The sequence below is a fragment of the Sporosarcina thermotolerans genome, from assembly GCF_042658975.1.
GTDB lineage: Bacteria > Bacillota > Bacilli > Bacillales_A > Planococcaceae > Sporosarcina > Sporosarcina thermotolerans.
This window is the reverse complement of sequence record NZ_JBHSRM010000018.1, coordinates 115,343-173,013: the sequence shown is the minus strand read 5'-3', so window position 1 is coordinate 173,013 and position 57,671 is coordinate 115,343. Positions and strand designations below refer to the sequence as shown.

At 39.7% G+C, this 57,671-nt stretch carries 63 protein-coding genes (1 of these 63 cut by a window edge); 40 read left to right on the top strand and 23 right to left on the bottom strand.

The window, feature by feature from the left end; translation table 11 throughout:
* Positions 1-109: 109 nt before the first annotated feature.
* Positions 110-220 carry a putative holin-like toxin gene (locus tag ACFPZG_RS15525; protein ID WP_283734330.1) on the top strand — a complete coding sequence of 37 codons (111 nt, stop codon included), beginning with the start codon at positions 110-112 and terminating at the stop codon, positions 218-220.
* A 228-nt stretch (positions 221-448) separates the two neighbouring features.
* Here ACFPZG_RS15525 and ACFPZG_RS15520 read toward each other — a convergent pair whose 3' ends face one another.
* Positions 449-580: a hypothetical protein gene (locus tag ACFPZG_RS15520; RefSeq protein WP_381427850.1), complete on the bottom strand. Its 132-nt coding sequence runs from the start codon at positions 578-580 to the stop codon at positions 449-451.
* Positions 581-670: 90 nt separating this feature from the next.
* Complete coding sequence (locus ACFPZG_RS15515) at positions 671-1,252, bottom strand: protein-L-isoaspartate(D-aspartate) O-methyltransferase (RefSeq protein WP_283734331.1); 582 nt, start codon at positions 1,250-1,252, stop codon at positions 671-673.
* 147 nt (positions 1,253-1,399) lie between these two features.
* Between ACFPZG_RS15515 and ACFPZG_RS15510 the strand changes: the two genes are divergently transcribed.
* A complete protein-coding gene (locus ACFPZG_RS15510) occupies positions 1,400-2,206 on the top strand; it encodes an aldo/keto reductase family protein (protein ID WP_283734332.1) in 807 nt (268 codons plus the stop codon).
* 109 nt (positions 2,207-2,315) lie between these two features.
* Here the strand turns inward: ACFPZG_RS15510 and nhaC are convergent, their stop codons facing one another.
* Positions 2,316-3,710, bottom strand: a complete 1,395-nt coding sequence (gene nhaC / locus ACFPZG_RS15505; RefSeq protein ID WP_317940786.1) for a Na+/H+ antiporter NhaC — start codon at positions 3,708-3,710, stop codon at positions 2,316-2,318.
* A 452-nt stretch (positions 3,711-4,162) separates the two neighbouring features.
* Here nhaC and ACFPZG_RS15500 point away from each other — a divergent pair, with 452 nt between their 5' ends.
* The 5 genes from ACFPZG_RS15500 to ACFPZG_RS15480 are packed head-to-tail and all read left to right on the top strand — an operon-like array spanning position 4,163 to position 8,809.
* Complete coding sequence (locus ACFPZG_RS15500; RefSeq protein WP_283734335.1) at positions 4,163-4,726, top strand: hypothetical protein; 564 nt, start codon at positions 4,163-4,165, stop codon at positions 4,724-4,726.
* 29 nt (positions 4,727-4,755) lie between these two features.
* Entirely contained in the window at positions 4,756-5,436 is a 681-nt protein-coding gene (locus ACFPZG_RS15495) for a response regulator transcription factor (RefSeq protein WP_283734336.1), read from the top strand.
* Between the two features lie 50 nt (positions 5,437-5,486).
* The gene (locus ACFPZG_RS15490) at positions 5,487-7,178 is read left to right on the top strand and encodes a sensor histidine kinase (protein WP_381427844.1); all 1,692 of its coding nucleotides are present in this window, start codon (positions 5,487-5,489) and stop codon (positions 7,176-7,178) included.
* A complete protein-coding gene (locus ACFPZG_RS15485) occupies positions 7,171-7,665 on the top strand; it encodes a hypothetical protein (protein ID WP_283734338.1) in 495 nt (164 codons plus the stop codon). The genes ACFPZG_RS15490 and ACFPZG_RS15485 overlap by 8 nt, the downstream gene beginning before the upstream one ends.
* A 16-nt stretch (positions 7,666-7,681) precedes the next feature.
* Positions 7,682-8,809, top strand: coding sequence for a TolB family protein (locus tag ACFPZG_RS15480; protein ID WP_283734339.1), 1,128 nt, complete (start codon positions 7,682-7,684; stop codon positions 8,807-8,809).
* Positions 8,810-9,106: 297 nt separating this feature from the next.
* Here the strand turns inward: ACFPZG_RS15480 and ACFPZG_RS15475 are convergent, their stop codons facing one another.
* The 3 genes from ACFPZG_RS15475 to ACFPZG_RS15465 form a co-directional block, all read right to left on the bottom strand.
* Complete coding sequence (locus ACFPZG_RS15475; RefSeq protein WP_283732055.1) at positions 9,107-9,235, bottom strand: YvrJ family protein; 129 nt, start codon at positions 9,233-9,235, stop codon at positions 9,107-9,109.
* A 69-nt stretch (positions 9,236-9,304) separates the two neighbouring features.
* The gene (locus ACFPZG_RS15470; protein WP_283734340.1) at positions 9,305-9,523 is read right to left on the bottom strand and encodes a DUF2922 domain-containing protein; all 219 of its coding nucleotides are present in this window, start codon (positions 9,521-9,523) and stop codon (positions 9,305-9,307) included.
* 55 nt (positions 9,524-9,578) lie between these two features.
* Complete coding sequence (locus tag ACFPZG_RS15465; protein WP_283734341.1) at positions 9,579-9,797, bottom strand: DUF1659 domain-containing protein; 219 nt, start codon at positions 9,795-9,797, stop codon at positions 9,579-9,581.
* Positions 9,798-10,084: 287 nt separating this feature from the next.
* On the opposite strand from ACFPZG_RS15465, the gene ACFPZG_RS15460 reads away from it, so the two are divergent.
* Both ACFPZG_RS15460 and ACFPZG_RS15455 read left to right on the top strand, forming a co-directional pair.
* A complete protein-coding gene (locus ACFPZG_RS15460) occupies positions 10,085-10,435 on the top strand; it encodes a hypothetical protein (RefSeq protein ID WP_381427841.1) in 351 nt (116 codons plus the stop codon).
* A gap of 13 nt (positions 10,436-10,448) precedes the next feature.
* Positions 10,449-10,859 (top strand): helix-turn-helix domain-containing protein, encoded by a 411-nt coding sequence (locus tag ACFPZG_RS15455; RefSeq protein WP_283734343.1) that lies wholly within the window; start codon positions 10,449-10,451, stop codon positions 10,857-10,859.
* 51 nt (positions 10,860-10,910) lie between these two features.
* Here the strand turns inward: ACFPZG_RS15455 and ACFPZG_RS15450 are convergent, their stop codons facing one another.
* Positions 10,911-11,408, bottom strand: a complete 498-nt coding sequence (locus ACFPZG_RS15450; RefSeq protein WP_283734344.1) for a YehS family protein — start codon at positions 11,406-11,408, stop codon at positions 10,911-10,913.
* A 95-nt stretch (positions 11,409-11,503) separates the two neighbouring features.
* Positions 11,504-11,710: a cysteine-rich CWC family protein gene (locus ACFPZG_RS15445; RefSeq protein ID WP_317940788.1), complete on the bottom strand. Its 207-nt coding sequence runs from the start codon at positions 11,708-11,710 to the stop codon at positions 11,504-11,506.
* Positions 11,711-11,858: 148 nt separating this feature from the next.
* On the opposite strand from ACFPZG_RS15445, the gene ACFPZG_RS15440 reads away from it, so the two are divergent.
* The 10 genes from ACFPZG_RS15440 to ACFPZG_RS15395 all read left to right on the top strand — a co-directional run bounded on the left by ACFPZG_RS15440 (position 11,859) and on the right by ACFPZG_RS15395 (position 20,582).
* The gene (locus ACFPZG_RS15440) at positions 11,859-12,122 is read left to right on the top strand and encodes a hypothetical protein (RefSeq protein ID WP_317940789.1); all 264 of its coding nucleotides are present in this window, start codon (positions 11,859-11,861) and stop codon (positions 12,120-12,122) included.
* Between the two features lie 230 nt (positions 12,123-12,352).
* Positions 12,353-12,814: a hypothetical protein gene (locus tag ACFPZG_RS15435; protein WP_283734346.1), complete on the top strand. Its 462-nt coding sequence runs from the start codon at positions 12,353-12,355 to the stop codon at positions 12,812-12,814.
* A gap of 124 nt (positions 12,815-12,938) precedes the next feature.
* Complete coding sequence (locus ACFPZG_RS15430; RefSeq protein WP_283734347.1) at positions 12,939-13,385, top strand: universal stress protein; 447 nt, start codon at positions 12,939-12,941, stop codon at positions 13,383-13,385.
* 92 nt (positions 13,386-13,477) lie between these two features.
* Positions 13,478-13,981 carry a hypothetical protein gene (locus ACFPZG_RS15425; protein WP_283734348.1) on the top strand — a complete coding sequence of 168 codons (504 nt, stop codon included), beginning with the start codon at positions 13,478-13,480 and terminating at the stop codon, positions 13,979-13,981.
* Positions 13,982-14,061: 80 nt separating this feature from the next.
* The gene (locus tag ACFPZG_RS15420) at positions 14,062-14,706 is read left to right on the top strand and encodes a vWA domain-containing protein (RefSeq protein WP_283734349.1); all 645 of its coding nucleotides are present in this window, start codon (positions 14,062-14,064) and stop codon (positions 14,704-14,706) included.
* 213 nt (positions 14,707-14,919) lie between these two features.
* Positions 14,920-15,249 carry a PadR family transcriptional regulator gene (locus ACFPZG_RS15415; protein ID WP_381427865.1) on the top strand — a complete coding sequence of 110 codons (330 nt, stop codon included), beginning with the start codon at positions 14,920-14,922 and terminating at the stop codon, positions 15,247-15,249.
* Positions 15,236-15,808, top strand: coding sequence for a DUF2812 domain-containing protein (locus tag ACFPZG_RS15410; RefSeq protein ID WP_317940790.1), 573 nt, complete (start codon positions 15,236-15,238; stop codon positions 15,806-15,808). The genes ACFPZG_RS15415 and ACFPZG_RS15410 overlap by 14 nt, the downstream gene beginning before the upstream one ends.
* Positions 15,809-16,415: 607 nt before the next feature.
* On the top strand, positions 16,416-18,725 hold the full coding sequence (locus ACFPZG_RS15405) for an ABC transporter permease (protein ID WP_317940791.1): 2,310 nt from the start codon (positions 16,416-16,418) through the stop codon (positions 18,723-18,725).
* A 13-nt stretch (positions 18,726-18,738) separates the two neighbouring features.
* Positions 18,739-19,497, top strand: coding sequence for an ABC transporter ATP-binding protein (locus ACFPZG_RS15400; protein ID WP_317940792.1), 759 nt, complete (start codon positions 18,739-18,741; stop codon positions 19,495-19,497).
* A 152-nt stretch (positions 19,498-19,649) separates the two neighbouring features.
* Entirely contained in the window at positions 19,650-20,582 is a 933-nt protein-coding gene (locus tag ACFPZG_RS15395; RefSeq protein WP_283734351.1) for a GNAT family N-acetyltransferase, read from the top strand.
* Positions 20,583-20,686: 104 nt separating this feature from the next.
* Here the strand turns inward: ACFPZG_RS15395 and ACFPZG_RS15390 are convergent, their stop codons facing one another.
* Entirely contained in the window at positions 20,687-21,478 is a 792-nt protein-coding gene (locus ACFPZG_RS15390) for a hypothetical protein (RefSeq protein WP_317940793.1), read from the bottom strand.
* Positions 21,479-21,612: 134 nt separating this feature from the next.
* Here ACFPZG_RS15390 and ACFPZG_RS15385 point away from each other — a divergent pair, with 134 nt between their 5' ends.
* Entirely contained in the window at positions 21,613-21,747 is a 135-nt protein-coding gene (locus ACFPZG_RS15385) for a hypothetical protein (protein ID WP_283734353.1), read from the top strand.
* 47 nt (positions 21,748-21,794) lie between these two features.
* Here the strand turns inward: ACFPZG_RS15385 and ACFPZG_RS15380 are convergent, their stop codons facing one another.
* The 5 genes from ACFPZG_RS15380 to ACFPZG_RS15360 all read right to left on the bottom strand — a co-directional run bounded on the left by ACFPZG_RS15380 (position 21,795) and on the right by ACFPZG_RS15360 (position 24,711).
* Positions 21,795-21,980 carry a hypothetical protein gene (locus ACFPZG_RS15380; RefSeq protein WP_283734354.1) on the bottom strand — a complete coding sequence of 62 codons (186 nt, stop codon included), beginning with the start codon at positions 21,978-21,980 and terminating at the stop codon, positions 21,795-21,797.
* Positions 21,981-22,042: 62 nt separating this feature from the next.
* On the bottom strand, positions 22,043-22,222 hold the full coding sequence (locus ACFPZG_RS15375) for a hypothetical protein (protein ID WP_283734355.1): 180 nt from the start codon (positions 22,220-22,222) through the stop codon (positions 22,043-22,045).
* A gap of 37 nt (positions 22,223-22,259) precedes the next feature.
* Entirely contained in the window at positions 22,260-22,439 is a 180-nt protein-coding gene (locus tag ACFPZG_RS15370) for a hypothetical protein (protein WP_283734356.1), read from the bottom strand.
* A 62-nt stretch (positions 22,440-22,501) separates the two neighbouring features.
* A complete protein-coding gene (locus ACFPZG_RS15365; protein WP_283734357.1) occupies positions 22,502-23,707 on the bottom strand; it encodes an MFS transporter in 1,206 nt (401 codons plus the stop codon).
* A gap of 134 nt (positions 23,708-23,841) precedes the next feature.
* Positions 23,842-24,711 (bottom strand): LysR family transcriptional regulator, encoded by an 870-nt coding sequence (locus ACFPZG_RS15360; protein WP_317940794.1) that lies wholly within the window; start codon positions 24,709-24,711, stop codon positions 23,842-23,844.
* A gap of 130 nt (positions 24,712-24,841) precedes the next feature.
* On the opposite strand from ACFPZG_RS15360, the gene tcuA reads away from it, so the two are divergent.
* Complete coding sequence (gene tcuA / locus ACFPZG_RS15355; protein WP_317940795.1) at positions 24,842-26,332, top strand: FAD-dependent tricarballylate dehydrogenase TcuA; 1,491 nt, start codon at positions 24,842-24,844, stop codon at positions 26,330-26,332.
* Positions 26,333-26,458: 126 nt separating this feature from the next.
* Positions 26,459-27,238 carry an SDR family NAD(P)-dependent oxidoreductase gene (locus ACFPZG_RS15350; RefSeq protein WP_317940796.1) on the top strand — a complete coding sequence of 260 codons (780 nt, stop codon included), beginning with the start codon at positions 26,459-26,461 and terminating at the stop codon, positions 27,236-27,238.
* A 134-nt stretch (positions 27,239-27,372) separates the two neighbouring features.
* Here ACFPZG_RS15350 and ACFPZG_RS15345 read toward each other — a convergent pair whose 3' ends face one another.
* Positions 27,373-28,032 carry a GntR family transcriptional regulator gene (locus ACFPZG_RS15345; protein WP_283734360.1) on the bottom strand — a complete coding sequence of 220 codons (660 nt, stop codon included), beginning with the start codon at positions 28,030-28,032 and terminating at the stop codon, positions 27,373-27,375.
* A gap of 426 nt (positions 28,033-28,458) precedes the next feature.
* On the opposite strand from ACFPZG_RS15345, the gene ACFPZG_RS15340 reads away from it, so the two are divergent.
* The 6 genes from ACFPZG_RS15340 (at position 28,459) to ACFPZG_RS15315 (ending at position 35,199) form a co-directional block, all read left to right on the top strand.
* A complete protein-coding gene (locus ACFPZG_RS15340; RefSeq protein WP_317940797.1) occupies positions 28,459-29,628 on the top strand; it encodes an iron-containing alcohol dehydrogenase in 1,170 nt (389 codons plus the stop codon).
* Between the two features lie 39 nt (positions 29,629-29,667).
* Positions 29,668-30,954, top strand: coding sequence for an MFS transporter (locus tag ACFPZG_RS15335; protein ID WP_283734362.1), 1,287 nt, complete (start codon positions 29,668-29,670; stop codon positions 30,952-30,954).
* 37 nt (positions 30,955-30,991) lie between these two features.
* Positions 30,992-32,464, top strand: coding sequence for an NAD-dependent succinate-semialdehyde dehydrogenase (locus ACFPZG_RS15330; RefSeq protein WP_317940798.1), 1,473 nt, complete (start codon positions 30,992-30,994; stop codon positions 32,462-32,464).
* A gap of 100 nt (positions 32,465-32,564) precedes the next feature.
* Positions 32,565-33,776 (top strand): L-2-hydroxyglutarate oxidase, encoded by a 1,212-nt coding sequence (gene lhgO / locus ACFPZG_RS15325; RefSeq protein ID WP_317940799.1) that lies wholly within the window; start codon positions 32,565-32,567, stop codon positions 33,774-33,776.
* 158 nt (positions 33,777-33,934) lie between these two features.
* Positions 33,935-34,870, top strand: coding sequence for an AEC family transporter (locus tag ACFPZG_RS15320; RefSeq protein ID WP_283734363.1), 936 nt, complete (start codon positions 33,935-33,937; stop codon positions 34,868-34,870).
* A 167-nt stretch (positions 34,871-35,037) separates the two neighbouring features.
* Positions 35,038-35,199, top strand: coding sequence for a hypothetical protein (locus tag ACFPZG_RS15315; protein ID WP_381427825.1), 162 nt, complete (start codon positions 35,038-35,040; stop codon positions 35,197-35,199).
* Positions 35,200-35,667: 468 nt separating this feature from the next.
* Here ACFPZG_RS15315 and ACFPZG_RS15310 read toward each other — a convergent pair whose 3' ends face one another.
* Positions 35,668-36,096: an exosporium protein C gene (locus tag ACFPZG_RS15310; RefSeq protein ID WP_317940800.1), complete on the bottom strand. Its 429-nt coding sequence runs from the start codon at positions 36,094-36,096 to the stop codon at positions 35,668-35,670.
* A gap of 530 nt (positions 36,097-36,626) precedes the next feature.
* Here ACFPZG_RS15310 and ACFPZG_RS15305 point away from each other — a divergent pair.
* From ACFPZG_RS15305 to ACFPZG_RS15295, 3 genes are all read left to right on the top strand, one after another.
* On the top strand, positions 36,627-36,833 hold the full coding sequence (locus ACFPZG_RS15305; protein WP_283734364.1) for a hypothetical protein: 207 nt from the start codon (positions 36,627-36,629) through the stop codon (positions 36,831-36,833).
* A 101-nt stretch (positions 36,834-36,934) separates the two neighbouring features.
* On the top strand, positions 36,935-37,678 hold the full coding sequence (locus ACFPZG_RS15300; protein ID WP_283734365.1) for a hypothetical protein: 744 nt from the start codon (positions 36,935-36,937) through the stop codon (positions 37,676-37,678).
* Positions 37,679-37,788: 110 nt separating this feature from the next.
* Positions 37,789-38,052, top strand: coding sequence for a hypothetical protein (locus ACFPZG_RS15295; RefSeq protein ID WP_283734366.1), 264 nt, complete (start codon positions 37,789-37,791; stop codon positions 38,050-38,052).
* Between the two features lie 89 nt (positions 38,053-38,141).
* Here ACFPZG_RS15295 and ACFPZG_RS15290 read toward each other — a convergent pair whose 3' ends face one another.
* Positions 38,142-38,474: a nucleoside triphosphate pyrophosphohydrolase gene (locus tag ACFPZG_RS15290; RefSeq protein WP_283734367.1), complete on the bottom strand. Its 333-nt coding sequence runs from the start codon at positions 38,472-38,474 to the stop codon at positions 38,142-38,144.
* Between the two features lie 267 nt (positions 38,475-38,741).
* Between ACFPZG_RS15290 and ACFPZG_RS15285 the strand changes: the two genes are divergently transcribed.
* The 5 genes from ACFPZG_RS15285 (at position 38,742) to ACFPZG_RS15265 (ending at position 43,883) form a co-directional block, all read left to right on the top strand.
* Entirely contained in the window at positions 38,742-39,218 is a 477-nt protein-coding gene (locus ACFPZG_RS15285; protein WP_283734368.1) for a GNAT family N-acetyltransferase, read from the top strand.
* An 81-nt stretch (positions 39,219-39,299) separates the two neighbouring features.
* Complete coding sequence (locus ACFPZG_RS15280) at positions 39,300-39,929, top strand: histidine phosphatase family protein (RefSeq protein ID WP_317940802.1); 630 nt, start codon at positions 39,300-39,302, stop codon at positions 39,927-39,929.
* A gap of 97 nt (positions 39,930-40,026) precedes the next feature.
* Entirely contained in the window at positions 40,027-40,929 is a 903-nt protein-coding gene (locus ACFPZG_RS15275; protein ID WP_317940803.1) for an acetamidase/formamidase family protein, read from the top strand.
* A 195-nt stretch (positions 40,930-41,124) separates the two neighbouring features.
* Entirely contained in the window at positions 41,125-42,879 is a 1,755-nt protein-coding gene (locus ACFPZG_RS15270; protein WP_317940804.1) for a GGDEF domain-containing protein, read from the top strand.
* 134 nt (positions 42,880-43,013) lie between these two features.
* A complete protein-coding gene (locus ACFPZG_RS15265) occupies positions 43,014-43,883 on the top strand; it encodes a YitT family protein (RefSeq protein WP_283734370.1) in 870 nt (289 codons plus the stop codon).
* Positions 43,884-44,254: 371 nt separating this feature from the next.
* On the opposite strand, the gene ACFPZG_RS15260 is transcribed toward ACFPZG_RS15265, so the two are convergent.
* A complete protein-coding gene (locus ACFPZG_RS15260) occupies positions 44,255-44,482 on the bottom strand; it encodes a hypothetical protein (protein WP_317940805.1) in 228 nt (75 codons plus the stop codon).
* An 80-nt stretch (positions 44,483-44,562) separates the two neighbouring features.
* Here ACFPZG_RS15260 and ACFPZG_RS15255 point away from each other — a divergent pair, with 80 nt between their 5' ends.
* Positions 44,563-47,946 (top strand): S-layer homology domain-containing protein, encoded by a 3,384-nt coding sequence (locus tag ACFPZG_RS15255; protein WP_283734371.1) that lies wholly within the window; start codon positions 44,563-44,565, stop codon positions 47,944-47,946.
* Between the two features lie 378 nt (positions 47,947-48,324).
* On the top strand, positions 48,325-49,626 hold the full coding sequence (locus ACFPZG_RS15250) for an S-layer homology domain-containing protein (RefSeq protein WP_283734372.1): 1,302 nt from the start codon (positions 48,325-48,327) through the stop codon (positions 49,624-49,626).
* Between the two features lie 12 nt (positions 49,627-49,638).
* On the opposite strand, the gene ACFPZG_RS15245 is transcribed toward ACFPZG_RS15250, so the two are convergent.
* From ACFPZG_RS15245 to ACFPZG_RS15235, 3 genes are all read right to left on the bottom strand, one after another.
* The gene (locus ACFPZG_RS15245) at positions 49,639-51,687 is read right to left on the bottom strand and encodes a catalase (RefSeq protein ID WP_317940806.1); all 2,049 of its coding nucleotides are present in this window, start codon (positions 51,685-51,687) and stop codon (positions 49,639-49,641) included.
* A gap of 136 nt (positions 51,688-51,823) precedes the next feature.
* Positions 51,824-52,996 (bottom strand): peptidase, encoded by a 1,173-nt coding sequence (locus ACFPZG_RS15240; RefSeq protein ID WP_283734373.1) that lies wholly within the window; start codon positions 52,994-52,996, stop codon positions 51,824-51,826.
* A gap of 125 nt (positions 52,997-53,121) precedes the next feature.
* Positions 53,122-54,309 (bottom strand): HD-GYP domain-containing protein, encoded by a 1,188-nt coding sequence (locus ACFPZG_RS15235; RefSeq protein ID WP_283734374.1) that lies wholly within the window; start codon positions 54,307-54,309, stop codon positions 53,122-53,124.
* A 503-nt stretch (positions 54,310-54,812) separates the two neighbouring features.
* Between ACFPZG_RS15235 and ACFPZG_RS15230 the strand changes: the two genes are divergently transcribed.
* Positions 54,813-55,055 (top strand): hypothetical protein, encoded by a 243-nt coding sequence (locus ACFPZG_RS15230; protein WP_283734375.1) that lies wholly within the window; start codon positions 54,813-54,815, stop codon positions 55,053-55,055.
* Between the two features lie 95 nt (positions 55,056-55,150).
* On the opposite strand, the gene ACFPZG_RS15225 is transcribed toward ACFPZG_RS15230, so the two are convergent.
* On the bottom strand, positions 55,151-55,660 hold the full coding sequence (locus ACFPZG_RS15225; RefSeq protein WP_283734376.1) for a hypothetical protein: 510 nt from the start codon (positions 55,658-55,660) through the stop codon (positions 55,151-55,153).
* Positions 55,661-56,974 carry a transglutaminase domain-containing protein gene (locus ACFPZG_RS15220; protein ID WP_283734377.1) on the bottom strand — a complete coding sequence of 438 codons (1,314 nt, stop codon included), beginning with the start codon at positions 56,972-56,974 and terminating at the stop codon, positions 55,661-55,663.
* Between the two features lie 182 nt (positions 56,975-57,156).
* On the opposite strand from ACFPZG_RS15220, the gene ACFPZG_RS15215 reads away from it, so the two are divergent.
* Positions 57,157-57,671 carry the start of a metallophosphoesterase gene (locus ACFPZG_RS15215; RefSeq protein ID WP_317940807.1) on the top strand. Its footprint extends 631 nt past the window's final position, so 515 of the gene's 1,146 nt are visible here — the first part of the coding sequence; its start codon is at positions 57,157-57,159; its stop codon lies beyond the right edge, outside the window.

The window sequence follows — 57,671 nt, the reverse complement described above, 5'->3', positions numbered from 1 at the left end:
AAGATTTCATAATGTTCAATCGATAATTAAATACTAATATGGTAGAATAATAGGAGCAACGGCATATAGCGGATGGACGGTTGGCACTCCCTGGAAAGGGGGTGTTTATATGGTGACATACGAAGCAATTAACATGATGTTCCAATTTGGAATATTTCTCGCAACAGCGGTAGCAACAGTTGTAGCGATGATTGCTCTATACACCAATAGAAAAAAGTAACCACCCACCGCTAACGACCAAGAAAGCAGGGTGATTACTCTTTGTAACACTTTATTTCGATACTGGTCAACCGCTCATCTTGCGGTATGTCCGTTGCACTGACCAGATGTTCCAGCATCTGGTCTCTTCTTATTATATGCTTAGTTTATCACAAGCGAACGAATATTTCATGTAATTACTTATACCAATTAATAAGATCGTTTTGTGATGCTGAAATTCAGCTGAAGATTAATCAATTATGAGAGAACTCTCTTCCTCCTCCCTCTTCAGATACTCTTCCCGCAATTCGGAAAGCGTCTTCCCAGTCTCTTTATGCACAGCAATCATATAAGTTTGTACAATGGACCAATCAATTTCCATAACCTTTCCCAATCGGCAAAGATGGCTTTTTATCATGAGTATCGTCAATTTCGTCTAGTTGTGCAAAAGGTGACGAATAAAATTCTAACGTCATTGATACTTTCCCTTCAAAGGCACAAACCGCACTCCATCCAACACGGTCGTATTAATTTCTCCATCCTCGTTTTTCTCCAACAGCAAGAGTTCCTGTAGAAGGGGTGTCCCAACAGGGATAATCATTTTCCCTCCAAATGTTAACTGGTCCACAAGCTCGTTAGGCAATTGGGCAGCAGCAGCTGTTACCATAATACGGTCGTATGGAGCGTATTCCTCCCAACCGGTGCTGCCGTCATCCAACTTGAAGTGGATGTTAGCGAAACCGGCTTTTTCCAATCGTTCTTTTGCCCGTTCATGCAGGGCGGCAATTCGTTCAATTGTATAGACAGCGCTCGAAAAGGCGGCGAGTAGGGCGGTTTGGAAGCCAGAGCCCGTTCCAATTTCGAGCACTTTTAAATTAGGTTGCAAATCGATTGCCAATGTCATTTCGAGGACGAGGGAAGGCTGGGAAATGGTTTGTTCATACCCAATTGGAATGGCTTCGTCCATATAGGCGAATTCTTTAAGCTCATCCATGAAGAAGCTGCGGTCTAGTTTTTGAAAATACATAATGATGTCTTCTCTTTGATTGGCCATTGGTTATGCACCTTCTTATCGTAGTAGCATCTGCTGCACAGTAATCATTACCTATATAGGGGATTCTAAACTGCATTTGTAAACTTGGTCGTATAAATTCCATTCTTTAGCAAAGGTAAGGTAAAATACAGCATAGGAGGGATTAAGATGAAGTATATTAAATTAACGAATGCAGTTGAAATTCCAATCGTCGGTAGTGGTACAAATACGTATGGTAAAGAGGGAAACCAATATTCAGGTGCCTTAAGAGGAGATACTCAAGAAATCGACTGGGCAATTGAAAATGGCTACCGTCATTTTGACTCTGCTCAATTATATGTAAATGAAGAAGTTGTTGGAAATGGGTTAAAAAAATCCTATCTACCACGTGAAGATTTCTTTATCACTACGAAGTTAAATACATTTCAAGGTTTCGGTGGTGCAGACTGGGCACATGCTGAAATTGAAAAAAGCTTAGAGAAATTACAAACTGACTATATCGATTTATTCCTTATCCATAAACCATGGGATAATCATGCTGAAATTTTGGAGGCTTGGAGTATCCTCGAAGACTACCATAACCGCGGTGTGTTTAAGTCAATTGGTGTTTCCAACTTTGAAAAAGAACATCTTGATATAATTCTTGAAAATGGCAACATTAAACCGGCTGTTAACCAAATTAAATCCCAAGTCGGAAATTGGAATGAAGAATTAATTGCTTATAATAAAAGTAATGATATTGCAACTGTCGCATGGTCTCCACTACGCGGTATCGATGAAACGGTTAGGCAGGTTTTAGAAGAAATCGGTAACCAATACGGAAAGACATACGCACAAGTTGTTTTACGTTACCAAATTGAACGTGATGTGATCGTCATTCCTAAGTCTCATAATAAAGATCGCCAAGCACAAAGCCTAAATATTTTTGACTTCGAACTAACAGCAATCGATCGTGAGCGTATCGCTGCCCTATAAGTGACAAATTGCTTCAGCCTTGATAGACACGATGAAAAAGCATATGCCCATAGCCGGGCATATGCTTTCAATCTTATATTGGGGCACTGCAGCATCCTCGAATTCAAACTTATTCCATGTCAATTTCTTCAGAATCGATCCTCGTTATAGTAAAACCTGTAAATCCGTAAATGAGTGTGAATACTGGAGTAATGAATGCCAAGAAACAGAAGGGAATGAAAGCTGCCGGACTTACTCCGAGTGTTGCAGCTGCAAATATAGAATTAATGCTCCAAGGAAATAATGCCGCACTTTGCGTTGCGGTATCTTCAATCGTTCGCGAGAGGTTTTCGGGTCTTACGCCAAACTGCTTATACAGAGGTTTCATTAAAGTACCGGTGATTGCGGCTGCAAAGCTAATAACACCGCTCGCACCGACAGTGATATAACTTACGATTACTGTGGTGGCGATTAATCCGCCGACAGATTTAATGCGACTTGCAAACGCATCAAGTATTGTATTCAGTGCGCCCGAGCCCTGAAGAAGCCCCCCTAAGCCCAGTGCAAGGAGAAATAATGCTACGATTCCTAACATGCTGGAGACGCCGCCCCTTTGCAGCAAAGAATCCATCGCAGCAATTCCCGACTCAAAACGATATCCAGTATAAAGTGTATTTAAAGCGGTGGAGATTGTATTCCCTTGATAGACAATAGCAATAAATCCGCCTGTAAGTGCTGCAACAAAAATTGAAGTTACGGCAGGCTTTTTTAGAACAAGCAGAACGATTAAAACAAGGATAGGAATTAAAGGAACAAAACCTAAGTTAAACCCTTCACTCAGGTAACCTAAGATGGCGTCAATGTCGGAACTGTTCGCGGAACCGTCACGGGTGAAGTCAATCACCCCAAAAATAATCGCTGTCAGAATATAGGCAGGTACCGTGGTCCACAGCATGTGTTTAATATGTTTAAATAAATCGCTACCGGACATTGCGGCCACAATATTCGTAGAGTCTGACAGGGGTGACATTTTATCCCCGAAATAAGCACCGCTTATGATTGCACCCGCTGTCATTCCCGGGGGAACGCCTAATACATGGCCCATCCCTATTAAAGCAAGCCCTGCAGTGCCCATTGTGCCGAAGGAAGTTCCTGTACCCAATGAGACAATTGAACAAAAGAGGAGGGAAGTGAGCAAGAAAAATTCAGGCGAGACCAACTTTAAACCGTAGAAAATCATTGTCGGGACTGTACCCGCTAAAATCCATGCGCCAATTAGAGCCCCGACAGCCATGATGATCAGAATAGGATTCATTACCTTTCCCATCATTGAAAACATGAATTCTTCAACTTGCTTATAGTTGTATCCCAAGCGCATAACGAACGGGATGATCGAAAGCATCGTAATAAACATCATGATCTGGATAGATGCTTTAAAGGCAATCATCCCGACGCTGATCATTAAAACTGCAAGAAGAACAAGCATGATTGAATAGCCAAGAGATGGTTTCACTGTCTTCCTCAATATTTTCACTCCTTTTCGATTTGGTAGTCTTGTAACAACTCGGAAATCCTTGGACAGAAAACATCGGGCTGGGGGACCTGGTCCTCTGCGCTATTAAAATATATTTCTGAAATCCCTTAAATATAACCGATGGAAACGACAGCTATGCACCTACGATTTATTTTGATATCACGTTAGCTACTTTCTTTCAGTTGATCAGCGTTGATCAACGATTTCTGCTGTCATATTTTATTGTGTATAAAGTTCTTCTGAAATCCATACAACGTACACACGATGTACACAGGCGTACTTTATACTAAATTTAGAAGCGTAGTTAGTCGAGATATGGACTCAGTCTATTTAAGTCTCTAACTTGAAATTAGATAGACGAGGAGGAAGGAACAAAAATCATAGTAGCTCCAATTAGTGATTTGTATTTTACTCAGTTAAAACAATTTTAGTAGGAGATAATAATGAATAAGATAAAAAATAAGAAGAGTACCTTATTGTCAATAATAGGAATGGTTTTTATTGGTATAATCGGCTTAACTGGATGCAGTTTTGCGACAAACGACGAAGCAAAAAATGATACTGAACCTAAAGAGGTAGTTAATCCTAATGTTGTCACTGAGCCTGATCAAGGTGCTTCAGAGCCATACTTTGGTGAATGGATTATTAATCAGGTGCAAGCTTATGGAATAGGCACATATAGTCGTGAAGATGCAGAGAGTTTAATAGGGAAAACTTTAATCTTTACAGCTATTAAAGCAAGTTATTTTGGAGATCAACCCTCAGCCATAGAAAAGGTGGCTATCAATCCTATTTACACCGAAACGATTATTTCAGAAAGTGATTTCGTAGAACAAAATCGTATCCCTTTTGATCTTTTAGGAATTAAAGCACCTATTACAGAAATTAATGTTTCAGATTCAAATGGCCATGTTGCTACATTCTTCATAAAAGATGATAATACATTAATTATAACCGGTGGTGGCACCTATTTTGAGCTTATTAGGAAAGGCACAAAAAATCAGTAGATAATGTGATAGATGTGGAGCGTGCGGCCATGAAACGAAGGATATTGTTAGTCGAAGATGACATGCTTATGCGTGAGTTTATAACGGATTATTTTAAAAAGGAACAATGGGAAGTGTACGAAGCGGAGAACGGAAAACTCGCGCTTGAGATTTTCGAACAAAATTCGATAGACCTAATTGTTCTAGACATCATGATGCCAGAAATGGATGGGTGGTCGGTATGCAGGCGCATTCGAGAGAAATCCAGCATACCTATTATTATCATCACGGCAAGAGTGGAAGACGATGATCATTTGATGGGGTTCGAGCTTGGTGCCGATGAATATGTGACGAAGCCCTTTAGTCCGAGGGTATTAGTAGCTCGTGCTACCGCATTGATGAAAAGAACGGAAGGAACAACCGGGCGTGAAGGAGAGCTGTTTACATGTGGGAATCTAACGGTGAACAAATTGGCTCATACAGTTTCCGTGTCGGGAAATACGATTTCTCTGTCGCCGAAGGAATACGATTTGCTCCTCTTTCTCATCAAGCACAACGGTAAGGTTTTGCCCCGTGAATATATTTTAGACTCGGTATGGGGGTACGATTATTTTGGAGACTTGCGGACAGTAGACACCCACATCAAAAAGTTAAGAGCCAAACTTGGGGACGAAGGCCGATATATACGCACTGTCATTCGCGCGGGCTATAAGTTCGAGATAGAAGGATGAGAAGGCATGGCGTTGTCCTTAAACTTTTCGTTGTAACGTCTATTCTGATTATGATTGTTTTTTCCTTTGTAATGTTTGCAGAAGGCTTGTTTTTCGAGCGGTTTTACCGAATGTCCAAGATCCATACAATTGAAGAGAACATGAACCACTTTGCAGAGCAATACAAACAGGTTGATTCCAATAAAAATCAGATTTCAAGCTTGCTCGGTACATTTATGAATGAAAATGATGCAAGTACTTCAATCTTAAATAATCAGTTTGAACAGATAAACATAGATCCTTATTTTTTAGAGTTGCAAACAGACAGTCAGGCCGTTACAATTCTGATCCCTGCGATGACGTTAGATGCTATTCCGAATGGGATTCAAATCGGTGAAACACTTGTGGTCGATGGGATCTTCATGGATGAAAATGATTCCATCATGCAACTTATTGCCATACAGCAGGAAACCGAAGACCTTGGTCAAGGGTTGACCCGAGTTGAGGGGAAGATAACGGATCTATTGCTTCCTGAGAAACGCTCGTATAACCCTCTCCATCAGGATGCACTTATCTATGAAGCGCTCCGGGACTTGATTCCGAATTTGGAACAATATGAGTCTCGTTTGCAGAACGGTTCGCCTGTTCAGGTGGAATGGATAGATAATTGGAGCGGTGTACAATACGCTGTTCTCATTCAATCACTAAAAGGAAATAAAAATGATGATCGTTATTTATTTGTCATGACTTCCCTGCAGCCAGTCGGAGAAGCAGTCGAGATACTCATGCAGTATTTTGTTTATTTGACGCCAATCATTCTCGTGCTCATCATTATTCTGTCTTTCATTTATTCCAGAATTGTATCACGTCCGTTAGTAACGCTAAACCGCGCCGCAGCACGTCTTGCCAAGTTAGACTTTGCCGTGGAGCCCGAGATCCATTCGAAAGATGAATTCGGTGAGCTATCGCGTAATCTAATTGCGTTGTCTCAGAACTTAAAAATGACCTTGAAAGAGCTTACCGATAGTAATGGTAAACTACATGCGGAAATAGAAGAAAAACAGCGATCCGAGCAACTTCGTAAAGAGTTGACTGCTAACATCTCCCATGAATTGAAAACCCCTTTAGGCATTGTGAAAGGTTTCGCGGAAGGGTTGCAAGACGGGGTGGCTGACGACAAAAGAGACCGCTACCTGAGCCACATTGTGAATGAAACCGATCGGATGAATGCGTTAATCATGGATATGCTGGAGCTTTCCAAATTCGAGGCCAAGGTCATTCAATTAAAATTAAGAAGCGTATCCATAACAAACCTTATTCAACATGTAGTTGATTCGTTATCTCATCAGTTGGAGAGCAAGAACCTTAAATACAAGCTTTACAAAGAAGAAGAACTTTTCGTAAACGTAGATGCAAGAAGGATTGAACAGGTTGTTCTGAACTTATTGAGTAATGCCATTCGACATGCAGAGGAGAACAGTGTCGTGACCATTCGTATCGAGAGGACATCTACTAAAGAGGTAGTCATAATAATCGAGAACACTGGACCAGCCATTACAGAGAACGATTTGAGCCGGTTATGGGACCATTTCTACCGGGTTGAAGATTCCCGGGGTCGTAGATCTGGAGGAACCGGTTTAGGACTCGCGATCGTCAAACATATCCTTGAACTTCATGATAGCGAGTTTGGTGTGGAGAATACCTATCAAGGCGTTGCATTTTCTTTTACCTTAAATGAAAGCGGAGGAGAACAACATGAATAACAAGAAGATTATCTATATCATTTCAGTTCTATGCGCGCTGCTAATGATAAGCGGTTGTGCAGGAAAATCACAAACTGGCGCAACAGATACAGTTAACGCACAGCCAGTTGAAAGTACTCAAGACGACAGCACCACATTGGATGATGATTCAGCAAGTACCGACGACGATGAAATATTAATTATTATCGATCAGACCCCAAAACCGATGGAGGGATATAGTTTTGATTTCGTAGTGAAACAGGTCCCAGAAGGGTTCGCTCTAGCCGAAATGCAGTGGATTACCCCGCATACTATTATTGCAGATTCGGTTCAAGATGCCATTGAAAACGGAGCTAATGGGGAATTTGGATTTTACATTAGTGGGAACGGACAATATTCCGGCTTCATCTATCCGGATTATATGGAGGGCCAGGAAGGCCAGGTTGTATTTCTATTTAAAGATGATCAAGGCAATGAGTTAACTTGGAAAAAGGAATTAACTTTGTAATGAAGGCTATTTTTGATTGAGTAAAGACAAGGGGATGATCCACATAAAAAAGTTGAAAATTTTAGTATTAGCTGCGCTCGTCTTATCGACTCTTACTGCTTGCAGCATGCGGCAGGAAGAAAATAGTCCAGTGAACGTAGTGCCGAGTGAAAGCATTACTGTTAATGGAAACAAATCCACTGATACCGACCTACCCTCAATTTCCATTGAAAAAATCGATAAATATGAGGGAATGGAAATTACTGATTGGTTAAATGAAGAGACTGTTGTCCTTTCAAAGGAAAACGAAGAGCTTCAAAAAATGAGCCTCTTAGAGAATTCCGAATCCTACCCTAAAAGCATATACCTCTATAATCTGCATACGAAAGAATACAAAACAGTAAAAGCCCAAAAGAATATGTTTCTCGGCGGGGCGACTTTGTCTCCCGACAAAAAACACCTATTATACTATGAATACTCTATTGGAGATATCGCCTATTATCTGATGAGCATGAACGCCGTGGAACAATCTACCGTGCCGGAGGACAATCTTGGAATCGCTTATACGGCCGAGTGGACTGACGATCAAAATGTAATCGGTGCTTCCTTTTACGGTGGTGCATATTTGGCTGATACGAGTAGGAATCTTACTCAGATTGCCGAGCTGCAGGAGGAGCAATTGTTCACGGTGAAAAAAACACAGGATAAAATCTATTATATAACGACTGATGGCCCCACCTTCCAGTTATATATGCTTGATCTCGTGACCAAAGTAAAAAAGAATCTGAAGGTGGAAAATGCGGAGGGAATCACGCTCTCGCCCGATGGGAAGCAAATGTTGATTACCCAAGGAACGGAATCCACAAGAAGGCTTTTTCTTGCTGATGCCGAGGCAAACGTTTTAAGAACAATCGCCGAGGGTTCTGAAGTGACCGATGCTTCCTGGTCTCCTAACCAGCAGATGATCGCATACCAACTCAAATCTAACATCAACGGCGTAGACACTAACGGACTCTATTTGTACGATGTAGTAACTGATAAATCCGTACAAGTTGCAGCGAATGTCGGAAATGCTAACATCCGATGGAGCCCTTCTGGTAATAAAATTGCCGTTACAGAATTAGATGAAAGAAACTATAACAGCAGTATTATATATTTGAAATAGGGTAAATGATCGAGTGTTTGTTAGGGTTTAATAATGAAAAAACAGTGAGTAAATTGAAGTGAATCCTGTCGTTCCACAATAAAAAAATCCATCCTTGAGTGGCCGCTCATATCGGATGGATTAGTTTATCCCACTAGCTGATCCCGTTGAATGGAACCTGCTATTGGATTTTAGAGACCGTCTATTGTATCCGCAATAGGTGGTCCTTTTTAGTTTATTCATTGTCAGCAATTATATGCAGATACCCCTCTCATGGGGCAGTTTTTTTGATATTACAACCAAATTACCTACCGTCCACTACTTCACCTTTAATGAAACAAGCGCATTGTGTATGGCTTCGAGTTTCGTTTCAAGCCGGTGCAAGAGATAAAAGGATACAAAAATCGGAAATCCGATTTGTTGTATGAAAGTTAACCATTGTTCCATTTTGAATCCGCCTCCTTCATTTTTAATGTAATGAAAAGGCTCCCCAGGGGGCCGGGGAGCCACTTTTCATTACGCTTTTACAAGTTCTTCTACAGTACGTCCAATAATGCGAGCGCCTCTTACGGTTGCAAGAAAAGAGCCATCCACTTCAAACACTTGCGAAGCGATAATCTCCTGCATAGCTGCTTCTACTTCAGCTGGTGTTAATCCAGCTTTTGGCTCGTCCACTGTTAGGGATGTCTGTTTTCCCGCAGCAGTCGTGAAGTTCAATTGTAATGATTTCGCCATTCCTCATCACCCCTTTCTACTTAGTCATAATGTCTGCTGTTTCTTGCCTTTCCACTTAGTTCATAATGTCTGCTATTTCTTGTCTTTCTGCTCCGATTAATGGATATTCGGAGAGCTGTGCCAATTGTGTAAGGGCAATGTATAGGTTGTCAGCCGTCGCCCCTTCTGCGATGTTACGGTAGGATTTCGATTTTCGGATCAATTTCCCATCCTCTGTCATACCAGCATCGAAATACACCTTTCCAACTGCATGTCTAAATTCGATTGTCGCCATCTGCTTTCCCCTCCTTTCACATACTATATAGACTTGAAATGAGGGAAAGGATACTTTCTTCGTGTATTTTTTTGAAAAAAGTTTTGAAAAAGTTTTTAAAAGGGTTTTTATGTCCAGTGCCTATTACCTTATCTGAAATGAATTGCATAGAATGTTCTTATTAATCTTGCTATGGTAGAATGATTGTGTGCAACCGAATATTGATAGGGTGGTTGGTTGTCTCTCTTCTTTCCTTTTAGGCTGTTATTATTAGATGTTGACATGGAGTAAACTCCATCTTTTAAAGTATGAGTAACAATAAAAGATGGGGAGTGTTAGTAGTGGAGATTTTCACGTATGGATTAATAGGGTTTTACGCTGTATTAACAGGGGTAGCGGGTATACATCAACTGAAAGAAAATGGTTTTCAAGTACAATCAATCTTATTTATAGTCGTATCAAGCGGAATTCTTGGAATGTTATTTATTCCAAACAAAGACTGGATGCTAGTATTGTTACTTCTGGCATTTGTCCTGTTGCAAATATTGGCGGTTGTTCAAGGGGTACTATCAAATGGACGGCTTACGTACACTCATCATATCGTACGATTCCTTTTCCATTGTATACTTGTTTTACTGGTCTATAAATTTATAAAATAATGGGTGATTAACCATGAAAATCGGCGAATTTGCAGCATGCACTGGCCTTAGTAAAGATACCATTCGTTATTACGAAAAAATAGATTTATTACATCCAAAAATAATAAATAAACACCGAGTGTATAGCGAGCAAGACATCGAAATAATTGCTACAATCCGTAAACTAAAACTAACCGGGTTTTCACTTCAAGAAATTAAATTGCTTTTTGACTTGTCGCAAAATACCGATCGAAATAAAGAACTGACCAAAGAAGAAATCCAAAAGCTTCAGAAAGTAAAAATAGTATTTGAGAATAAATACAAACAGATAGTTGAAAAAGAAGAACAGATTAAACAAATAAAACAAGTTCTGCTAAGTGCGGATTATAAAATGAAGCAGCTATTAGAAAAAAATAAAGTTGTAGGGAACCTATTATTACCATAAAAATGCCTGGTACAAACGCAATTAAATTGCATTAGTATCAGGCACTTTACATTAGTTCCGATATTTTATAGCCAGTCCTTTTAAGAAGTTCCTCGCGTATCGATCCAGGCACGGTTTATAATTCTTATGCCCTTCTTTTCTCAATACGGCGCTTAGTTCGCCTTTGGATATTGTGATCCCTGCATCTTCTAAAATCTCAAGCATATCCTCACTTGTTAACGCGAGTGCTATTTTCACTTTCTTTAGTAGGAAGTTATTAACATTTTCATTCGTCATGATAGATGCTGATGGAGCTTGGGGTTGTCCCGGTTTTGGCTCTTGTTTGCCTCTTTTATAGATAATAAGGCCATTTAAAAAAGAATCCAACATTTGATTCGTACACTTCATTTGCAATTCATTTTCAGCTTCATCTTCATTTGATTTTGTAAGCAGCATAAGTACATCTTCTTTTGACACTTCAATGCCACCAAGTTTAAAAATATCTACCATCTCGGTATTACTAAAATCCAAAGCATATCGTAATCGAATTAATATATCATTATTATTCATTTGTAGTCCTCCTGTATAATGCTGTTAGTACAAAAAAAATTCATCCTTATTATTGCCCTTTTGTGTGTTACTATTAAGTTCGGCTGCCTGACACCTTATTGAAGGGTACCGCTTTTATATCGATTCAGACATTCTTTGCAAATGCATTTCACACGGATATCATTTTCAGGAATCAGTTCGAAAATTCCATTTGGAAAGGTTTCTTGGCTACACCAACAAATGCCGAGCGATTTATCTTTTCCGTTACAACAGTTGTTAGTTTTTCCGCATAGCGGACATTCCTCGTTACTTGGGGGATGCATCGTTTTGCACCTTCTTTCTACTATCTCTATTATAACTAATTCAATACCAAAAGAGGAAAAGGTATTTGTAATATACTTCTGTACTTTTATGATTTGCAGAAGAAGGATGAACTGATATAATGAATAAATGATTTATTGGAGGCTAATTATGAATTATAGAATCAGCAACAAGCAAGTATTTGAACTAGCACAAGTGCGTTCGGTTTCAGATGTACCGTTTACTGAGGAAGAACGTCAAAACGGCATGTTAATAGCGATTTCTAAGGTGGATAATACCCTCGCGTTGTATTTGGTTGAGATAGATGGCCATAAGAAATTTGAGGTTCGTTGGGATGATTCGCACGAGATTTTCACCGGTTGGTATTCCGCTTGGGAAAATTTCACTTGGTGTCTAAATATCGCAGGCAACTAAGTCCTTGATTGAAAATTTTAGGATATAAAGTACTTCAACACTACCCCTTCGACCGAAAAGTCGAAGGGGTGGTGTTTTTTTTTATGGAAAAACGGGTTGCTTAGAGCAATAGTAGGTTGGTTAGTCGCAAGAACTCTTTGTGTGAAATGTTCATATTTATCTCACTATGATAAAATGGTTGTGATAAAGGCTCGAAAAGTGTTCATTAACTAAAGTGAGGTAGAGCTATTATGAAAGAAACTGAAGCACCAACCTTATCCCATAAACAAGTAGCCGCAACTTGTTTTAATCAAGTGTGGGATCTTCTTGAGAAGGAAGTACGGACACCTGAGGAAAAAGAGCAGATGATTCACCTTTGTCATAGTTCTTTCTGGCATTGGACACAAGCAGAAGAATGTACTGAGACGAATCTCTCTATCGGATATTGGCAACTTTCACGTGTATATGCAGTGGTAGGGCAAGGAGAAAATGCGTTGAATTATGCGAAACGCTGTATAGCTGTGAGTGAAGAGGCGAGTCTTGCTCCTTTTTATATTGGATACGGATATGAGGCTGCGGCAAGAGCTTGCAACGTCTTAGGGCGAAATGAGGAGAGCCAGAGTTATAAAGATTTAGCCTATGAATGTGCAGAGAAAATGATTGATGAAGACAGTAAAAAGCTGTTAGTGAGTGATTTGGAAAGTTTGAAGTGAAATTGCTGCCTAGGATAAAACCCGTTCTCAAGGGTTGTCATAAACATGTCAAAATATAAGGGGTATTGGCGGAGGAAATGCTCCTTAACTGTCGAAGTAGTAAAGTATGAATGGAGTGAAATCTATGACACTAACTTATAAACAAATAATCGTCGCAGTCGATGGATCAAAAGAGTCGGAATGGGCTTTCAAAAAGGCAATGGCCATTGCAGAACGAAATGATGCCACGTTGAATGTAGTCAATATCGTCGATACACGATCACATTCTTCTGTTGAGACGTATGACCGTGCTGCAGCTGAAAGCGCTCATAAATATGCGGGAGAAATGCTGAATAACTACAAAGCGGAAGCAGTACAAGCTGGTGTGCAAAGCGTCAATGTAATTGTCGAGTACGGCTCACCAAAAGCAATGATTGCAAAAGACCTCCCGAACAAGCTGAATGCAGATCTAATCATCTGTGGTGCGACGGGACTAAATGCAGTTGAACGTTTTGTAATGGGCAGTGTCTCTGAAAACATTGTACGCACTGCAAAATGTGATGTACTCGTCATTCGTAAACCCGAACAATAAGGGAAAATAATTAAGAAATAAGCCATCTAATCGATTTTGAAGAATTCGTCGTAGATGGCTTTTTATCTTGTGTACCAAGAGGAGGACTTTTCATGGCGCTGTCGGAGAAACTGCTGTCATCCATCTCTGAATTTATCGATGATAACTATGTCGACGAATTGGTGTTTCATCAACTTGAAATTGAATCTGAACTGTTTCAAATGGAGTCAACTGTTCGAGAGGAAAGCCGAAGCTTGGAAGATGTTGTGAGACAAGTGGATGAAACGTTTTCCCAAAGGTTACTCCGTTGGATTGATGAAAAAGGGATGACAGATGCGCAAATCTATAAACAGGCGAATGTGGATCGGAGACTTTTTTCGAAAATCCGTAATGATATCCACTATCGACCGAGTAAAGTGACTGCAATTGCGTTTGCGATCGCCTTGCAATTGAATTTAGATGAAGCGAAGGATTTATTGTTAGCGGCGGGATTCGCTCTTTCGCCAAGTAGCAAGTTCGACCTGATCATCGAGTATTTCATCAGAGAAGAGAATTATAATCTTTTTGAGATCAATGAAGCGTTGTTCGCTTTTGAGCAAAACCTGATAGGCGTATAAAAGTGTCGCTTTGCAGGCGACCTGATGCCCTTTTTTGAATGTTATTCTTCCCCTATAAACAATTTTGGGAGGAAAACGATATGAAAAAAGGGTTAACTGAACTAATTTTTATTTTAGATAGAAGCGGCTCAATGAGTGGTCTGGAGGCCGATACAATCGGTGGTTATAATGCCATGCTGCAAAAACAGAAAAAGGGACAGGGGGAAGCTGTGATTACGACTGTCCTTTTTGATGACAGCTATGAAATACTACATGATCGCGTTAACCTTCGTACGGTTGAACCGATGACGGATGATGAGTATTTTGTAAGAGGGACGACTGCGCTTTTGGATGCAGTCGGAAAAACGATCTTACAAATAAGCAATGCACAGAAACTTGCCGCAGAAGAAGAACGTGCGGAAAATATACTGTTCGTCATTACGACGGATGGCATGGAAAATGCCAGTCGGGAATTCAACTATGAAAAAGTACGTAACATGATTGAGCATCAAAAGAATAAATTCGGATGGGAGTTTTTATTTTTAGGTGCTAACATTGACGCGATTGCAACTGCAAATCTCTTCGGAATTGAAGAGGATAGGGCTACGAATTATTATGCAGACAGTGATGGAACACAGTTGAACTATGATGTGATCAGTGAAACAATCAGTTCCTTACGGGAACATAGTAAAATAGAAGAAAATTGGAAAGAACGTATTGAAGCAGATTTTTGTATGCGTGAGTGATCTAAAAATGGTAAAGGGAAGGCGTCGCGCATTATTAACTGCATCGTAAACATAAAAATAGAAGGGGAACTATGTTCGGTATGAGTGCATAGTTCCTCTTTTTTTGTGCAATTTAATATTATCGAGCATCAATGTATTGACAGTCGATATATTATAGTATAAATTATGAGTATCGATATATCGTGAGTCGATACATCAAGGGAGGTATCTTCTATAAATCCACTATCAGAATCTACGTATTTAATTTTATTAGCCCTTTATAAAGAACCACTACATGGCTATGGTGTCATTAAAGAAATTGAAGATGCGAGTGAAGGGAACTATATTATTGCACCAGGGACTCTTTATGGAGTATTAAAAAATTTAGAGAAGCAAGGGCTGATCAAAACATTAGCAGTTGAGAAGGAACAACGTAAGAAGAAAACCTATTGTATTACGGAACAAGGAAAAGATGTACTTCATTCGGAATACGAGAGATATATTCGAATGATTGATCTATCAAAAAAAATCATACAGAGGGGGATTGAAAATGGCGAAAAATAATACGGTAAAAAAAGTGACAAAACGGTTTTCTAATTTTTCTAAGGAAGAACTATGGTTGCAAAGTATGTTAAACGAAGGTTGGATACTGAAAAGTTATGATTCAGAGGATATGGATGACTGTCAATATGTTTTCGAACGAATACAATATGAGGAGCATAAAAATATAACTTACAAAATTGATTATCGCGAGTTGAAAAAGGGCGAGTACGAGGAGTACAAAGGCATTTTTACAGATGCCGGTTGGACTTTGCTTTCAAAAAACAGTTGGTATTCTAAGCATATATTTTATACAACCTCTTCAAACCCGCAAAGCGATATTTTTTCTGACCAGGACTCATATAGAGAACGTGAAAAACGGAGAATGTCGTCCTCGCTTGTTTACATAATCATAAGTAGTTTCATGTTCGCTGTGTTAATTGTTCTATATACTATTTACGAAAGATCTGCTTTTCTTGGAGTAGGGATAATGACATTGTTTTTCGCTATAAATTGTACGATAGATTACTTCCGACATAAAAAAGTCTATAATTCTTTATTGGTAAAAGAAGTTGAAATATAAGAGAGAAGGACATAACATATTAGTTATTTAAATATGTTATGTCTTTTATATATTCTCTTCATTAGTTTTTCTATCAGTTTTGTGTATTGAAAAGAAAAGCTTCCGGATTTTTGAGTACGCTACAAAAGTTGAGGCAGTAAAAGCACTTTGCAACTTCCACAATGCAGTCCTTTCCTACACACGCTAATCATGGACGGATGTACCTTCAGTCGAAAAGTCGACTGAGGGTTTTTTGATGTATTGTGATGCCGGCATTGTGAAAGAATTATTAAGATTTAGAAGGTCTTAACAATTAGCGGTGTGACACATGATATTCTGTAATAGATTCGGATTGAAACCGTGCCCGGAGAAAGCATTTCGTCTAAAGTGAAAATCGAATTATGAATTACATTCATCTCTTATTTAATTTGGCTCTGTTAAACTATGTGCTTTAACAGAGTCTTTAATTTGATGTGTTTTTGAAGGGAAGTGCATTTATCTTGTACTGATAGATAATTTCATTCTTACGATGTACCAAATCTCAGACTTGAGCCATATAAGAAATCTTTGTTGTAGTGATAAGTTTATATTAGTTTACGGGTAAAAACTTAAGATACAGAGGTGACATATGTATAGCAGAATAATTCGTAATGACATTTTAAAGAGCAAAGCCATTACATTGACAACAACGATATTTGTTGCTGTTGCGGCAATGCTTGTATCGTTGGCGGCTATTCTTATCGTTAATCTTTCAGGTGCGCTTGATACACTTATGACCCAATCGAAAACTCCGCATTTTATGCAGATGCATTTGGGTGAAATTGATACTGATCGACTTGCATCTTTTGCAGAGCAAAATAGCAACGTCGAAGAATATCAGGTAGTTGAGTTTCTAGGCATAGAAGGCGCTGAGTTTATTTTCGGCGATAATTCACTTGCGAATAGTGTTCAGGATAACGGCCTTAGCGTACAAAACGAGAAATTCGATTATCTCCTTGATCTTAATGGCAACATCATCAATAACGTATCCGGCGGCGAACTTTATGTTCCTGTAGCGTATTTGAAGGACAACACGACAAAGATCGGTGATAAGGCAATAATAAGCGGGAAGGAATTTACTGTCGCGGGATTTCTCCGTGATTCGACTATGAATTCCTCACTCTCCGCGTCAAAGCGATTTCTTGTAAGCGACGATGATTTCATAGAAATAGCGGAATTTGGAAGTATCGAATATCTAATAGAGTTTAGATTAAAGAACTTTTCGGTGATTGGCGAATTTGAAGCAGCTTATGCTTCCGCAGGACTTGAAGCAAACGGACCAACAGTTACATATACGCTTTTTAAAATGATGAACGCCATCTCAGATGGGATGATGGTAGCAGTGATCCTACTGATTAGCGCACTTGTCGTTACCATCGCATTTATGAGCATACGTTTTACGCTCCTTGCGAAAATTGAAGACGACTACCGTGAAATTGGTGTTATGAAAGCAATAGGGCTTCGCCTATCAGACATAAAGAAGATTTATCTTGCAAAATATGCAGTTATTGCGGCTGTGGGTAGTATTATCGGGTTTATTCTTTCACTTATGTTCCAAAGCGTGCTTCTTGAAAATATACGCCTATATATGGGGGAAAGCGAAAACTCTTCTTATGCTATGGCTTTAGGAATTATCGGTATACTACTCGTTTTCCTTTCAATTACTGGCTATGTCAATGGTGTGCTGAAACGTTTTCGGAAAATTTCTGCCGCAGAAGCTATACGCTTTGGCACTTCCCAGGACAAGAAAATAGGGGCAAAGCGTTTTACCTTAGTCAAAAACAGATTGTTTAGCACGAATGTTTTTTTAGGTATCAAAGATGTTCTCGCAAGAAAAAAACTATACGCCACAATGCTTGTGGTCCTTGTAATGTCAGCATTTATCATGCTTGTTCCGCAGAACCTGTACAACACGATTTCCTCAAAAAGCTTCATTCAATATATGGGAATCGGAAATTACGATTTGCGTATTCAAACGAATAAACCTGAGGGAACCGATGAAATTGTGAAGACGATAGATGGCGATCGTGCTGTTTCAAAGTATGCAGTTATGACAACTAAGATTTTCAAAGTGAAAATGGGTAACGGAATAGAGGAAAATATAAAAGTTGAACTTGGTGATCATTCAGTATTTCCAATAGAGTATTCTGAGGGCAGTGCTCCTGCTTCAGAAAACGAAATCGCACTTTCTGCTATAAATGCAGATGAAATGAACAAGAAGGTCGGCGATGTCATAACGCTGTTGATTGGTGGGAAGGAGAAGGACCTCACGGTAAGCGGACTATATTCCGATGTTACGAACGGCGGAAAAACCGCAAAGGCTGTATTCTCCGACGATTCGACAAAAGTTATGTGGACCATCGTCTGTGTTGAACTTTCAGATGAATCTCTTGTTGAAAGTAAGGTATTAGAGTACGGGGACAAATTTGATTTCGCAAAGACTTCCAACATTGATGAATTTGTATCTCAGACCTTTGGTTCGACAATAAGTTCCGTTGAAATGGCTTCCTACGCCGCAGTTGCCGTTGCGCTAGTTATTATGGTGCTGGTTACACTGTTGTTCATGAAAATGCTTGTTGCAAGAGATAGAAATTCAATTGCTGTCAAGAAAGCACTCGGTTTTACAAACTTGGATATTAAAAAGCAGTATGTATCTCGTTCGGTTTTCGTGCTATTTATAGGGATAATCTTTGGTACACTTCTCGCAAACACTCTTGGTGAGCTGCTTGCAGGCTTGATGATCTCCTCATTTGGAGCATCGACGTTTAACTTTACGGTCAATCCGCTTACCGCGTATGTGCTTAGTCCATTGTTGATGATCTTCGTGATTCTTATCGCAACAATGATCGGTATATCAAACGCAGGAAAAATAAAGATTTCCGAAAATATTAAAGAGTAGGAGGGGGAGGCATATGAATAAGATTATTTTCGGTGAACATATAGTAAAGTCTTTCGGTGAGGGCGATGAACAGCGTAATGTTCTCGATGGAGTATCTGTTGAAATAAACGAGGGTGAGTTCGTTTCGGTTATGGGACCTTCGGGCTCAGGGAAATCGACGTTGATGTTTGCACTAAGTGGAACGGATTGCGTTACTAGTGGAAAGGTTCTTTTTGAAGGTGAGGATTTATCAGCGGTTTCGGAGAATGAGCTGTCAGATATACGTAGAAATAAAATAGGATTTGTTTTTCAGCAACCGACTATGTTGAAAAATTTAAATATAATCGATAACATCATACTTCCGTCAATGCGTGACAACAGAAAAAATGTTGTAAAAATTTCAGAGAAGGCAAGAAATCTTATGAAAAGGGTAGGGATTGCGGAGCTTGAAAATCGTGATATTACACAGGTTTCGGGAGGCCAGCTTCAACGAGCTGGGATATGCCGAGCGATTATGAACAACCCTAAAATCATTTTCGGTGACGAGCCTACTGGTGCGCTTAACTCTAAATCTGCAGAAGAGATTATGGACATTTTTTCTGATATCACCGCAGAAGGTACTGCAGTTATGCTTGTAACTCACGACGCAAAAGTAGCTGCAAGAACCGAACGCATTATGTTTATGCGCGACGGCAAGATCGTAAGCGAGCTAAAACTTCCGAAGTTTGATGGGAAAAATATCGAAAACCGTGTCGAAGAAGTTACAGTAAAAATGCGTGAAATTGGAATATGATTTTTAGATGTTGTGATAATTGATTAGAAGTACCAGGTTCTTATTGAATTTTAAATTGTTTTAGAACCTGGCACTATTTCCTTATTATTTATAATTCAGACACAATTTTACCTATATGGTAAAATAAGGGGTAATACTAAGGGGGATGCTTTATGTCATTTATAACAATTGAGAAAGCAACCATTGCGGATGCTGAAAAACTAACAGAAATTATGAAAAAGACTTTTGATGAAGAAGCGAGAAAGTGGCTTCCAAAGAAAGATATTGTAAGTGATTACAATATTCTCCCGCCAGGATATTCTTCTAACGAAATGACAAAGTATATGATTAGAGAATTGGAGTATTTTAAAGTCTTGCATGATAATGAAGTTATCGGCGGAATTATTATAACGATTTCCGGTAAGAGCTTTGGGAGGATAGACCGTATTTTCGTTGACCCTAACTACCAAGGTAAAGGGATTGGTTCTAAAGCGATAAATTTTATAGAGGAAGCATTTCCTTATGTAAGGACTTGGGACCTTGAAACATCAAGTAAACAAATTAACAATCATTATTTTTATGAAAAGATGGGGTATAGAACAACCTTTGAATCTGAAGATGAATATGGTTTTCAAAAGAAAATAGGAACCCCAACAGAAGAAAGCTTAGTTGAAAATAAAAACATTTCAAGTATCCAATACGTGAATTGTGAAATGGCAAATACGGATTATTATGATGTGAATTTAGAAGGAAGTTCTTTCAGTAACAGCAACTTAATGAATAGTCATATTAGCAATTGTAATCTGAGTCACTCAAAGTTCCAAAATATAAATTTAAGAAATTCACTCTATGCCGATTTAAATCTTTCAAACAGTGAAATGATATTTGTCACTTTAGGTGGGGTTCGTTTCAGTGATACAAATCTTGGAGATGAAAATATTCCAATCTCATTTGAAAGATGTGATCTTGAAGGTAGTAAATTTTGTAACAGTAATCTTAGGAACGTGGAAATACAAAAGAGTGATTTGACTGGCATGAAAATAGATAATGTTCCTGTAGAAGATCTTTTTGAAGCTTACTATCAAATGAATAAAAGTAAACAATAACCAAAAGACGAGCAAGGAATTTTGTCAGTTCGATTTCCAAAAATAGTCGTGGCACACGGACATTTTCAAATTGCACGGGTGCCTGGTTTATTCATAGCTTCCTTTCAAAGTCGAAACCCTTCAATAGGCACATCAAACAGCATGAACATATCCTTGAAATACGTCTCTTCAACCAACTTATCAAGCACACCTTTAAAATACCCGGGCAAGTTGCGGATTACTTTCTTCTTCGTTGCCATGACTGTAATCATCAAAGCACGGTAGGCGAGGTCTTCAAATACATGGCGATCGTCTTTATAAATCTCAAACTTTAACATTCTTTCAGAAATGGCTTTGTGGATTCCGAATAGTTCACGGGCTTTTTTTGCGTCTCCAATTGTGCCGGAAAGAAGGTTTTTCATCCGACTGAACAGACTTGTGGAGTACTTTGACGATTCTTGTAGAGACGTGTAGTTAAGATCTTTAGATTTTATAGATTTAGAGGAAAGAGCTTCATCCCTGAGAATTTGCTCGTCGTCCTTGTTGTCATGGGCTTTGTCGGTATCTTCCGGATTGGTCAATTTCGCCTGGTCATCGAAAGGTAAAATGATGTAGATGTTGGCGCCGAGACCGCTCATAACTGGGCGTATGTAGTGGACTTTCTCGATAATTCCAAGGCTAATCAGCTTGCGGATTGCGCGTCTAACTGTCACGTTCGATTTCCCGATGATGCTTTCAATTGTTGCATGTTTCAAATGTACTGCCCCGTATTTTACTGAATAGCGGCGAATCGTGTCTAAAACTTGGCGATCCGATTTCGTCATTTCATCCCAATGGCGCATAACATGCTGCTCGGCAGCAGCGTCCATTTCTTCAATCGTTGCGAACCGTGCGTATTCTTTCAAGTAGTGTATCATTATGATCTCCCCCTACACTCTCTATATAGATGTGAAAAGGCGAAAAGGATAATAGGAATGGGGAATAATCTAAAATGATTCTAAATACCTATAACTGGAACTGAATAGGATGCTTTATTAGCATACATCAAGTTTTGGCGTTCGGAGATACTGCAAATAAACTTGTTTTAAAATCCCAACTGTTTTTCCTGCTCAATGAGCGTCGCTTAACTGCACTTACACTTGCAATCGAATCCTTGGAAGACCGTCTTACAAGAGACGGTTCCTAACTCCACAAAAAAACGCCAGAAAAGATGGCGTTTAATATAATCATTATTTACCTTGTTTTGTTTTTCATGTTTTCGGTAACTTTCTTCGCGGCATCAGTAGCTGCATCTACAGTCTTCATTGCAATGTTTTCCGTTGTTTCTAAAGCATTGTGAGCTGTTTCAAATGCAGATCCAGCTGTGTTTTTCACGTCCTCTGCGACACTTTTACCATTCTGATTTTTGTAATTAGCCATTACGTTTCACCTCCTAAACACGAGTAGGATATGTGGAATGACAAGATCTATTCGTTCAACGGTTAGGATACCTTTTCCTTATTCGCTGCCATTGCCACCGTTTTCTTGCTCCCCATAAGATACAACACCAAAATAATAATCATTGTAGCTGCAGAATAGCTAAAGGTCATGCCGTACCCAACGCTTTTCGCTAAGAAGCCAAGTCCCACTGATCCAGCATTGAGGAATTGACCACAATGCATAAAAAGAAAAACGCCAGAAAATGGCGTTTAATATACATTATTGATTATCTTGATTGTTTTTTATGTTTCCTGTTAATTTCTTTGCGGCGTTTTTAGCAGCGTCTACAGTATACAATGCAATAATTCCTGTTGTTTCGAATGCAGATCCAGCTGTATTCTTAATGTTTTCCGCGACACTTTTAGTTTGTTCATTTTCCCCATTTTGCTGGTTAGCCATTACATTTCACCTCCTAAACACGAGTAGGATATGTGGAATGACAAGATCTATCCGTTCAACGGTTAGGATACCTTTTCCTTATTCGCTGCCATTGCTACCGTTTTCTTGCTCCCCAGTAGATACAACACCAAAATAATAATCATAGTAACTGCAGAATAACTAAAGGTCATGCCGTACCCGACACTTTTTGCTAAGAATCCAAGTCCCACTGATCCAAGAGCCAAACCAGCGTCAATAAAGATCAGAAGCATTGAATTGGCTGTTGCCTTTTTCTCTTCTGGAACAAGCTGTAACGCCCAAGCTTGGAGTGTTGGATGGATGATGGCAAAAGCGATTCCGAACAATACCCCTGAAATAATAACCATCAACATGTTCTTAGAGAACCCTAAAAGAACCAACCCGCCAGCCCCTGAAATAGCGGCAGGAATAATAAGAATCCGGTGCCCGAATCGATCGAAGATTTTACCTGAGAATGCACGAACGATTACCATAGCAATCCCTTGTGCGATAAAAAACTGAGAAATACGACCACCCACATGAATCTCTTTACCAAACGCCCCGATAAAGTTTACAGTTCCTGCAATGGCTACATAATTCAACGCCACCAAAATACACGGAAGAAGGACACGTTTATCGTACATGTACTTATAGAACGGTTCTTTAGTTGTCGCCTTAGAACTTTCCTTGTCCTGTGTAACCTTATTATTTTTCGTGAAAAAACTGCACAGTAATGAAAAAGACATAAGGCCCAGGGTCAACATCATCATCGACTGGAATGAAAACCTCGCAAGATAAGCAATAGCGATGAGTGGCCCGAGTGTCGTTCCAACGCTTGTAGACATTGCGAAATAAACAATACCTTCACCTAACCGGGATTTTGGAACAATATTACTCGATATCGTAAAAACTAAAATCGTAAGCATACTAAATCCAATCCCTTGTAATGCACGAATGAAAATTAAAAATCCGATGGACTGATTTACAAATGTCAGAGCGATGGTTCCCAAAAAATAAACGATGGAAAGAATAAGGAGCAATTTCATATTCACTTTTTGGATAATGACACTTGCAAAGAAGCGCGTAATGAGGGAGGCCAACATGAGAGTGGTGGTCATAATTCCTGCAATCGCTGGATTATTACTAACCGTTGATACAAAAATTGGGAAACCTGCCGTAATCATATAAAAAGCAGAGAACATGACTAAAGACAATAAAATAATGATTACGTATTGGTTTGTCCATAACTTGGCTTTCTTTAATTTACCCACAATAGATAAGACCGCCTTTCGAGGCTAATTCTAATAAAAATTATTGTTCCCCAATTTTTTATAAAGATAAGGGTTTTTTAAAAAAAAAAATAGGTTGTTGTTTATAGTGGGAAAAAATCACTCGATTATTTTTTTCAATCTGCTTTTGTTGGGTACCAGTCTTTAATAAAATTAATAAACAAATTCACATGGCGAAGGTCTTGGACGTACTTGTTGTAGTATAAAATCGTCTCCCGAAAATAATTTTCGTCACCAAACGCATTAAGCGAAATTTTATATAGATCCTCGCCTTCAATGCTTGTTGCAGGTAGGACGGCAATCCCCATCCCGAACTTGACCATTTCTTTGCATGTTGCGGCCTGGTCGGTTTCGATTGATGGTTTAATCGGTTGGTCAAAATTCGTTCGCCACCATTTATCGATCATTTGGCTTAATGATAAATCCGTTTCATATGTAATCCATTGCAAAGTTGGTATGTCCGCCTTTGTGAATGGAGTTTTAGATACAACATATAACTCCTCTTTATCTAACAAGCATTTCTCTGAGTTGATGAGATAATTTCCTCGAATAATAGCTACATGAATTTCTTCTTGAGTGAGTGCCTCTTTAATATCTCTACTCCAACCCGTTTTCAATTGAATATCGATCGTAGGGTACTTATTGTTAAACGCATTAAGTATTTTCGGCAGTTTATAGAGGGAGAAGAGCCCTGAAGCACCGATCTTAATCGTTCCTCTTATTTCACCAGAAACTTTCGCAAGTTTCTCCATAACTAATTCTTCATTTTGGAGAATTGTTAATGCGTGTTCATGTAAAATCCTGCCTTCTTCTGTAAATTCAATCCCTTTTGAGCCCCGGACGATAAGGGGAACTTGATATTTTTTTTCTAATTGCTTAATACGATACGTTAATGCTGGCTGGGAAATATAAAGATTTGCAGCTGTATGTGTAATATTTTGGGTTTTGCGTAAATCGACTAAGAGACGACAATCATTTAGATTCATTGAAATCTTCACCCCGATATTTATTTTGAAATAAAAAAAATTTATAGCTAACCTTGAAATTATTGTATTTTATTTATTTCGAAAAGTAAACTATGCTTGATGTATCAATGAAGTAAAGGGGATCTGTACAATGTCGAGGTATGATGTAATCATTGTTGGTGCTGGAAATGCAGCTTTATGTGCTGCAATTTCTGCAAAGGAACAAGGGAGTCGTGTATTGGTATTAGAAAAAGGTCCAAGTGAGAAACGTGGAGGGAACTCATTCTTCACGGATGGTGCGATTCGTGTAGGCTATGGCAACTTTGATGCGATGAGAAACTTTATTGAGTTAGATGAAGAAACAACCAATAAAATTGATATGCCGGAGTATTCTCCTCAAGACTTTTACGATGATATTATGCGCGTTTCAAAAAATCAAAGTAAACCAGAACTGATTCAACAACTTGTCACGCAATCACTCCCAACGATTGAGTGGATGAAATCCCATGGCGTCGAATTCGAATTGAACTTTGCCAATCAATCTTTTGAAAAAGAAGGTAGAATTCAATTTTGGGGAGGCCTTCCGATTAAAACAGTCGATAAAGGGATTGGCTTAATGCGAAGCTTATTCAATCGCTGTGAAGAATTAGGGATTGATGTTTGGTATGAAGCTGCAGCTTCGAAGATCCTTACGGAAAATAACGGGGTAACAGGGATAGAGGTAAAGACAAAAGAGGGTACAAAAACGATTGATTGCCAAAATGTTGTGCTTGCTTGTGGAAGTTTTGAGGCTGACAAGAAGAAACGTGTAGAGGCCTTAGGTGAGGAATGGGGTGCGGCATTAGTCCGTGGAACAGAGTTTAACACGGGTGATGGGATCGATATGGCCGCTCTGGTTGGTGCACAGAAGTTTGGTCAATACGACGGATGTCACGCAATCGGAACAGATGCAAATGCACCACGAGTTGGTGACTTCCAAAAACCTGGGGATATCTTCAAGAAGCACTCCTATCCGTATACCGTAATGGTCAACGTAGATGGGTACCGCTTCGTTGATGAAGGCGCTGATTTCCGTAACTACACGTATGCGAAATACGGGAAAGAAGTGTTGAAACAACCAAAAAATATGGCGTACCAAGTTTTTGACGCAAAAGTTCGACCAATCGTACGTGAAGAATATAATTTAGACGAGGCTACTGTTTTTGAGGCGGCAACGTTGGAAGAACTCGCTTTAAAAATTGATATCCAAAAAGAGCAGTTTTTACAAACCATTGAAGAATACAATGCAGCTGTACAAGACGGGGAGTTTAACCCTTCTGTTAAAGATGGCAAAGGAACAACAGGCATTACACTACCCAAATCGAACTGGGCACAAACAATTAGTGAAGGTCCGTTTTATGCATACCCAATAACATGCGGGATTACGTTTGCGTTTGGTGGTATAGCCACGACTCCGAATGGTGAAGTTTTACACAAAAATGGTGAAAAAATCCAAGGCCTTTTCGCAGCTGGTGAAATGATTGGTGGCATTTTCTATGAAAACTACCCAGGCGGATCTGGGCTAATGTCAGGATCTGTATTTGGTAAATTAGCCGGTAAATCAGCTGCAATCCATGCAACTCATGCCCAAGCGGTAAAATAAGAATAGATGAACGAACAGAACCCGGTTCCGTCCCGTATAACAGCCCTGCAAACTCGTACAAGCCAAGGATAAAAGCTATAATAGGATTAGATGAACAATTCTACTTTTCAGAGAAGGGGGATTACAATGGAATTAGGGTTAACAGGAAAAGTCGCGCTCATTACAGGTTCAAGTAGGGGAATTGGCTTGGAAACAGCTCTTTACTTAGTGAAAGAAGGCGCGGAGGTAACGATTTGTGCAAGAAATGAAAAGAGATTGGAAGAGGCAGCGGCCTATATCCTTGAACAAACAGGTAGAGAAGTATTAATTATAGAAGCAGATGTTACAAAGGAAGCGGATTGTGAAAGAATCGTTTCGGATACAGTTAAAAAATATGGACGTTTAGATATTTTGGTTAATAATGCTGGTACTTCTCAAGCCCATCCCTTTGATGAAGTAGGAACGGAACTTTGGCAGCAAGATCTTGACTTGAAACTGTTCGGGGCCATTCGTTGTTCCCGAAATGCTGTGCCATTTATGCGGAAAGTGGGTGGGGGCGCAATCATCAACGTGACAGCTGCTATTGGAAAGACACCCCCTGCAGCATCATTGCCCACTTCAGTGAGCAGAGCAGCGGGAATGGCTTTAACAAAGGCAATGAGTAAAGATCTTGGACCAGATAATATTCGGGTGAATACCGTGTGTATTGGTTTAATTCGCAGTGAACAGATTGAGAAAAAATGGAAAAATGAGAACCCTGAACTAACATGGGAAGAGTATTCAAGTAAACAACATCAAATTCCGTTAGGACGCATTGGAAATACGGACGAGGCAGCGAAAGTGATTACCTTCCTTGTATCAGATGCCGCATCTTATGTCACTGGTACTTCTGTGAATATTGACGGTGGTATGGCGGGTGTTTTGTAAGATCATTTATGATGAACACCGCCTTTCCAATTTAAACGAGGAACCAAATCAACCGAGACGTTGATAGGTTCCTCGTTTTTTTATTGTTAGGGCAATCGTTTGAAGGCGGCATCATGATAAACAAAATCGAGAAGTTAGTTCTGTTTTCCTAACAAGCGGTTGGTCGAGTCTTGGATGTGATTGGTAAGGATTTGCTCGGCTTTGTAAACATCTCTTGTGCGTATGGCCTCGATAATTTCCAAGTGTTCGGTCGGAGCATCCTTTTGGTCCAGTTCGCCTTTTATATGATAAAAACGACCTATATGTAGATGGCAATGCATACCCTCGTACGCTTCCAACAGAAAAGAGTTTTCGCCAGCCTTAAGAATCGAACGATGAAATTCCTGATCTAAATGGGTGAAATCAAGTATTTTTTTATTGATCGAACCTGAAACGGAAAACATTTGCTCTGTCAGTTCAGACAATTCTTCAATTACGCCTAAGTTATTCGAACGGATAATATTCCGAATGGCGTGGGTTTCTAATAAAATACGAGCTTCCAACATTTTTGTAATGCTTTCCTCATCTAAAATCCCACTCACACTATACCCCTTATTTGGTTCCAAAATCACTAACTTTTCGGAACTAAGGCGAGATAAAGCCTCTCTTAAAGGGATTGCACTTACGTTGAATTCCCTTGTTAAATGGCTAATATTTATCTTTTGACCAGGTGTTAGGCTCCATTCAAATATCATTTTTTTCAATAAATTGTAGACAAACTCTGTCATTTCTCCTCTTTCTTTCCCGGATATCATTGAAATGCTCCTATCTTAAAAATCCAATTGGATTGTTGTTTTTTAGATGAAAAATAGACTATATCTCTTATTGTAGCAGAATGAACAATTGATCAGGTGTGAATTTTTCTATTAGATACTATAATTCCCAACAAAACTATATACTAAAAATGTATTTTCGTTTTATTTCATATACAATTTATTACCTTTATTAATTTATTTATTCAATCAATTCAATATTGAAAGTCTCGTAAACGTTGATTTAATAAGGTTTTTTAGAATCGTATAAAATCATTATATTTTTTGTTATTTACAAAACAATATACAATGTGCTATATTTTATTCGAAATTGTATATTATTTTGATGAATCTACTGTTTGTCAAAAGGTGATCAGGGATTTATAAAAATAAGAAAAATAGAAAAGTAAACTGGGAGGAAGTTGCGATATGTCTTTTTCATATTATTTGCCAACACGAGTCGAATCCGGTAACGGAGTTTCCGAAAAAACAGGGGAACTAGCTAAAACCTTAGGGGTGTCAAGTGTATTAGTCGTAACAGATAAAGGGGTAAGGGATGCCGGCCTTTTAGAGGGGATTATCAAATCGATCTCTGCGGCTGACTTGAATTATGAAATTTACGATGAAGTAGAGCCAAACCCATCCGCTGAAACAATTCACCGGGGGACAGATCTACTGAAAGAACATAAATTTGAAGCTGTACTTGCTGTAGGCGGTGGTAGTAGTATAGACACAGCCAAGGGAATTGCGGCGATGGCAACGAATTCCGGCCATATTTTTGATTATGAAGGTGTTGGAAAGCTTACGAATTCTCCACTTCCAATCATTGCAATCCCGACTACTTCCGGAACAGGCAGTGAAGTGACGAATTCAACAGTTGTCACGAATAAGGAGACACACTTTAAATTAGGCGTACTGAGCCCGTTATTATTCCCAGATTTAGCGATACTTGACCCTGTACTTACGTTGGGACTCCCACAGGGAATTACAGCAGCGACAGGAATGGATGCGTTAACGCATGCGATTGAATCCTATACGTCTAAGACGGCAAATCCGATTAGCCAGGCCTTCGCGATGCAGGCGATTAAAATGATCAGCAAAAACTTAACAAACTGTTACTTTGTCGGAACGGATTTGGAAAGCAGAAAAAATATGCTTGAAGCTTCTCTATTAGCAGGGGCAGCGTTTTCACAATCCCGTTTAGGTAACGTTCATGCCATTTCGCATACTTTTGGAGGCGTTTTCAATATACCCCATGGAATTGCGAATGCAGCACTATTGCCTTTCGTAATGAAATTCAACTTACCAGCGTGTGCCGAGCAATATAAGGAAATCGCGATTGCTTTAGGACGTGATGTAAGCGGTTTATCAGTAATGGAAGCAGCCAACGAAGCGATTGAAACGGTTATCGAGCTAAACCGAAGCATGAATATTCCTCTTAATATTAAAGAGTTGGGTGTTACATTGGATGTATTGCCGAAATTAGTGGAGGATTCCATGAGAAGTGGAAACGTATTTGTAAACCCTCGACTTACAAAGCCTGCTGACATCCAAATGATTATTGAAAAAGCGTATGAGGGAGATTTAACAAGCTTTTAATTCTGCGTCCGGAAATAATTACTTTAATGGGGTGAATTTATGAAAAAGACAAATGCGAGGTGGCTTGTCGTAGCACTTCTTTTTGTAGCTACAACAATCAACTACATGGATAGAGCGATCCTTGGAGTCGCGGGTCCTGCAATGATGGAGGACCTTTCACTAACACCTGTTCAATTTGGATTGTTAGGTTCAGCGTTTTTCTGGTCCTATGCTTTAATGCAAATCCCGGTCGGTATGATTGTCGACAGGTTAGGGGCTCGTTTGACGTATTCAATTGCTATTGTTTGGTGGTCCTTATGTACAATTTTCACAGGATTTGGTCGCTCTCTTGGAGCGTTGATCGGTATTCGTGTTCTGATGGGAATCGGGGAAGCTCCTGCGTTTCCAACTAATACCCGTGTTATATCAGATTGGCTGCCATCACATGAACGGGGCATCGCAAACGGGATTTTTAACTCCGGAACGGCGATTGGGATTGGAATGTCGACACCGTTACTTGCTTGGGTCATTCAAAATTGGGGATGGCAAGCAGCATTTGTGGTAGTTGGAGCAATCGGTTTTATATGGCTTGCATTCTGGTTGATCTATTTCAAAAACCAGCCAAAGGACAGCACCTTGGCAAATGAAGCTGAGGTAGCTTATATCAAGGCTGATGAATCTGAAACAGAAAAAGCACCTGCTCTTAATATATCGCCATTTAAATTATTGAAATTCAAAAATGTATATCCACTGTTATATGGATTATTCGCACATAACTACCTTACGTATTTAATGATGACTTGGTTGCCTATCTATCTCGTAACCGAAAGAGATATGAACCTTATAAATGCCGGGTTTTTCACGATGCTTCCTTGGATCATGTCCTTCTTCGGAAACATCTTAGGCGGCTTTTTATCAGATGGTTTAATCAAACGTGGTTGGAATTCGATTAAAGCAAGAAAGACTATTTTAGGAATCGGTATGCTATTCCCGCTATTGCTTATTCCTACGATCTTTGCAGAAAGCGCAGTAATGGCGATTGTGTATATCTCGATTGCAATTGGCGGTGAGGGAATAGCAGCAGGAATCCTATGGGCAACTGTGTCGGATGTTGCTCCAAAGGGTGCGGAAGGAAAATTGGCTGGACTACAGAACTTCATTGGGAACCTCGCAGGTTGGATCGCTCCAGTCGCAACAGGGGTTTTAGTAGCTAAGCTGAATAACTTTGATATCGCATTGATCATTCCGGTAATCATTTGTCTCGTTGCCTCTGTCGGCTATCTGTTCGTACTTAAGAATGAGAGAATTTCGATTGACGAGGATTTCGGAAAAGGAATTAAAGCTTAAGGAGTTTAATCATCCATAGCTGAAAGGAGATTTTATCATGACGAAGATAAGTAATTTACTTGATTTGAATGAACTAAAAATGTACGTGAACGGCGAATGGAAAGCAGCGGAGAGTGGTGAAACTTTTTCTGTTGTGAATCCTTCGACAGGTAAAGTAGTAGCCGAAGTTCCTAAGGGAGGCCGTCAAGAAACAAAGCAGGCAATTGCAGCGGCTGATGAAGCCCTCAAATCTTGGTCGAAATTGACTGCGGGCGATCGTGCTAAATATCTTACAAAGCTATTCCATCTAATGCACGAATACAAAGATGAATTGGCTGAGATCATGAGTTTAGAGATGGGGAAACCATTTACAGAAGCTCAAGGGGAAGTGAATTTTGCTGCAAGCTACCTGGAGTGGTTTGCGGAAGAAGGACGCCGTGTGTATGGGGAAACAATTCCGGCCTCGGCGGTAAATAAACGGATAATGGTGATCCGCCAACCTATCGGCGTGGTAGCTTCCATTACTCCGTGGAATTTCCCATTGGCGATGATGACACGAAAAGTTGGTCCAGCAATGGCTGCAGGATGTACGGCTATTGTGAAGCCTGCGGGTCAGTCTCCGATTAGTGCTTTAGCGTTCGGTAAATTAGTAGAAATGGCTGGTATCCCTGCAGGTGTTGTAAGCATTGTTACAGGACAATCCGGACCGATTTCCGATGAGATATTTGAAAATCCTATCGTTAGAAAAGTCTCTTTCACTGGATCTACAGAAGTGGGGAAATTGTTTGTAACGAAATCAGCTGCACAATTGAAGAAATTGTCCCTTGAGCTTGGCGGACATGCACCGTTTATCGTTTTTGAGGATGCTGATTTAGAGGCAGCCGCTGAAGGTGCTTTACAAAGTAAATTTAGAAATACGGGACAGACATGCGTTTGTGCGAATCGGATCTATGTTCATCGTTCGGTCATCGATAAATTCTCTCAAATTTTTGTCGAGAAAGTAAAAGCGCTTAAAGTAGGAAATAGCGTCGATCCGACGGTTCAAGTAGGACCGCTTGTAAACAATGAAGGCCTGTTGAAGGCAGAAGCGCATGTACAGGATGCATTGTCGAAGGGCGCGGAACTACTTTGCGGAGGACAAAGAATTGAAGGGGAATTGGCTGATGGTTTATTCTACGAACCTACCGTTTTAGGCGGAGTCAATTCAGATATGATCATTACAAAAGAGGAAACGTTTGGACCAGTAGCTCCAATCATCCCATTTGATACAGAGGAAGAAGTAATCGAGCTTGCCAATAGTACGGAGTTTGGATTAGCAGCTTACTTCTATACACAAAATATTAGCCGATCCATTAGAGTTTCGGAAGCCCTGAAGTTCGGGATTATCGGTATGAATGATGCGATTCCTACAGTTGCCCAAGCTCCATTTGGTGGTATTAAAGAGAGTGGAATGGGCCGTGAAGGCGGACATCAAGGCTTAAACGAATACTTGGAGGAGAAGTTTATCTCCATGGGTTTTGAAACGAAATAAAGTAAAGGTAGAGCAACAGTGCTTGCTGTTGCTTTTACCTATTTATCAAGATAGACGTTCTTTAATTTATTATAACAAAATAATGTAAATGAGGGATATTATGTATGACTTTGCAATTGTAGGTGGTGGAATTGTAGGTTTATCCACTGGAATGGCACTGACAAAAAGGTATCCGGGTGCAAAAATTGTGATGATCGAGAAGGAAAAAGACTGGGCTCATCATCAAACAGGAAATAACAGTGGGGTTATTCACTCCGGCATCTATTATAAGCCAGGTAGTTTTAAAGCGAAATTTGCACGCGAAGGCAACGAATCGATGGTGGAGTTTTGCAAGGAGCACGGCATTGCATATGATGTATGCGGAAAAGTAATCGTCGCTACCGAACAAAAAGAAATACCGCTAATGGAGAATCTGTATAAACGAGGCCTCGAGAACGATTTGGACGTTGTGAGGATCAGTAAAGAAGAGTTGAAGGAAATCGAACCCCATGTTAATGGATTGGGGGCGGTCCGTGTTCCAATCTGCGGCATCGCCGATTACAAAGGCGTTGCACGGAAGTTTGCCGATATCGTTCAGGAGGGCGGCGGAGAGTTCCGTCTTGAAACGAAAGTGGAAAATGTCGTCGAGAAAACGGATGGTGTCACGATTGAGACGAACCGTGGAACGATAAATGCCCGTTTTCTCATCAACTGCGCCGGTTTGCAAAGCGACCGTGTGGCGAAAATGACCGGCATGAAAACAGGTATGAAAATAGTGCCGTTCCGTGGTGAGTATTACGAGCTAACACCGGAAAAACATCATCTCGTGAAACATTTGATATATCCTGTACCGAATCCGGATTTCCCATTCCTTGGAGTACACTTTACCCGAATGATAAACGGTGGCGTCCATGCAGGACCAAACGCCGTATTGGCTTTCAAACGTGAAGGATATAACAAGACGGATATTAATGTTAAGGATTTAGCTGAAGTGTTGACCTATCCGGGCTTCTGGAAGATGGCAATGCCGAATATGAAAGAAGGGATGAAAGAATACGTACGTTCCTTCAGCAAAAAGGCATTTTTGCATAGCCTACAACGACTAATTCCAGAATTGACCGAGAAAGATATCGTTCCAACACATGCCGGAGTGCGGGCGCAAGCTCTCATGCAAGACGGAAGCATGGTAGACGATTTTGCGATCTTTGCAGGCACAAACTCGCTTCATGTCTGCAACGCACCATCACCTGCTGCAACTGCATCGATTCAAATTGGAAATGCCGTAGTCGATCGCATTGCCGAAAGCTCCCAAATTTTAGAGCGATTTGCTTGATGTGAAGTAGCTGAAAAAAACAAATAGATATGCTAAAAATTTTTCAGAAGTGGAAAATCTCTTGGGGAAAGCAAGTCAAATTGCTTTCCTTTTTCTTTTTATAGCGTTTGGTCAGGGTACATAAAAAGTGATAATATCTCTTGAAGAGGGGGTTCGCCATGGAGGTTACAACTGTTCTATCTTCAGTCGGCATGATGGCAATCATTGTAGGTATTGGAGCGATAATCGGGAAGGTAACCAGGGTTACAGTTGAATCAAAACAATTGTTAGTCATTATTATTCTCAATATCGCGCTGCCTTCAATCATTTTAAATGGAATATTTTCTATTGAAATGAACGATCTGTTACTTTCGAAAATGCTAACTATATTTATTATGTCCATAATTTTTAATGCGTTAGGTATCGGATTAGGCTGGATAAGTGCAGTTCTATTAGGTTTTCGTGAGATGAATGCAAAATTGATAGCTATCCTCGCGGGATTAGGCAACACCGGTTTCATCGGTATCCCTCTTTGTGCAACATTGTTTGGACCAACGGGTGGACTATTGGCAGCGATATTTGATGCTGGGCTTGATGTAATTGTTTTTACGCTGGTCGTTGTGTTGCTGAATAAAAATGGAGGATTTACTTTAAAAGGGCTTAAAGCAATCATCAATTTACCGATCATTGCTATCGTAGTTGGAATAGCCATTGCTATAACCGGATATGAACCTCCTTTACTCGTGAAAAACCTAATAGCAACATTCGCGGGTTTAGCTGCTCCGTTAGCCATGATATATATAGGTCTATTAATAGCTACACTTTCAAAGAAAAAGAAGGCAATATCTCTACGGTTTATCAGTATTTCTTTACTGATGAAGTTGTTGGTTTTCCCTCTCATGATGATTATTGTCTTGCAAGTGATTCCAATCACCGAGGATCTTAAACTTGTGGCTTTAGTTCAGGTATCAATGCCTACATTTATGTTGGCAACCATTTTATTTGCTCGTTATGACCATGATGAAGAGACTGCGGTTATGACAACCGTTTATTCTACTATGTTTTCATTGATCACCATTCCGCTGATTGTCTATATCACCACACTATTTTTATAGATGGTGATTTTGAAATGAATTAGGAAGCGCTAATAAAATAATCCTCAATTTACAGACTACCTAATGTTAGCGCATTAGGTGGTCCTTTTCAGTTGGAGTTTTTGTGTAAACCATTAATAATCCATCCTTGAGTGGAAGCTCACAAACATTATATTGTAAGTTTATTATTGATTCATTCGAAATACTTGTCGATTCACCATATAGAAATTTATATCGATCATTTCCTAAGGGTTATCAATCATTTCCCGCGTTATATCGATCACTTTCAGAAGGATATCGATCATTTCCCAGCATATATCGATCATTTCCCGAGATATATTGTCATTTAGGGACTTAAGACCCATCAGCTATTGACTTACAGCATTTACTTTTCCGCATTCATTAATCTCTTAAGAGAAAACTTGGTGCTATTATAGTTAATCCACTTGATCATCTCTCTCTCGACCGCTTTGTTTTGCCATTCAAACCAAACCTCTAAGCACTCACTGCAATGACTTTCGACTCCACTATTATTATGTAAGTCTTTTTGAGTGAAAGAGGTGATCTTGCGACAGATATAGCAATATACTTTTTTATCTTCAAAATACCTACTTACCATGAGTATCAGCTCCTTAACTTTCTACTCATTATTTCCAATTCTAATTATATTAATTCATTAGAGGTATTGAAAAAGTAATAGGAACCACAAATAATCCAACCTTGAGTGACTAACTCAAGGATGGATTATTTTATCACACAAAAGATATCAAAAGGTGTGCTTGGCCTACTTTAAGGCCAAGTACACCCTAACAATAGCATTACCCCTTATGAGTAGTTGCTAAGCCACTAAAGGAAACAGGGCCTACAACTGCAGCTTCTGTCCCACTAGTCAAATTTTGTGCAGTTACTTGATAAACATGTGTACCTTGTCCAACATTAAAATCTATTGCTTGGAATGTTTCTACATAGTTTACTTCTGATTCAGAATCAGATTCTATCCCTACTTGGGTATTGAAGATTTCTCTTCCGTCCCTGAAGATTCTAAACAAAATTTGGGATGTGCCTGTAACCCCATGCACGCCTACTGTCGCAATTAATTCTACACGATTAATAGTTGCACCACTGGGAATCCTAATTCGAATAGTTGCCAATGAAAGCCTTAATGGTGAACGAGGAATCGTAGTTGGTCTACTTGGAGTAAACCTACGAAAGGGTTGTGCTGCTTGGTAATCAATTACCTTAATCACTATAATCACCTCCTTAACTTAATGCTTTAAAGTATGCAGTTTAGAAGGAAGAGCTTGGACTAAATGGAATTAATTTTAATAGAGTTCGCTATTTTATGGGCTACTCTCCTAAAGTGAACAGCGGGTATGAGTTGAAAATCAAGACCAAGTTATCAAGTGCCTACTGCATCGTAACGACCGAAACGGTTAAAGAGAAATTGGCCGGTATTTTAGATACCCATTTATCTAATTGAGTCCACATTCATGCAAGATTTATATTAAAACAGAAAATAATCCATCCTTGAGTAATACTCAAATAGAATGGATTATTTTTATATGTAATGTATTAGTGTCTAATCAAATTTTGAATTGATTTGTATATTGGGACCCGGGTGCTGTGTTTCCGCACATCACCCGGTCTTTTCTGAAGTACAAGTTTCAGAAAAGTCTTATATATAATTTATCACACTATTCAATTAAACTTCAATGAGTCTTTCTATGGGATTTTTCATGTGAGGCCGTGGGAGGTAGGATGTGTTCTATGGGGATACGTGGGGATCTATGGTAATAGCAGTCTACGGGAAGTTGGTAATGTTCTATGGGAAGTCGCGGCGGGTCTATGGGAAGTCGGCGGCGTTCTATGGGAAGTCGCGGCGGGTCTATGGGAAGTCGGCAGCGTTCTATGGGAACACGCGGCAGGTCTATGGGAAGTCGGCAGCGTTCTATGGGAAGTCACAGTATCCCTATGGGAAGTATAATCAAAATACCAGGGTCTTAATTGTTTAAGACGATGGTACCCTTCATGACATACAATAATAGTATGTTTGTTAGTCCAGAGTTCGAAAAAAGGGGTGCATTTATGAAAATGCAAAGAGTACGATTCATCCTATTACTGTTAATCATGACAATGGTTTTGATACCTGGTTGTAATTCGGGAAGTTTACCTATTGATCATGAGACCACAGATCCCACAACGACACAAACTACGAAAAAAACACCAGAATCCACCGTAACCGACCCGTTGGATGGCTTGACCGGAGCTAATTTATATAATGCAATTATGCTGCCGAAGTTTGAAGACAGGTATATGTTTAAGATGGTTGCTGAAAATATGGCCGGGGTTCAGGAGATAACTAAGTATTATTCCAACGGTGATTTCAAAGAATTCTACACGCAAAACAATGAAACTTCAATTACTGTTTTTGATGATAAAGATAAAATTATTTACACATATTCGGAAGAATCACCCGTATGTCACTTCATCCAATATGAACCACGTGAAGATGGTACATATGAAATGGATCCAAAACTGCTGTTGGAAGTGGATACACTAACAGTCTCCGAAATCATTGATTTTAACGGAAGAGTCACTTACTATTACGAACGGGAATTCAGTGGTTCTGATAGTTATGTAAGCAAGTATTGGATCGATGTTAAGACGAAAGTGGAAATGAAAGTGGAGGTTTATTTAAATGGGGATTTAATTTCCCAATCGATTGTTACGGAACTACAAGATGATTATGTTGTCCCCGCAAACTTTTTCATGCCACCAGACGATAAGGAACTTATAGACCTAACCGATGTGGTGTCAGGTACTCATTGAATTTAGAATTATTCCGGAATCTGTTACCTTCACCAATAATGCATTAGGTGTCTTTTTTAGTTTAATACTTGTTACAATAAAGAGAGTCAGTGTAAAGAGGGGAAAAGTAAATGGCAGAATTAATTGGTAGTTTGCTTGAAGGAATTGTAATGTCAATTCCAACTAAGAAAAATAGAACAGTTATCAAGAAATTTAAGATACTACGTAAAGAGTCATGGTTCAAGGAGAAGTACAATAGTGCTTTAATCCGGCTGAATTATTCAGTAAGGAACCTTGTGGAACAAACGGATATTGAGAAAGTAGTAAACAACCCGGAAGAAACAAAAAAGTTCCAAATTGAGCTTGAGAAGATAGTAAAGAAGGAAAATCTTTGATTCTTAGTCCCAACATTAATCGTTGTCAACTTTACGTTCATACCTAAAAATCCATCCTTGAGTCAGAGCTCAGTTAGGATGGATTTTTTTCAAACGTATTCATCTTCTACTTCCACCAAAAAGATCCGTTCCTCAAAACCACCGCGTCTAACTGCTTTCTCCGCACGAACTGCTTCCAGTTCTTCCACCGTCACGCCGTGAAACTTCGCCGCCGAGTGAATCAATTCCAACAAATCAGCCAATTCTTCAACAGCGTCATCAGATGTCATAGCTCCTTCGTATTCCGCTAATTCCTCATGCATTTTTTTGTTCACTTCTGTAATATACTGCGGGTCGTCCAATCTATAAGTGACACATGTTTTACCATCTAATGCTATTACATTTGGAATCAAGTCACGTACAAGTTTGTTGTAGACAGGCATGGGGGGGTTCTCCTTTAACTAACAATTTTATTTATTTTAGCATACGGGTTGGGGCAGCGAATGGATAAATAGTAATCTTTCTAAAATAAAGGAACCTTTTTTATGTTGTGTGATATTATTGTAATAGTTGAAAAATAGATACATTGACGTAACTGCCTACAACGTAGTGCTTCAAAATTAAAGGATAGGTTTATTAAAGAACCTTATGGGGACATTACAAGTTTTAGAATTGCAATTGAAATAAACTTCAGAAGGGTGAAGTCCTGTATGATAACACTTAGAAAAATTACGTTGGAAAACCGTCGTGCTGTGTTTAATCTAGAAGTTTCAGAAGAACAACGCCGCTTCGTTGCGTCCAATCTTTCAAGCGTGGCTTCCTGTTATGTCCTCGCACTCAATGGGGGACATCCATTTCCGTTCGCCATTTACGCGGATGAGCAGCCGGTCGGTTTTGTTATGATAACTTATGGAATCACCGGATATGAACTCCCGTCAATTGCAGATGACAGCTATTGCATCTTACGATTGATGATTGACAAGCAATATCAGAAGCAGGGCTACGGTAGGGAAGCTATGAAAAAAATCTTGGAATTTATCCGTACCTTTCCTGCTGGGCCTGCAAGTTACTGCTGGATCCCATATGGGTTTGATAACTTCGCCGCCAAGCAGTTTTATGAAAGCTTTGGCTTCCGTGACAACGGCGAAATCTGCGACAACGAGCCAATAACCGTATTGCGCCTCTGATGTAGGTGAGCCGTTAAGTATATTAAATGGAAACTGGCTTCCATAAAAGGCGTGATAAATGATTTATAGGGGGAAATGGGAATGAGCGAGATAATCTTGATTCAGCATTGCCAATCGGAGCATCATGTAAATAATATGTCAGGTGGTTGGACAGATACTCCTTTAACTGAATTGGGGAGAAAACAAGCAGAAATGATTGGGAAGAAATTAAAAGAAGTGGTCGATAAAAACGATTTTAACCTGTATTCATCTGACTTATTGAGAGCCTCTCAAACCGCGGAGATAGTCGGATCGCAGTTAGGGGGAGAGGTCATTCATGATCAAGGACTTCGAGAAATAAATACAGGTGTCGCAGCAGGTAAAACTAAGGATTGGGCAAGAGCGAATAAAAACCCGCGAACGAAGAGTGGTTTTGATTTAGATTATCGCGAGTTTCAAGACGGCGAGAGCTGGCGAGAGTTTTATACCAGAGTTTGCGCTTGCATGGATAGGATATATGAGTCGGAAAAGGATAAAAACCTCGTGATTGTCACGCATGGGGGAACTTTAGGATACATACTTGCTTGGTGGATGAAATTCGAACCAGAAATGATTGTGAATGCATATTTCTCCTCGTCTGTAGGTGGTATTACTGTTCTGAGTCAAAATAGTTATCAGCAAAACGTTGTGAATAAATTTAATGATACTTCTCATTTTGACTTGTTTAGCTGACAACCGGCATTCAGTTCGAAATGAATTTAGAAGGTCCGTTTATATTATTGGCGTTTTGCCATGAATTACAATACCGTTTAGGAAAGTAGGGAGATTGATGAAAAAACTATCGGCAAAAAATAATACGATATTTGCGTTTTCCAAGAATAACAAACCAGCTCTTTTTATTGACAGCGGCGAAACGATTGAAGTTGAAACGTTGGATGCTTTATCCAATCAAATCCGCGGGGAAGAAGATATGATTTCGGGAATTGATTGGAATCATATCAATCCGGCAACGGGTCCTATTTACGTGAATGAGGCAAGGAAAGGGGATACGCTGAAGGTTACGATTGAAAAGATCAATATTGACGACCAAGGAGTACTTCTTGCGGGGCCGGATCTCGGAATGTTGGGCGATGAGTTCACTGAAATGACGAAGAAAATTGTTCAAATCAAAGATGATCAAGTCGTTTTTAATGATAAACTTTCATTTCCTATCACTAAAATGATTGGCGTAATTGGTGTTGCACCTGAACATGTAGACATTCCATGTGGTACGCCGGAATCGCATGGCGGGAATATGGATACGACCGTTATCAAAGAAGGATCCGTCTTATACTTACCGGTATTTGTCGATGGTGCGTTACTTGCCTTAGGTGATTTTCACGGAGCAATGGGAGATGGGGAAATTAGCGGCACGGGGGTCGAGATTGCTGGTTCGGCCGTTCTGAAAGTTGAGGTTGTGAAGGAACAAACGATTGAACATCCAATCGTTAAATATGCAGAAGGACTTTCATTCATTGTTTCAAAAGAGATTTTGGACGAGGCTGTAAAAGAGTCAACGAAGCAGGCGGTCCATTTCCTTGAGCGCCACACGGATTTAAGCCTTGAAGAGGCAGCTATGCTGATGAGTGCTGTGGGACAGGCACAAATTAGTCAGGTGGTGGATCCGTTAATGACCGCAAGATTTTTAATCCCGCAATTCGTATTGGATGCTTATCATATTAAGGTGTTTTAATTCCATAGAAATTTTTAATCAAGCCCTGAAGTTTACGTATAGAAACTTCAGGGCTTGATCTTTTATATGAAATATAACGCTATATTAAATGCTACCTTTACAAAGAATTTACAATTATTTTACTTCTCTCGGATAATAGAACTATTCACTTGAACTATAATGATAGTAATGAACTATTGAATGGAGAGAATACTGTTGATCAGGTTAAAGGAAGAGCATTTGAGAGAATTGTTTAACCGTACCATTAAAAACGAGGACATCCAAACAGTGTTCCAACCGATTATTTCTTTGAAGGACGGAGAACTATTAGGGTATGAAGCGCTTAGTCGGGGTCCCTCAAATACACCATTGCAAAATCCTGAGAAGTTATTTTCCTATGCAATGGAATATGATCAGCTTTGGGAATTGGAATTTCTATGCCGTGCGAAAGCATTGGAATCTGCCCATATGCTTCACTCGCAAGGCAAATTGTTCTTAAATGTAAATCCTAATATTATGAGTGACCCGAAGTTCAGACAAGGGTTTACAAGAGAATATTTAAGTCGTTATAAATTCGAAGCTAATAAAATCGTTTTCGAAATCACAGAGAAAGAAGCGGTTTCAAAGTTATTCCATTTTAAAAAAACTGTAGATCATTACAAAGAACAACTTTACCAAATCGCAATCGATGATGTAGGTTCAGGGTATTCAGGCTTGAATATCATTACAGATATCCATCCCCACTTCATGAAACTGGATATGAAGTTAATAAGACAAATAGACAGCGATGCAATAAAACAGTCGCTTGTGAAGAGTTTATGTGAGTTTGCAGATCTTTCTCAAATAAGTATTATTGCAGAGGGAATTGAAACGAAAGAGGAATTATGCAAGTTAATCGATTTAGGTGTCGAATATGGACAAGGGTATTTCATTCAGAAGCCTAAATCTGTCCTTCTGCCGATAAGGGATGACTTAGTTGAAATCATTGTAGTGGAAAACAAGTGTAAACGGTATATATCATTGAATCGAAAAACGGATACATCTGTCGGCAATATTTCTACCCCTTTGCCAACTCTTGGTGTCACAACATTAGTTGACGAAGTAAAGTCAACGATGGATCAAGATAGTACATTACCAGGCTGTTGCATTGTTGATCAAAATCGATTGGTTGGTGTGATTACCAGAAATCAATTGCATTATAAAATTAGTGGTACATATGGGTATAGTTTATACAATAAAAGGAAGATACATGAAATCATGGATACGAATTTCTTACAAGTGGATAGGAATACCCCAATTCATATGGTTGCTAAACTTGCAATGATGAGGGATTCGAACCGTCTTTATGATTTCATTACGATAACGAAAGATGGACAGTATTATGGAATTGTAACAGTTAAGGAATTACTGGAAAAGTCGATGGAAATCGAAATTAATGTTGCAAAACATATGAATCCCTTAACTGAGTTGCCTGGAAATGTATTGATTGAACAACAGCTACAACTCTGTATTGATTCGACGGATCGTTACGGTATCCTCTATTTGGACCTCGATAATTTCAAACCGTACAATGATGTTTACGGTTTTGAAAACGGTGATCAAGTGCTCATGCATCTTGCTCATCTATTGGAGGAAATCGTGTCCCCCCACGATTTCATAGGACATATTGGAGGCGATGATTTTATTATTGTTGCATCGTCAGAAAAGTGTGTTCCGTATAGTGAACAAATTATTGAACAGTTCGATGCTACGATCACTCGCTTTTACACGCAGGATGATGTAGAGGTTGGATGGATTGGTTCTAAAAATCGACATGGAAAAGATGAATTGTTTCCTTTAATGACTATTTCAATCGCAGTTATTTTCAAAAGTCATTTTCAATCTACATATGAGTTAGCGAAGGAAGGAAGTAAAGTAAAAAAGCAGTGCAAACAAATGGCGGGGAGTAATTATTTGATATCAAAAGAATAGTTGGAGCGATAAACTATTCCGCTCATTCACTATTGTTGTAAAGGTATCATTGAAAGCGTTCAAGGGAAATGAACTGACAATGGAATAATGAATAGTGTAGAATAGAGCAAACGACCAAGAAGAGGATACACTATATGAATAAACCACAACAAAAAACAACAATCTTAAGGGTTCTTTTCAGAGGTGCAATGGTTATGATTGGTGCAATCATTGCTGCTTACGGATTAGAATCTGTGCTCATCCCAAATAAAGTATCCGACGGAGGCGTAACAGGTCTTAGCATCGTTGGTTCGCAATTATTCGGTTTTCCATTAGGAATTCTCATCGCGATTCTAAATATTCCTTTTGTCTTTTTAGGCTATAAACAGATTGGAAAAAGCTTTGCACTCTACTCTGTGTTGGGAATTGCAACCCTCGCAGTCAGCACGAGCATGATGCACCACGTACCTACAATTATTCAAGGGGATACGCTATTAGTCACGGTAGTCGGTGGAATTATCCTCGGTCTCGGAATGGGGATAGCGCTGCGTAACGGGGGCGCACTTGACGGTATTGATATGTTAGCTGTCTTGATTTCGCGCAGAATGCCGTTTGGAACAAGCGACTTAATCCTGTTTTTGAATGTTTTTGTTTTTGCCATTGTCTCGATTGTTTTCGGCCTTCAAGGGGCTTTCCTGTCCGCAATTGCTTACTATATTGCTACGAAAGTGATCAGTATCGTTGAGGAAGGTTTGAGCGGTTCCAAAATGTATAAAATCATTACGAGCGAGCCGGAAGAAATGGTGGAAACCATACGTGACCGCCTTGGTCGTAGTTCGACTATAAGCATCGTTCAAGGTGCGTATTCCAGTGAACAGTTCAAGGAAATCACATGTATTATCAACCGATTGGAAGATAGTAAGATGAAAGAAATCATTCTCGAAATTGATCCGAAATCCTTCGTTACTGTTTATGAAGTCGCTGAAGTACGAGGAGGAAATTTCGGTAAACGTAATATCCATTAATTTAAAAAGGGGCTAACCAAATAACTTTATTTGGTTAGCCCCTTTTTGGTGGTGGACGCGATGAACATACAAAAGTATTGAGTACACAGGTGAAAAGGATTGCCCAAGATTGACTGACCTCCCGTAGAAGGCACCGAAGTTCCCATAGAAGGGGCAGAGTTCCCATAGAACTGCGCTGACTTCCCATAGAAGGGGCAGGAGTTCCCGTAGAAGGTGCAGGGGTTCCCATAGAACTGCGCTGACTTCCCATAGGAGAGGCAAGAGTTCCCATAGAACCGCGCCAACTTCCCATAGAGGTGCTGGAGTTCCCATAGAACTGCGCTGACTTCCCATAGAATGGGCAGGAGTTCCCATAGAACCGCGCTGACTTCTCATAGGAGAGGCAAGAGTTCCCATAGAACCGCGCCAACCTCCCATAGAAGGTGCAAGAGTTCCCATAGAACCGCGCCAACCTCCCATAGAAGGTGCAAGAGTTCCCATAGAACTGCGTTGACTTCCCATAGAACCGCGTTGACTTCCCATAGAAGGTGCCGGAGTTCCCTTAGAACCGCGCCGACTTCCCATAGAAAGAGTCCTCTAATACTTACGATACATTCCATAAAGATAGAGAAAACCTCCCGAAACTTTTACTTCCTGCCGTCGTCTAATCTGTGAATTGAACAAATGAGGAGGTAACTGTTTGGTCAGTAACCATAAAAATTTTAAACTGTTGACGTCAGCGGCTGTGGTGACGAGTGCTATTGTTGCACCTGTTGTCGTTTCTGCTGCACCGACGTCGTTTAAGGATGTCCCAACAAATCATGTCGCTTATGAGTCTATTATGTATCTATCAGGAAAAGGTATTATTCACGGGTTTGATGATGGGACGTTCAGACCTTCGGCAATGGTGACCCGCGGCCAGGCCGCGAAGATTTTGGCGACTTCATTGGACTTGGATCTAAAGAATGTGAAGAATCCGCGTTTCCATGACGTCCCGACAACGCACGGATTTTACAAGTACGTTGCGGCACTTCACGAGGCAGGCGTCATTGATGGGTACTCGAATGGTAATTTCGGGGTGAATGACCCGTTGACCCGTGGACAGATGGCGAAGATCTTGGCTATTGCATATGGGTTTGAAAAGCAACCACTACGTACAGCGAAATTCTCTGATGTCTCTGCAAATGCCTATTACGCTGTTTATTTACAGTCCTTAATTGACAATAAAATCACGTTCGGAATCACGCCGACCCGATTTGCACCAAACCAAAATGTAGATCGCGGGCAAATGGCGATGTTTGTACACCGAAGCGAATTGGCCAAGAAGCGGACGGAAACTGTGAATGCGACGATTTCAACGTTCAATGGGTATACGCTGCAAACGGATAAGGGCTATTACGACATTCCAACAACTTTACGCAACTTCTTTTCATCCCAAAACTCCAATGCCTTAAAAAACGCAAAAGTTACTTTTGAGCATGATAAAGGTACCATCACGTCCATCACAACAATTGAACTCAGGAACTCAGGAACTTCATCTAACATGATCACATTGTACGGAAACACTGCAACCTTGGATGGCAATCTGATTATCAATGCCGATTACCTCAATGTCAGGGATTTGATTGTTAATAAAAACGTCAGCTTCAATTCCGGAACGCAAAATTATTTCACTGGAGATTCATTGTACATTAAAGGCTCCACGACATTTAACGACTACACCACACCCACTAATCGCACTCTAAACTTCACTTTCAATAACTCCACTTTGAATACAGTACTGCTATCCAAATCCAACACGAACTTCATACTCTCGAACAGATCATTCGCACAATCCTTCACAATGAAGGCAAATGGTACGCTCAGAACAAATGATACTGCTCGGGTCAATGAGGTTTCAGTAGAAGGCTCAGTATCAGAAGCGGCAATCTACTCAAATGTCCCTAAGGTTTCAGTCGCAACGACAAGGGACGTGACATTGAATGGAGCAGGCATGTTTACAAGTGTCAACATCCTGACAAACCGCCTTGTGACAATTAATGCATCAGGTACCATCTCGGTGTTAGACATTCCACGAGACGGCTATGTGAACGTAGGCACGCAAACTTGGGTGTCCAATGTCCTCATTCCTTGGAACACATCTATTAGAAATGTCATCCGTAACTATGATTCAGCAATGTACCGAATAGAACGAATTAACGGGGTCTTAAATCCGGATCGCACGCCTCCTTATGTGCCGCCAGTCGTCTATGACATTACGATTCGAACCGCAACTATGGACGGCAATGGATTCATCTCCATGACATTTGACCAAAACCCTACGAAGTATAAGATGACAACGAAAACTCCGATGTACGACGGGGACGTCAAGACAAACCAAACACTCGAACTGACAAATCTGTCGATCAATAACGGCACCTACACGAACGGTCAAGCGGGGACTTTCTCATGGAGTGAAGGAAGGAACAACTATTCCACCGCCTACTCGACAGTCACTTCGAGCGGCAACTACAAGACGGTTACATTCTATGAAGATATCCGCTTAAAGAACAAAGTATTTGAAATCACTTACCGAGTCAGTAGCTTGGGCTTGGAAGTAGATACTGATTTCACTGACGATACATTAACTTTCTTGAACAACTCGACATTGTCAGTGTCAGGAGCTAAGGGAACGTATACATCCATTGCGGGGTCGAAGATTTCCGTTCCTACAGGCAACGTGACGAATGAAACCGAATTACAGAGAGCAATCTCTTTGAAGGTACCAGAAATATTGATTAGTAGAGATATCACGATCACGAAATCCGTGAATATAAACTATCCAAATGTAAAGATTCAAGCGATCAATGGAGCGACGATTAAAGTTGCCGATGGATTTAGATACAAAGCTGAAGAAGCTGCGATTACATTTGATGAAAATGCTAAGAATGCAAAATTGCAGAATGTGAAGTTGGTCGGACATTCCGGTACACGAGGTCATGGAGTTCTTGTCAATTCGGATTCTGTTACGTTTGAGAATACCGAAGTTACGGACTTCGCAGGCTACAATATCGTAACAGACAATTCGTCTCTCGTTACGTTGAATAAAGTGAAATTAGCCAATTCGACTAAAGGCGGCTTGCAAGTATATACATCTAAAACTTCCTCCCCGACAACCGTTAATTTAACAAACGTTGACACAGTGAATAATCAACTTGGCGGCATACATCTCATTGCGGATCGGGTTAATAGCAAAATTATTATTAATGGTAAAAGTAATCAGCATAATGATCAATTTAAAGGTGTACCAGCCCCTGCATTTTGGACCGAGGGGAAAGGGAACTTTGATTTCAAACTTTCCGATTTTAATCTATATACGAAAATACAAAACAGCTATTACCACATTGACAATGACCTGGAGCTAACTTACGCCTTCACGGAACTTAGTAAAACAATAACAGATAAGTATACTCCAAAGATGAACATAGCCAATAACTTCACAACGAATAAACCATTCCATTTGAATGCTGCCGTCTCCATTAACGGGAATGGGAAAACGATCACCCTTAACTCAAAAGGGGACCCGAAAAAGAATGCTGAAGGACTTTTGATCAGCTCAACTGTAGTCATTGACAACCTGAACTTCACCGCAGGAAAAGACATGAACGATCACCTAATCGAAGTGAACGGAAACGGAGCTTCATTGGCACTATCAAACTCAACACTCACAGACTCCACCTTAGCCGCAATCTATGTAGGGAATCCCGTTAAAAAAGAAACAAAAGAAAAACTGATCCTCGATGGAAATATTGCCTTTACTAACAATGTATTGGGTGGAGTCGGAGCAACGAACGGAGTAACGATTCACGCAAAAGAAGCAAAAATAACGTACACTTCTTCCAAACAGACCAACAATATTATCTATAAAAAGCCAAATCAAAGAGATAGCATCAAAGTCGATCCAATGTTCTGGGCAGACACCCTTGACGTCCGAGTCGAACTGCCAAGAGGATTCAATGAATATAAGATATTCAGAGATAAAAATAATAACAAAATCCTATCCAACGATAGAAACCCTGCAACAGAAGTTATCTATAGTAAATAAAATAAGGCCTTCCCGTTTTCAGCGGGAAGGCCTTTTGTAATTGTAAAGGAATTGTAAAGGTACCTGTGCAGGGAACTATTCCGTTTATTCACTACAAATGTATAAACATAAAACACAAATGTTCTTAAATTAACTTTTGTAAAACATGGGTGTATATTCATACAAATTGACTGAATAAACATAAATGTTTATTGCACAGGTACCTTCATATCCCTTCAAAAAACAGGTACCTCCAAACCATACTGGAATATCTACCCGGCACTGGTTTTATTTAACGGCTCGGAAGCGACTGTGTTTCTATTATAATAGGGACGCAGGAAACAATAGATATATATATTTTGCATTTCCGAGAATAGCAGTAAGGAGAGTATTGTGTTAATGACAAAAAGAATCGTAAAAATTTTGATTGGCATTCTACTATTTTTGTCGATCAACGCGGCGATGGTGATTGCAGAACCGGGCACGGCTCCGAGTACGAATCCAACTCCAACTCCGAAACCGAATAATTTCTTACCTTTCGAAAATAAGGAAGCGGGTAGAAACAGCAATGCTTACATGCCGACATACAATCCGTCTATGAATGACCGGGTGAATTTTATCAATGAAATTTCGAATTACGCAAAGGAAGTTAGTGCCAAATGGGGCATTCCTGCAAGCGCGATAATCGGAATGGCAGTGATTGAGAGCGGATATGGGACGACGAGAATCGCAGTCAATGCGAATAATATTTTTGGAATAAAAATATGGGTAACGAATCCCAATAAAGGGTGGCAACTGAAAGGTCAACCTGATGAAAACAATGGGACAGTCCCAGTGTTATCCGACTTTGGAGTGGATCGGATTATCTATGACGAAACAAATAGAGTAGATAACTGGTATCGCATGTTTTCAAGCCGTAAAGAAGCGGTTGATTACTTAGGGGGAACATTTCTTCTAAATAAAAGATACGGGTTTGCGAAAACAAACTATGAAAACAATTTAAACAAAGGCTGGAATTACGAACGCGCATCCAAACAATACATATATGATATTGCGACTGCAGGTTACAATCATCTTGGTGGGGATTACTATCGAAACGCAGTTGGCAAAATCATGGATGAATGGAATTTGTACGAGCATGACGAAAGAACGTTCAAAGATATCCATGGTCATTGGGCACAAAAAGAGATTGAGTTTTTGTCAGAGAATGGTTGGATTGACGGATTCAATGATGGAACTTTCAAACCGAACGATAGTCTGACAAGAGCGCAAGCAGCCAAAATTATTGGTAATTTCTTAGGATTGACCAAAACAACTGAACCAATCCACTTTAAAGATGTACCTACAAGCTTTTGGGGACATGATTCAGTCGTCTTGGTTGCACAACACAAACTCATGAATGGTACAGGCAGTGACTATTTCTCGCCTAAAATGGATGCAACGAGGGCACAGATGGCACAAATATTCTACAATGCCGGTTTTTATTCCGAGCCGGCAGCTAATAATCTGAAATCATTCAGTGATGTCCGCAAAGACTACTGGGCCTATATAGCAATCGAGACAATGAGGCAAGAAGGAATTATGGCTGGATTCGGCGATGGAAGATTTGGAATCAATGACCCTATTTCCAGAGCCCAATTGGCAGCGGTGATCTATCGATTGGATCAAAAAGGTTGGAATAAAAAACAGACTTTACATTAATGGCTCAATCCTTCATTCGGTATAGATATTACGGTCCCAAAAGCGCTGCTGTGTGATCGCTTGGATGAAATCAGCAGGGAAATTAGCTCCAGCCTGAGATGCGATTACGATGCCAGGTCCTATTTTCGCAATCGATTGGTTGAAAATGGGTTCCCCAGTCGAAGCTACACCAATCGGTTTGTAATGACGGTATGCTTCATTGATAAATTCTTCAATATCGCTTTTGAATTTCGCTTGATTCTTAGCGTTTCCGCCGACAACATATAACGAATCGAAAAGGACGGGCGAAGTCGTTAGGAAAGTTTTATTTAACACGACTTTCACTCCATCGGCACCCATAAGGCTGCCTAAATGCTCACCGACAATGTCGACTGCGACGCCATTCTCAAATAATGTATTGACGACTGCTTTCACTTCATTACCGTTGAACCCGCTGCCAATTAACACTCCGACTCTGAGTGTGTATGGATATCTTGGCGTATTTGATTGGCTAAGGGCTGGAGAGGATGCTGTAACATTTACTTGCTGACCTTTCGGGCGATTGACACCAACCGCATCAGCAATTGCCGTTGCCAATCCCACATCCACATTGACGAACATATCGACAACTTGCTGCCTGACATCTGCCGAATTCACTTTCCCGACTTCGAAAATGAAGGCATCTGTAATATGTTCCTTTTCCGGCTTCGTCATGCTGTTCCAAAAAAGACGAGCTTGCGAAAAATGGTCTTGGAATGAATCGCTTCGCGCTTGAATGACGCGTCCCTCAACCTTCTCGGCGTAATGGACAAAGCCCCCTTCTTTCCAACTGGAAGTAGACGGAGTATTTCCAGCGAGTGAATTTTTATGGTAGGCGACCTGCCCGACATCGATTCGTTGGCGACTGAACCCATCCCGCTGATTATTATGGAACGGACATACCGGGCGATTGATTGGAATTTCGGCGAAATTTGGTCCTCCAAGACGAAGCAGTTGGGTATCCAAATATGAGAACAATCTTCCTTGCAGGAGCGGGTCGTTCGTGAAATCGATGCCTGGCACGATATTGCCAAGATGCATTGCGACTTGTTCCGTTTCTGCAAAGACATTTGATACATTCCGATCTAAAGTGATTTTGCCAAACATCTGGACGGGCACTATTTCCTCTGGCCAAATCTTCGTCGCATCTAAAATATCAAAGTCAAACATGAACTCATCTTTTTCATCGATCATCTGTACACCGATTCCATACTCAACGACATTTCCATGCTCTATGTTTTCCCAAAGGTCACGTCGATGGAAATCCGGATCCTTCCCGGCAATCTTTTGCGCTTCATCCCAGACGAGCGAATGGACACCTAAAAGCGGCTTGATGTGAAATTTTATGAATTTCGCTTTCCCGTCCTCATTGACAAAGCGGAATGTATGGACACCAAAACCTTGCATCATCCTGAAACTTCTTGGGATGGCCCGATCTGACATAAGCCACATCATCATATGGGCAGTTTCTTGATTATTTGCTACAAAATCCCAGAGAGTATCATGGGCAGATGAAGCTTGCGGAATTTCATTATGCGGTTCAGGCTTCACGGCATGCACGAAATCCGGGAACTTGATCGCATCCTGAATGAAAAAGATGGGAATATTATTTCCGACGAGGTCGAAGTTTCCTTCCTCCGTATAAAACTTAATGGCAAACCCGCGTACGTCCCTTACCGTATCAGCGGATCCTTTGCTGCCGACAACGGTTGAGAAACGGATGAATATTGGAGTTTTGGATCCAACGTCCTGAAGGAATTTCGCCCTTGTAAATTCCTTCATGGATCTTAACAACTCAAATTCGCCGTGAGCAGCAAAGCCCCTCGCATGGACAACCCTTTCTGGAATCCGCTCATGGTCGAAATGGGTAATCTTCTCACGAAGATGGAAATCCTCTAACAATGTCGGCCCACGTACGCCTGCCTTCAAAGAATTTTCATCATCAGAAACTTTCAACCCTTGGTTTGTTGTCATTTTCTTTCCATAGTTATTGACCTTGAACTGTTCAAGCTGCTCTTCCTTTGGATTGTTACCTCTTTCCATGAAATCCCCTTTCAACTGATTTTTAGCCCACCATATCTATTAATATGTAAGGGGATGGGCTTTAGTGCAGTGGATGAATGTCCCGATCTCCAAAAACACAAAAAAAGATGAAGTATTCACTCAAGTGGTGGATACTTCATCCTTTATTAAATTTAGAGTATATGAATAACCCTAACAGAATGACTGTTTGTCCAAGAAATGCTATGGCATCCCAAAAGGCTGATGGAGTCGTAGACCAAAGCAAATTCGAGAATACTTGTGAATACGCATAATAAGCCTGGGGTAGGAAGTAAAAGACAATCAGACTAAGCGTTAATAAAATGCCAATGAGATAAAATACGCTATACATACGAACAACTCTTTGCTCTCCATCGAAAGCCTCTGTATCAGTCGAATCACTTCTCAAAAATGGCAGCCATTTGCTTAAATACTGTTTCCCATTTTCCATCAAGTTATAGCATCCTGTACTATTTTCAACAAAATAATAGACATCCGTTTTCATGTAGAAACAGCATTGGTATAAGGTTTTTATGAAAATATCGAAGACAACTATACCTAAAATACCTATAACAATAGCATTCGCTTCTGGAAAGAGAAGTTGTATTGAAAGTGCGATTAACATACATAGTTGTTCAAAAGACATTCCAGCAAAATATAAGATATTTCTTTGCCTTGGCTTCAGTTTCCAAGCAGCAGTTAAGTCTGTTTCAAAAACGACAAAGATAAGCCTGTTGCCAATACCTAATTTTGCCGGTAAATCATAGGATCGTATCGCCAAAATATGTCCGAACTCATGAATGATGATTAATACGAGGGATATCAGCATGTATGTGATGATATTCAACATCATCGAATCGAATAAAAATATATCTTGATAATGGGGGAATAGCTTAGGATTCCACACGATAAGTGAAATATTGATTAATAATAAAATGATATAAATTTTATTCGAAAACCCATTGAAAAAGAATCGTCCAACAGATGAAGGGATCCACGTAAATCCACCTGTTTTCTGGATTTCCTTTTTCTGAGGGATTTTCTCTCCATCTACCTCTTGAACTAAACCTAAATCGATAAGCTGTCCGCCAAATTCCATCATATCGACGTCTTCATCCGGATAGTTTTCCCGTAGAATTAGTTCGATTTCACCTAAAGTTTGGCCACTATTTATCCTTTCAATTGCATCAATACAAATCGCTGGCATTTCAAAAAAATCACCAGAAACAGGTTCTTCAACGATATAATTCTTCTTATCTATTCGAATGGTTAAAGGATAAAGCGTGAATTGTGATTGTAACGTTATCTTCAAACCAAACACCACCGCCTATTAAAATGAAAATAGGATGCTATTCACGATAGCATCCCATTTGTCGGATTCCTTAATATTTTGGAAATAGGAAACACCACCAGCATGTTACTTTAACTTGTTTAAGTTTACGGATTTTCATGTTTGTGCCCCTCCTTTGGTGTATGATTTTTAAAATATTGTTTAGAGATTGTTATCCAATCTGGAAACACTTGTTTAAAAACTTCCACCAATTCAGGATCGAACTGGGATCCTTTTCCATCCAAAATTCGCTTATAAGCTTCTTCATAAGGAAGCGCCGGTCGATAGGACCTTGTTGAAGTCATTGCATCGAAGGCATCAGCAACAGCTGTAATCCTGGCAACAAAAGGTGTTTCTTCCCCTACGAGTCCTGCTGGATAGCCCTTGCCATCCCATCTTTCATGGTGGTGATAAACGACGGCGATATGATCAGCAATTCCTTCGACATCTTCAATTGCTTTTGCCCCAACAACTGGATGGGTTTTAATAACATCATATTCTTCCACTGTTAGTTTACCATGTTTCGCCAGTATTGCATCAGGAATATTAACTTTTCCTATATCATGTAATAAACATGCATAATAAAATGAATTTAATTCGGATTCATTTACTTTCCCCGTTGCCTTTGCAAGACTCATTGCATATTCAGCCACACGCTCACTATGTCCGCGCGTATAAGGATCTTTTAACTCCAATGTGGCGATAACTCCCTTTACCATTCCAACCAGTTGCTCGTCATAGGAGAACTTTAATGCTTTCACGTAATTTAAGATTCGAGAAAGAAGGATGTAAGCAATCCCTGATAATACGATGACAATGATAACTGGAAATAATATGACAGGATCTTGTATGAATAAGCCTACCAATATGTATTTTAGGATTACTCCAGATGTAACGAGATAAAAAAATCGTTTATTAATGAAAATAGGTGAAAATAATATAATAATTAATTCTACGAGGTTCCCACTTGAATAGGATTCTGCCTTGCCAAAGTAATAATATATATCCGATACAAGGTTCGTTACTAAATAAGCAATGACGACAATATATTTTGCCTTCCCTGGATTGCCTTTTCTAAAGAAATAGATCGTAACAGGGATCAAGCTGATCATGATTAAATGCTTAATGAAACTTAAAAAATACCATACTGTATCAGGTACGGCATCCGCCATCCATGGTAATAAAGGAAAAAGATTGTAATAAAAAATATCATATAAGAAAAATACAATATAAAATAACCATAAGAATATAACAGTAGCTCTTTTTTCTTCTTGTAATAAAGACGTATTTTTCATTTTTCTGCCCCTATATGTATGACCGTAAGATGATGTTTTAAATATTTCATTGTGATTTAGCTTCCTTCGTAATAGATTTTACTTTATCCATTCTCTTATCGGCAATTAATCGTAAATCTGAAGTGTTTGCCCATCACCGATAGATAATAGTATAACTTGTTTCCCGGATCCCCCGCAATTCAGTTTTAATAGTTTAATTGATTTGATAATTCATGTCACGTGACATAGTATACTTTTATTCAGTACTATAGGCAACGTGGTAATATTTGGTAATGGTTTTTTTGGTACCTGTGCAGGGCACTATTTAGTTTATTCACTACAATTGTATAAATATTAAATTGAAAACCTTCTATATCGCTCTTTATAATTTTTTTACGCATACTCATACATATTGTCTGAATAAACATGAATGTTTCATGCACAGGTACCTTAACAAAAGCGAAATAATAGAGGGATATTGCAGCTTTTTGAAGAATGGGGAATAGAAAGGGGAGATTTGTTTGATGAATGAAGAAGTAAAGAAACTATCAGATGTACTTTTGCAAAGTCTTTATGACTATCACTTTGCCACTAACGGTGGAAGTTATAACTTACCGAAAGCAATGTTGAATGCTGATCTAAACAGCAAGTTAGCGATTGATCACCTTCTTGAAGCGGGGTATGCGACAGATAGCGGGCAAGGCACGGACCATCTAATTTTAGCAATCACAGATCAAGGCATGGATTATATCAAAAACAATAAATAAGCTGGAATTCAACTACAACAACTCGAAGAGGTTGAAAAATGATATCGTTTTTCAACCTCTTTTTGATTGACATACACCGCCCGCTTTCTTCACACTCACTCAACTAACCTCAAATAATAAAGTTTTGCTTCTTGCATTGCTCTGTTCAAGTCTATTGATGTATCAAGTGCAAAATACAATGAAATTCCGCCTGCAAGAACAATAGCGATGGCACCTCCACTTTTTAGGACTTTTCTATTCTTCACGAAAAGAAACAAGAAAATCGCCGCAACAAGCAAAAAGTAGATTACTGAATAAAAGACTGTTGAGTACGTTGCTTCCACATCATGTATAGCATTCGCATAACTTAGCAAATCGTCAATATTACTTTCGTCTTCTTCAAGTACAATTAGATCACCTTTATAACCAATCTCCCAAAGGAAGGAGCCAAGTTCTTCTTTTGTAATGGTGAACTCATAACCCATTGCTTTGCCACCGCCAATAAACCCGTAATACTCTTCCGTATCCTCTACGTTTTGACTACATGCAGAGACGAATGCAGAAAGCAGTAATAACAAAATAGGAATATATCTTTTAATACGAATCCCTCCTAACGAAACTATCACTTAATAAGCCACACCTTCTTTTACATGACTGCTGAATACTTCTTCTGTAGGATCAAAATAATCCTCCGTATACTCGGGCTCGAAACGGCCGTAGTCGATATATCCAGAGCCCCATGTAGGATCCATTGTTAGCCATTCACCATCCACTTTTACTTCCACCCAAGCGTGTCCTTCACGATCATCTCCGAATCCTGCAGTTCCTACTACATACCTTGCTTCCATCTCGGCTGCACGAAGTAGGGCAATGGCAAGGTAAGCAAAATCTACACAAATCCCTGTTTTGAATTTTAACGTTTTTAAGGCGCTATCGTCCCATTGATTGCCAATGAAATATAGTTTCCCGGTATTATAAGAAATTGTTTTCGCTGTATATTCGTAAACCGCTTTTGCCTTTTCACGATCCGACATTGAATCCTTTATGAGTTCATTTGAAAGGGCAATGATTTCAGGTGCATCGGATTGAACTCCTCTAGATGGCAATAAATCACGGAGATCTTCGGCGGAAGTGTTTTCCACTATGAATTGTGCAACCTGATTATATACAGGGATTGCACGATTTGTTTCCTCTTTTTTTGCGACACCCACAGTCACAAAGTATTTTCCCGGTCCAAATCGTAAATAGATTTCATCATCAAATTTATAATCCTCGACGGGAATAATGTAATCCGCATAATCGTCATTTTTACTTGTTGTTACTACTAAATGGGTTGTCTCTTTTGCAGCTTGCGCATCCATATCTATGGATCCTTTAATACGATAAGTTAAGTTGGCTTCGTTGCCTCCAGTGGAAGGGGATTCAAAATTGATACCGCGCGTAACATAAGTCGGGCTATAATGGATGTCGTCCCAATAGTCGGAGCCATTGTCGATTTGCATTGAAGTTCCGACTTGAAAATAATCGTCATACTCCTTATCTGGAACATAGACAACCAAGTCATGAATACCTTTACCGAAAAATAGAGGGATATCATACGTGAATTCACCGTTTACAACTAAAAGGACATCCTTCCAAAGGTACCCATCCTTCTTGAGTTCGATCAAAATCTCCTCATGTTTAATCTTGGCAGGATCAACCATTCCAGTAAGTGTAAACGTCCGACTAGCGTTTAACATACTTGTAGTCGGTATAAGAATTGATAATCCTGCCTCCTGACCTTCCGGAGTATATGTGAAGTCATTTTCCCACGCGTCTTCATCCACATCAATATGTTGTTTGTTCTCTTCTGTATGTTTCACTTCACCAATTGGCGGATCATTTGAGCAGGCGACTAACACTAACAAAACGAAGAGTAAATACATTTTTTTCATAAACATGACTTTTCCCCCTTCCAGATAAGGCATTATCTATACCGTCCATCAGATTAAAATTTCTTGTTTATTTCAATTATATATACTATAAGGCTGGAAAGTAAGATTACTTGGCAGAATAAAGAAAAAATTGTTAAAATGGGATATGAAATTAGAGGAAAAATGTTGTACGGAAGGGGAGTGCTGCTATGGTTGGTGTGGTTTTCGCTTTTATCATTATTATTTCTATCTATGGAAGTGCAAATTATTATATCGCAAGAAAAACCTATCAATGGCTTCGTTTGGTTTTTCCTAATATAAAGCCAAAGCTGTACACAGGTATTTACATATTCATCGCTTCTTCTATCATACTCGCTTTTTTACCGTTACCTTCAGGCATTAAGAGTGTATTAGGTTGGATTAGCGCTTATTGGATGGGGGTTTTTGCATATCTCCTCCTATTTATTCTCATGGCCAACTTGATTTTATTTATTGGAAGTCTGTTGAAATTAATTCCAAAACCTATGCCGCGAAGTATCCATCTTTATGCGGGCTTGGCGGTGTTTTTACTTACTACAAGCATCGTCAGCTATGGCATCTATAATGCAACTCAGATTAAACATGTTTCCTACGATATTCAAATGGAAGGGGATCGTTTACCGGAAGACATCAATATGGTCTTGATAAGCGATCTGCATCTCGGTGCTGTTAATTCCGAAAAACG

Coding starts and splice junctions, on each gene's coding strand:
- ACFPZG_RS15525 (WP_283734330.1), top strand. CDS start 110: ATGGTGACATACGAAGCAATTAACATGATGTTCCAATTTGGAATATTT.
- ACFPZG_RS15520 (WP_381427850.1), bottom strand. CDS start 580: ATGGAAATTGATTGGTCCATTGTACAAACTTATATGATTGCTGTGCAT.
- ACFPZG_RS15515 (WP_283734331.1), bottom strand. CDS start 1,252: ATGGCCAATCAAAGAGAAGACATCATTATGTATTTTCAAAAACTAGAC.
- ACFPZG_RS15510 (WP_283734332.1), top strand. CDS start 1,400: ATGAAGTATATTAAATTAACGAATGCAGTTGAAATTCCAATCGTCGGT.
- ACFPZG_RS15500 (WP_283734335.1), top strand. CDS start 4,163: ATGAATAAGATAAAAAATAAGAAGAGTACCTTATTGTCAATAATAGGA.
- ACFPZG_RS15495 (WP_283734336.1), top strand. CDS start 4,756: ATGAAACGAAGGATATTGTTAGTCGAAGATGACATGCTTATGCGTGAG.
- ACFPZG_RS15490 (WP_381427844.1), top strand. CDS start 5,487: ATGATTGTTTTTTCCTTTGTAATGTTTGCAGAAGGCTTGTTTTTCGAG.
- ACFPZG_RS15485 (WP_283734338.1), top strand. CDS start 7,171: ATGAATAACAAGAAGATTATCTATATCATTTCAGTTCTATGCGCGCTG.
- ACFPZG_RS15475 (WP_283732055.1), bottom strand. CDS start 9,235: ATGGAACAATGGTTAACTTTCATACAACAAATCGGATTTCCGATTTTT.
- ACFPZG_RS15470 (WP_283734340.1), bottom strand. CDS start 9,523: ATGGCGAAATCATTACAATTGAACTTCACGACTGCTGCGGGAAAACAG.
- ACFPZG_RS15465 (WP_283734341.1), bottom strand. CDS start 9,797: ATGGCGACAATCGAATTTAGACATGCAGTTGGAAAGGTGTATTTCGAT.
- ACFPZG_RS15460 (WP_381427841.1), top strand. CDS start 10,085: ATGAGTAACAATAAAAGATGGGGAGTGTTAGTAGTGGAGATTTTCACG.
- ACFPZG_RS15455 (WP_283734343.1), top strand. CDS start 10,449: ATGAAAATCGGCGAATTTGCAGCATGCACTGGCCTTAGTAAAGATACC.
- ACFPZG_RS15450 (WP_283734344.1), bottom strand. CDS start 11,408: ATGAATAATAATGATATATTAATTCGATTACGATATGCTTTGGATTTT.
- ACFPZG_RS15445 (WP_317940788.1), bottom strand. CDS start 11,710: ATGCATCCCCCAAGTAACGAGGAATGTCCGCTATGCGGAAAAACTAAC.
- ACFPZG_RS15440 (WP_317940789.1), top strand. CDS start 11,859: ATGAATTATAGAATCAGCAACAAGCAAGTATTTGAACTAGCACAAGTG.
- ACFPZG_RS15435 (WP_283734346.1), top strand. CDS start 12,353: ATGAAAGAAACTGAAGCACCAACCTTATCCCATAAACAAGTAGCCGCA.
- ACFPZG_RS15430 (WP_283734347.1), top strand. CDS start 12,939: ATGACACTAACTTATAAACAAATAATCGTCGCAGTCGATGGATCAAAA.
- ACFPZG_RS15425 (WP_283734348.1), top strand. CDS start 13,478: ATGGCGCTGTCGGAGAAACTGCTGTCATCCATCTCTGAATTTATCGAT.
- ACFPZG_RS15420 (WP_283734349.1), top strand. CDS start 14,062: ATGAAAAAAGGGTTAACTGAACTAATTTTTATTTTAGATAGAAGCGGC.
- ACFPZG_RS15410 (WP_317940790.1), top strand. CDS start 15,236: ATGGCGAAAAATAATACGGTAAAAAAAGTGACAAAACGGTTTTCTAAT.
- ACFPZG_RS15405 (WP_317940791.1), top strand. CDS start 16,416: ATGTATAGCAGAATAATTCGTAATGACATTTTAAAGAGCAAAGCCATT.
- ACFPZG_RS15400 (WP_317940792.1), top strand. CDS start 18,739: ATGAATAAGATTATTTTCGGTGAACATATAGTAAAGTCTTTCGGTGAG.
- ACFPZG_RS15395 (WP_283734351.1), top strand. CDS start 19,650: ATGTCATTTATAACAATTGAGAAAGCAACCATTGCGGATGCTGAAAAA.
- ACFPZG_RS15390 (WP_317940793.1), bottom strand. CDS start 21,478: ATGATACACTACTTGAAAGAATACGCACGGTTCGCAACGATTGAAGAA.
- ACFPZG_RS15380 (WP_283734354.1), bottom strand. CDS start 21,980: ATGGCTAATTACAAAAATCAGAATGGTAAAAGTGTCGCAGAGGACGTG.
- ACFPZG_RS15375 (WP_283734355.1), bottom strand. CDS start 22,222: ATGCATTGTGGTCAATTCCTCAATGCTGGATCAGTGGGACTTGGCTTC.
- ACFPZG_RS15370 (WP_283734356.1), bottom strand. CDS start 22,439: ATGGCTAACCAGCAAAATGGGGAAAATGAACAAACTAAAAGTGTCGCG.
- ACFPZG_RS15360 (WP_317940794.1), bottom strand. CDS start 24,711: ATGAATCTAAATGATTGTCGTCTCTTAGTCGATTTACGCAAAACCCAA.
- tcuA (WP_317940795.1), top strand. CDS start 24,842: ATGTCGAGGTATGATGTAATCATTGTTGGTGCTGGAAATGCAGCTTTA.
- ACFPZG_RS15350 (WP_317940796.1), top strand. CDS start 26,459: ATGGAATTAGGGTTAACAGGAAAAGTCGCGCTCATTACAGGTTCAAGT.
- ACFPZG_RS15345 (WP_283734360.1), bottom strand. CDS start 28,032: ATGATATCCGGGAAAGAAAGAGGAGAAATGACAGAGTTTGTCTACAAT.
- ACFPZG_RS15340 (WP_317940797.1), top strand. CDS start 28,459: ATGTCTTTTTCATATTATTTGCCAACACGAGTCGAATCCGGTAACGGA.
- ACFPZG_RS15335 (WP_283734362.1), top strand. CDS start 29,668: ATGAAAAAGACAAATGCGAGGTGGCTTGTCGTAGCACTTCTTTTTGTA.
- ACFPZG_RS15330 (WP_317940798.1), top strand. CDS start 30,992: ATGACGAAGATAAGTAATTTACTTGATTTGAATGAACTAAAAATGTAC.
- lhgO (WP_317940799.1), top strand. CDS start 32,565: ATGTATGACTTTGCAATTGTAGGTGGTGGAATTGTAGGTTTATCCACT.
- ACFPZG_RS15320 (WP_283734363.1), top strand. CDS start 33,935: ATGGAGGTTACAACTGTTCTATCTTCAGTCGGCATGATGGCAATCATT.
- ACFPZG_RS15300 (WP_283734365.1), top strand. CDS start 36,935: ATGAAAATGCAAAGAGTACGATTCATCCTATTACTGTTAATCATGACA.
- ACFPZG_RS15295 (WP_283734366.1), top strand. CDS start 37,789: ATGGCAGAATTAATTGGTAGTTTGCTTGAAGGAATTGTAATGTCAATT.
- ACFPZG_RS15290 (WP_283734367.1), bottom strand. CDS start 38,474: ATGCCTGTCTACAACAAACTTGTACGTGACTTGATTCCAAATGTAATA.
- ACFPZG_RS15285 (WP_283734368.1), top strand. CDS start 38,742: ATGATAACACTTAGAAAAATTACGTTGGAAAACCGTCGTGCTGTGTTT.
- ACFPZG_RS15280 (WP_317940802.1), top strand. CDS start 39,300: ATGAGCGAGATAATCTTGATTCAGCATTGCCAATCGGAGCATCATGTA.
- ACFPZG_RS15275 (WP_317940803.1), top strand. CDS start 40,027: ATGAAAAAACTATCGGCAAAAAATAATACGATATTTGCGTTTTCCAAG.
- ACFPZG_RS15265 (WP_283734370.1), top strand. CDS start 43,014: ATGAATAAACCACAACAAAAAACAACAATCTTAAGGGTTCTTTTCAGA.
- ACFPZG_RS15260 (WP_317940805.1), bottom strand. CDS start 44,482: ATGGAATGTATCGTAAGTATTAGAGGACTCTTTCTATGGGAAGTCGGC.
- ACFPZG_RS15250 (WP_283734372.1), top strand. CDS start 48,325: ATGACAAAAAGAATCGTAAAAATTTTGATTGGCATTCTACTATTTTTG.
- ACFPZG_RS15245 (WP_317940806.1), bottom strand. CDS start 51,687: ATGGAAAGAGGTAACAATCCAAAGGAAGAGCAGCTTGAACAGTTCAAG.
- ACFPZG_RS15235 (WP_283734374.1), bottom strand. CDS start 54,309: ATGAAAAATACGTCTTTATTACAAGAAGAAAAAAGAGCTACTGTTATA.
- ACFPZG_RS15230 (WP_283734375.1), top strand. CDS start 54,813: ATGAATGAAGAAGTAAAGAAACTATCAGATGTACTTTTGCAAAGTCTT.
- ACFPZG_RS15220 (WP_283734377.1), bottom strand. CDS start 56,974: ATGTTTATGAAAAAAATGTATTTACTCTTCGTTTTGTTAGTGTTAGTC.